This is a genomic window from Chryseobacterium salivictor (genome assembly GCF_004359195.1).
Classification (GTDB): Bacteria; Bacteroidota; Bacteroidia; order Flavobacteriales; family Weeksellaceae; genus Kaistella; species Kaistella salivictor.
Genome location: NZ_CP037954.1, coordinates 2,710,559 through 2,768,229 on the forward strand (window position 1 = coordinate 2,710,559; position 57,671 = coordinate 2,768,229).

The window sequence follows — 57,671 nt, forward strand, 5'->3', positions numbered from 1 at the left end:
TCCGTTGGCTTTTTTCCAGAGTTCGCCACCGTTTTTCCCGATCATTTGCTGCAGAACCAAAACGGGCATTTCTGCCAAAGTCTGAATGGTTCTGATTCCGACACGCGACAATAATTGAAAAGTGACATCTCCGACCATGGGAATTTTCCTTACCGATAAAGGATTTAGAAATGGCTGTATGTTCTGTGCCGGAATCTCCAATCTTCCGACCGGTTTAGATTCTCCGGTGCCGATTTTGGAAACCGTTTTGTTGGTGGATAAAGCAAAACTTATCGGTAAACCCGTATTTTTCGTGACAGAATCTGCAATTTCCTTCGTCCATTGATAGCATCCGAAAAATTTGTCCATGCCCGATAAGTCCATGTAAAATTCATCGATGCTGGCTTTTTCCAAAACGGGCACTTTTTCCTGAATAATTTCGGTGACTTCTTTGGAAAATTTGGAATACCGTTCGTAATCGCCGCGGATGACTTTTGCTTCCGGACATAACCTCATTGCCATTTTGATCGGCATGGCAGAACGTACGCCGAAATAGCGCGCTTCATAAGAACAGGATGCCACCACTCCACGGTCGCCACCACCGATGATAACGGGAATCCCGTTGAGTTTTGTATCCTGTAATCTTTCACAGGACACAAAAAAAGTGTCCAGATCCATATGTGCAATTGCTCTTTCCATGGGTACAAAATTAGTATGATTTATATCAAAAATCCGTATCTTTGTTGCTATAATTTGTATCAATGTCAATTTTATCAGATAACATGCGGTATTTGAGGGCTCAACAAAAATACCCGCAACAAAAAGTCGCCGATGATCTTTTGATCACGCGCGGACGGTACGCCAAATATGAAGATGGCGCAACCGAACCGCCGATTGAAATCCTCATAAGAATTTCAAAATATTACCGCGTGAGTATTGATTTACTGGTGGGTTTGGATGTGCGAAAATATAGTTTAGAAAAGATGATGAACCTGCCCGACAACCGAACGATCCTGCCCATTATGGTGGATGAAAAAGGCGAAAATAAAATAGAAGTCATTCCGGAGAAAGCACAGATGGGCTATCTGCAGGGTTACAGTGATCCCGGACATATTGAAAAACTGCAGACCATTTCCCTCCCCTTTTTACGCAACGGAAAATACCGCGCTTTTCCGGCGACTGGAGATTCGATGCCGCCTTTTAAAAACGGAACTTTTATCGTGGGGAAATATGTGGAAAACATCAATGATTTAAGGAATAACAAAACCTATATTTTCATCACCCAAAATGAAGGCGTTGTTTATAAAAGATTTGAAAAGAAAACCATAAGAAATATCACTGTAAGTTCAGATAATCCATTGTACAAACCTTATGATATTAAACTTTCGGAGTTGATGGAAATCTGGGAATATGCCTGCAGCATTAACACGGTAGAATTCGAAACCGAAACTTTGGACATGATGACGGTGAAGGATATGTTTTTGAGTCTGAAGAAAGAGATTGATTTGATCAGGAAGAAATAGCTATTTCTTCATTACAATTATTGTCAAAAAAAACCTTTCGACTGAAAGAGTTTTGCTTTTCTTGTTGTCAATCATTCGATAATCTGTTTGAATTGCCTTAATAACTGATTTTTTTTTAAAATTTCTTTTCTAAAGCGGAATATCAACGAAACTTCAGACTGCTTCAATTCCCGCCATCACTTTACGGAAAAGACTTTTGAGGTGATCTATTTCAGCTTGATGGTTGGTTTTCTTTCGGCAACCGAAATATAAGGTGTTTTCCAGTTTTTTGTCACCTTCCCAAATTAATTTGATCTGGCCGTTTTCAATTTCATTTTTGCACAGGAAATTGGGGATTACCGCCAATCCTGTTCCTCCTTTTAAACAGCGGATGATGGAGTTTAAATTGGGAACAATATAATTGGGCCGGAAGTTAGGTTTATGTCCGAAATTCAGAATCCAGAACTGGAAAAGATGTTCCATATCGCCGGTTGTGCCGTACCATTTCTGCTGTTTCAGCCATTCTTCAATTTGCCTTTTATCCTTCGTATTCAAAATCTTTTTGATACGATCGGTCTCAACTTCTTTTCCGCCGACCAAAATAATCTGCTCCGAAGAAAAAGCTTCATGTTCAATATTGGGTGAAACCCCTTTTTTGGGCGTGATAATCAAATCTAAAATTCCTTTATCCAGCTGATCCAGCATTTCCGGATAATCTCCAAAACTGATAATTAAATTGAACGGCAAACTTGAAACATATTGCTCTAAAGTAGTCTGAAAAGTTTCAAAACACATTCCCACACTTATGGTGGGCGTATGTTTTTCGGTAGATTTCTGAAAATTCTTCTCGACTTCTTCCAACTTTGTCAAAGGTTCGGAAACCGCATTAAATAAGATTTTCCCGCGCTCTGTCGGAATCATTTTCCGACCCGTGCGGTCAAATAATTTATACCCGACATACGCTTCCAGAGAGCCTAAATGCAAACTTACCCCAGGTTGCGAAATAAATAAATGCTCTGCCGCACCGGTAAGGGTCCCCGCTTTGTAAATCGCTTTAAAAGTCCGATACCATTCTAAATTAACCATCACTTACTATTATAATTATGATACAAATGTATGATTTATATTATTTTCATTATGGTAAAATTGAAGGTAATTTTGCATTCATAATTTTAAACATTTAAAAATGAAAAAAGTACTCATCATCAATGGTGGACAAAATTTTGGTCATTCGGGAGGAAAATACAACCAGACGATTACCGGAAACACGCTGAAAGTTTTAAAAGAATTTGGAAATATTGAAGTACAAATTACCAATATAAGCGAACAGTACGATACCAAAGAAGAAGTTGAAAAATTTGTCTGGGCCGATTTTATTATTTATCATACTCCGATTTGGTGGTTTCAATTACCGAATGGTTTCAAAAAATATATTGATGAAGTTTTCACTGCCGGTCATGCCAAAGGAATTTATAAAAGCGACGGCAGACACGCCGACAATCCCGAAATTAATTACGGAACGGGCGGCATGCTTGGCGGCAGAAAATACATGGTGACCACCAGTTGGAACGCGCCGGAAACTGCTTTTACACTTCCCGGAGAATTTTTTAATGAAACAAGTGTTGACGACGGGCCGCTGTTTGGCTTCCACAGAATGAACCGTTTTATTTCCTTAGAAAAAATGGAAAGTTTCCACTTTCATGATGTAGAGAAAAATGCCAATATCGAACGGGACATGAAATCTTACCGGGAACATCTCACAGAGGTTTTTTCAAAAGAATTAAAACCCCAGTCCGTCTAATGAAAAATCTTACAGCGTTTATAAAAACAAGATATCCATTTTAAAAACGCGGTTTCATGAGGAATATCTTCACGGATTGAAAAAAGATGCTATAAGCGTGACCTCTTTTTTAAAATAAAACTTTAATGAGGTCCCGTTTTTATTTTGATAAAAGAAAAGGTGAATTATTCCTCTTCTTTTTTAGTTATCCCTTTAAAATATTCAGCCTTCTCTTCCTGATTTCTGGAGGCAGCATCGATAGAGTGCGAACCGTTTAAATAGGCATCTTCCTCTGCTTCATCCGATAATTTTTCGTAATATTTATGAATCTGATCCAATTCTTTTTCGGTTAAATTCTCAATATCCACAATTCTGTTACTCGCAGATTTGCTGGCTGCGATCAATTCATTGAGTTTGATTTGGATTGCTTTGGAATCTTTGTTCTGGGCTTTTTGAATTAAGAAAACCATCAGGAAAGTGATAATCGTAGTTCCGGTATTGATGATCAACTGCCAGGTTTCCGAAAACTGAAAAATAGGACCACTTACCGCCCAAATAATCACAATCGCCAAAGCACCTAAAAACGCGTAAGAACTTCCGGTGAAAGTAGTTGCAGCATTTGAGAATTTTTCAAATAAATTATTGTCAGTTGCCATAAGAATCGTTTTTAATTATTCTCTTCACAGAAAAAAGTTTGCCAAACCGTTGTAACTGCTGTGGATGTGATTATTTAATCACTCGTTACTACTTACTTTTTACGGTATATAAAATAGGAACTCAGCAGGATGATATTCACCACAACGGCAAAAGCATTGGACAGAATAATGGGAAGTTCGTCTTTGAGAACACCATACCAAACCCACAGTGACAGGCCGGTAATTAAGAAGAGCATCATTAATAAAGATAAATCTTCTACATCTTTTTCCTTTAAAACTTTGATCAGTTGTGGCAACATGGCTACCGAGGTAAAGGCACCAGCGACCAAACCGAGAATATTTTCGTCCATTTTAATTTTTATTATTAAACGAATTTAGGAAAAAGCAGAGAAAGTATTTTAGGGAATTACAGCCACCAATGGCAAGCGCCGTTCTTGAGAGTTCTTAAAAAAAGTTCCAAAGCGAAAATTCACTTTGAAACTTTTTATTACTAATTTATGATCTAAAAAAGATTCCGGATTTATTTCTGAAGTTTATTCAGCAACAACTCAGCTACTTTTTCGGAAGACGCCGGATTCTGGCCGGTGATCAGCAAACCGTCTTCTAAAGCATACGCTTCAAAATCGCCGGCTTTGCTGTAAATCCCGCCGTTTTGTTTCAGCATATCTTCTACCAAAAAGGGAACGACATCGGTCAGTTGTACCAGGGCTTCTTCGGAATTGGTAAATCCGGTTACTTTTTTACCTTTTACTAATGGTTCACCGGAAGTATTTTTCACCTGTTTCAAAGCTGCGGGAGCATGACAGACGAAAGCTACCGGTTTATCGCTGTTGTAAAAGCTTTCGATCAGTTTTGCCGAATCCGCGCTTTCTGCCAAATCCCAAAGTGGACCGTGACCGCCGGGATAAAATACGGCATCGTAATCTTTTGCAGAGACTTCAGACAGTTTGTGCGTTTTGCTTAATTTTTCCTGCAAATCTTTATCTGCTTTAAATCTGATGGTGGCTTCCGTTTGATTTTCCGGTTTGTCACTGGTAGGATCGATGGGTGGCTGGCCACCATTTGGGGAAGCTAAAATAACGTCAACGCCTTTATCCACCAAATAGTAATAAGGACTTGCGAATTCTTCGATCCAAAATCCGGTTTTCTCACCGGTATTTCCCAACTGATCGTGGGAGGTTAAGACAAATAATATTTTCATAAGTATTTTTTTTAAATGGTTAAATTTATAATAGTCTGTTTTTTGTCGTGCTACACTCACAACTTCTTTTAACGCAAAGAGCGCAAAGTTTTTTTTGACCTTATGCTGTTTCCGATGCTTCTTTTTAAGGACGCAAAGGCGTAAAAATAAGCAAAGGTGTCCAGTCAATTATTGCTTCATATTCAGGCAAAAAATTACATTTTAGTAACTCATTTCGATAATTTTCTGAACATCTGCGGGCGCAAGTAATTTATGCTCTCCAAGTCCCATCCAACCTCGGTCTATAAAACGTTTTGCAATAATATTTCCGGTTTCTGAGTAGTCTTTGGTGTAGTCGGATAATTTAATATCGATTCCTAAAGATTTGAAGAATTCATCGGTTTTGTCAATTCCGGCGTGGGCTTTTTCTTCTAAACTTCCTTCGGTAATATTCCAGACGCGCTCCGCATATTGCGCCAGTTTTTCTTTCTTGGTTCCGAAATTATAACGGTAATGGTTTCCTGCTAAAATGGCCAAAGTTCTGGCATGATCAATTCCATACATCGCCGTTAATTCATGGCCCATCGAGTGAATGGCCCAGTCTCCCGGAACGCCCTGCTGGATTAATCCGTTCAAAGCCATGGTACAGCTCCACATAAAATTGCACGCGGCCTGATAATCCGACGGATCTTTCATAATGGCCGGAGCCACTTCAATTAAAGTCTGCATGATACTTTCTGCAAAACGATCCTGCAATAAAGCGCCGATCGGATAGGTCATATACTGTTCCATCACGTGGGTGAACGCATCTGCAATGCCGTTCGCCAGCTGACGCTGCGGAATTGATTTAATCACTTCGGGATCCAAAACAGAAAACTGAGGGAACATTCCCGGTCCGCCAAACGCTAATTTTTCCTGCGTTTCTGCTCTGGTAATTACCGACCCGGAATTCATTTCAGATCCGGTTGCAGGAAGCGTCAATACGGTTCCAAAAGGCAATCCTTCGGTCACCGGTTTTTTGTTGGTGAGTAAATCCCAGGGAGTTTCGCCCTGGTATAAAGCTGCGGCTGATAAAAATTTAGTCCCGTCGATTACAGAACCGCCGCCAACAGCTAAAAGATAGGTGATCTTTTCTTCTTTAATGACTTTCAGCGCGTCCAGTAAAACGCTGTATTCCGGATTGGCAGGAATTCCACCGAATTCTACGACTTCATAACCTGAAAGTGCTTTTTTTACCTGATCATAGATTCCGTTTTTCTTAATACTTCCGCCACCGTAGAGCATCAATACTTTTGCGTTTACCGGAATTTCTGCCGGAAGATTTTCGATCTGACCTTTACCAAACAATATTTTTGTTGGATTTCTGTATTTAAAATTGTTCATATTTTTATTTTTCCTGTTTATATTTTTACGATCATTTTCCCTTTATTCCTGCCTTCAAAAAGGCCGATAAAAGCCTGCGGAATATTTTCAAAACCTTCCACGACGGTTTCGGCCGCATGCAGTTTTCCTTCAGACAACCATTGAGACAGATGTTTCATTCCTTCGGGGAATTTCTCCGCATAATTGCTCACGATGAATCCCTGCATCAAAGCACTTTTGCGGATGAGGAAAGGTTCCACGCGCGGTCCCTGCGGAACAGAAGTATCGTTGTAGGCGGAAATCGCGCCGCATACAATAATTCTTCCCAGTCGATTGATATTGGCATGTACACTGTCTGAAACCGCGCCGCTGACATTGTCATAATAAATATCAACACCATTGGGACAAACTTCTGCAATGGCTTTGGTCATGTCCTTTGTGGTATGGTAATTAATGGCTTCATCAAAACCGAATTCAGATTTCAGCAAGGCTGCTTTTTCATCGGTTCCGGCGATGCCGATCACCCGGCAGCCCAGATTTTTGCGATTTGTCCCACGACACTTCCCACGGCTCCGGCAGCTCCGGAAACCACGATGGTTTCTCCGGCTTTGGGTTTTCCTATTTCTGTAAGGCCGAAATAAGCGGTTAATCCCGTCATTCCCAAAACCCCTAAATAATTAGAAAGTGGCGCAGTCTGAGCATCTACTTTTAAAACGTTATTTCCTGTTGATGTTTGAAATTCTTTCCAGTCCAAAGCTCCTGTAACAAATTCTCCGGCTTTATACTTTTCATTCTTAGATTCCACTACTTCCGCGACAACGCCGGAACTCATCACTTTTTGAAGTTCAAAAGGCGGCACATAAGATGGCGTATCGCTCATTCGTCCCCGCAAATACGGATCTACAGAAACGAATTTTGTTTTCAAAAGAATTTCGCCTTCTTTTATTACCGGCATTTCTTCATCTACAAATTTAAAATCTGACAGTTGGGGTTTTCCAACCGGTCGGCTGTTCAGTGTTATTGTTTTATTCATCTTAAAAGGTTTTTATTAAAAATAAATGACTTTTTTCTGTGTTTTTTTGATATTGCTGAATACAGGATACGCTCTGGCTTTGAGCTTACTTTCTGATGACTCATTTCGGATATCCATTTCTTATGAAATAAATTTTAAGAAATTTTCCACTCTTTAAGGTCGGTGAAAAAGAAAATATCTTTTTTGTAAGCAAATTTAAATAGGCTCCTCATTAATGAAGGTTTTTAAAATTAAATATTATGTATATCCGTTTTTAATCATAATGTAATTTTTTAAAGCAAAGGTTCGCAAAGATTTTATTTACAAATACCATGTTTACAATCTTTTTTAAGTTCGCAAAGGCGTTTCACTTAGCAAAGTTCGCAAAGACTTTACAATTATTACTAATTACGGATATACATATTAAATATTTATATCCGTCTTTAATGAATGCAAAGTCGCAAAGATTTCATTTACAAACAGGCTGTTTTTCTCACTTTTTTAAGGACGCAAAGGTGTAAAACTTGACAAAGGACAGAAGAAACATATCTGTATTACTAATTATAGATATACATTAAATTAAAAGAAAAATCAAATTTTTATCGCATCCCATGCCAACTGAAACGTTTCTTTTTTCACTTTTTCATCTAAGGTAAAGATTTCCCTTTCCTGCATTTCCAGTAAAAAAGACAGAGGATAGATGGTATAAGCATACAAAATATAGTCCGAAAGTGGTTTTATAACACCCTCTTTTTTACCTCTTTCCCATAAATCGAGTAACGGTTGCAGATTCTTTAATCCTTCTATTCTAATGGCTTCATCAATCATCGGGCTGTTGTCGCACTGGGATAAAAAGTTGGCTTCTTTTATCTGATTTAATTTGTAGTTGGCGATATTAACCCAAATAAGTTCAAAACCGGTCTTCACAGACATCTCTTCACTGTACCCTTCGAAAGCGCAGGCACTGAAAGACTCCTTCACTTCTAAGTAAAGCGTATTGATCAAATCCTGCTTATGTTCGAAATACAGATAAATGGTCGCCGGTGACACCCCTGCCATTTTAGCGATCTTAGACATCGGCGTATTATGAAAACCATGGTTGTTGACCAAAGTAAGTGTCGCATTGAGCAACGCATTTTTTTTGTCTGTTATTTTTTCTTTTTTAGCCATTCTTCTTTATTTTACAAGCGAGGTAAATTTATATGATCTCCAGGAAAGCCAAATCAATATCAATTGAATAACCAGCCTGAAATAGGCCAGCTCAGGACTTCCGATGACGGGCTGCGCTTTGAAGGCATCCGCAATATGGAGTGGCAGGAAAATCACCATTAACACAAAAATACCGAACAAACCATATTGGGTATATTTTTGATTTAAAAATAAGGTAACGATGCCTAAAAGTAATTCTACAATTCCCGACAAATAAACAATTGCCAGTGGAAACGGTAAAAATGACGGGACAAACGGAAGATAAAAACCGGGATTCCACAAGTGCTGAACTCCGGCCGCCATCATTAAAAATGCTAAAAGGATACTTGCGATCACCCAAAAAATCACTCTCATTGTACTTGATTTATGTTTTATTCTGCAAAGATATAAAAAAAAGAATGAACGTTCATTTTTATAAATAAACAAATGATGATGGCTGATACTATTTAAACCTAAAGAGGAATCATGAAATGCTTTCCTGCCCAAACATTAAAGGTGAACAAAGTCGCTGTTCCTTTAATTTAAAAATAATGAAATACAATGTTTTAAGAAGAAGCATCCAGAAAACAACTGTTCAACGAAAGTGGTAATCCCACAGGCGGGCAAAAAAATAAATAATCCATTTGCAGACGGACTAATTTCTGTTATTCAAAAATCTTCTTCTGGCTCTCACATACACCCTGCTTACTTTAAATTTTCTTGAAATTAAATTGAACGTACTGATGACGGTTAAAAGTGAAATAAAAGCCAGGGCACCAAGAGCGCCGCCAAAGCCTTCAAAGAAAAGACTTTTTTTACTGTAAATGATGCTGAACAGCATTCCGGCAGCAGCTAGCCGAAAATAGCTTCCATAGTATTTAGGGGAAACCATTCCAATAAACGAAGTTCCCATCAGGATAAGCGGAATATTTTTGGTGAGATAAGAATTAAGTGCGTGCGGAAAACAGTAGAAAAACAGCCCTGCCGCAACCGAAACTAAAGCCGAAGACCGAACCGGACCCTGTTTATAATGTTCGCTGACATAGAAAGTAAGCGTTGAACCTACAGTTCCGGCAACGGCTGTTATCATAAAATCATTCATAATAACCAATGTATAAGGGTGACAATCACCATACTGCCGAATGCGATACTGCCCAATTTTCCACCAATGCCGACGAACAGATTTTTTGCCAGCATCAAAAAGAGACCGGCTAAAATTCCGGCAGCAATGACAAAACCAATGGAGGGTGCGATTTTCAAGGCCGACATTCCGATGAATGCGCCACAATAAATAGCGGCCGGCACGTTGTTATAGTACTCTGATTTTTTATCGATGGACGGAAAAAAGGAGGCAAATGCGCCCGTAATCCCAACTGACAAGACGCTTCCAAGATCGGTGGAAGTATTAAGCAGATAGCAAGCCGAGGCTCCAACCGGTACCCATATCGCCACAGAAATATTTTCGTAAACATATTCTTCATGATGCAGATCCAAGTATTTATATCCAGAGATCAGCATTAAGGTGATGAACAGTACAGAAATGATGGTCGCAAAATGATTGGTTTCGTACTGCTCTTTAATAATCATTAATAAAAATACCACCTGAACAAACAGAACAGTTGATGTCATTAAAAACCGGGCGGCTTTGTGTTTCTTCATGCAATAAATCGGTTCCTAAAAGAGGAAGAGTCAGTTTAAATTTGTTTTAAAAGTCAAAAAACGATCTCCTTTTTATACAGATTCTTTCTTTAATTAAACTAAAAATTTTTAACGCGATAACGCAAAACACAATCATATCTGACCGCATTGACGTACCACTATTTAAAAACAAAACCCCAACTTAATCAGGGTTTTGAAAACTGTCTTTTTTTAAATTTTAATTACCTCTGTAGGTGGAATATCCGTAAGCAGACAGCGTAATCGGAACATGGAAATGGCTTTCTCCTTTAATTTCAAATACCACTTCTATGAAAGGGTAAAAAGAGTCCTGCTTCATTTTTTTAAAATAAGGGGCCACAAAATAGGTCAACTTATAAATACCTTCATTATCGACTCCTTTCGTTACCTTTAAAAAATCGGTAATCCTGCCGTTTTGATCCGTTATTTTTTCATCAACGGCGGTCCATTTGCCAGCTTTATCCTGTTTAGACAGACTTATTTTCACACCTGGAGCAGGCTCGCCTTTCGTAATGTCTAAGATGTGACTTGATAACTGGAATTTTGCCTCCTGGGCAAAGCTGAAACTTGCAAGTGCAAGCATAAGTACGGTTAAAAAATTTCTTGCTTTCATCTTTATTTATTTATTTGTTTTAAATCCTAATTTCTCTACTGCTTCCGTTGCAATAAGGTGATCATTTTCTCCGCTTCCGCCGCCGGAAACTCCTAAACTTCCAACGAGTTCACCATCTTTCCATACCGGTACGCCGCCCCCTAACAATAATAATTCCGGAAGTGTATTGAGGTTTTTCGCACTTTCACTACCGGCTGCATTTTTCATCAGGTCCAGACTTGCCGTTTTTGTCGACAGTGAGGTGTACGCTTTCCGTCTGGAGGCTTCTGTATTGTGCGGTCCTACATGATCTCCTTTTAACAGTAACAATGTTACGCCGGATGAATTGAGTACCGCAACGGATACTTTTTTATCTGATTTTTGAGCTTCAATTCCGGCCTGTTCTGCTAACTTCAAAGCTCCTGCCTGATTCAGACTGTTTTCCTTTTGTATATATTGTGCAGATGCCAGTCCAGACATGAACAGCAATACACTGGTGATTATTATCTTTTTTCCTGTTTTCATAATCGTAAAAATTGAATGTTCGGTACCGCAATTTACTGCGTCTTTTTTCTGAGTGACTTTATTGATCGGTAATGAACGGGGTAATCCTGACTTTTTACTGCTGATTGCGCAACAGTCTTTTTTTTACCTTACTTAAGAATTCGTGGGAGATTCCTAAATAGGCAGCAATTTGGTGTTGGGCTATTCTTTGATCGAGGGCCGGATATCTTTCCGTAAAATCCAGATACCTTCTCTCTGCAGTTTTATGAAGCATGCTGATCATTCTTAAGTGCATGGATGCCAAAGACTTTTGATTCATGATTCTGAAAATCTTCTCCGCTTTCGGAATATCGGCATACAACTGCTCTTTTTTTGCCCGGTCAACCGTTAAAATAACAGAATCTTCCAGGGCCTGAATATTTAATCTGGAAACTTTACCGGAAACAAAACTGCCAATATCTAATACCCACCAATCCTCGACTGCAAAATAGAGAATGTGTTCCCGGAGATTTTCGTCCTGATAAAAAACTTTAAAACAACCTTCCAGCACATAGCTTTCAAATTCGCACACTTCTCCTTCTTTCAGAATAATCCTGTTTTTTTCAACTGTTTCAATGGTATAACAAGAGATGAACGCTGCTAATTCATCCTGCGACAAATCAACGTATTTTAGGATATTCTTTTCGAAGGAAGGGTATGCCCCCATATTGTTTACTGGTTTTTTATATAGCTTTCACTCGTTTCGAGTGTTGCATACAATCCGCCTAATGCATTTAATCCTGCCAGAAACGATGCTGTAATCTGTTCAGCGGGGATCATTTCCCCATTCAGTTCGCGGGCTCTGGTGGTCACTGCGTCTGCGATAATTGTATTATGAAAACCGAAATCCATGGCTGCTCTGGTTGTAGCACTTACGCACACATCGGTCATCATTCCGCAAATTACTAAATTTGAAATAGATTTCTCCTGTAAATATCCTAATAATTCTGTTTCTCTAAAACTGTTCGGGTAGTTTTTTGTAATCACCTTTTCTGTCTCTGATGGAGCAACACTTTGGTGAATTTCCGCGCCTTCCGTTTCAGGTAGAAAGAAAGTAGCCCCTTCCTGGTTTGAAATATGCTTGATATGAACGACCGGCATGCTGTTGTTTCTAAAATAAGAAAGCACAGCACCCGCCTTTTCTGCCGCTTCAACTGAGCCTTCCAGTTCCATGGTTCCGCCCGGAAAGTAATCATTCTGGATGTCGATGATCAGCAATGCAGTTGTGTTGTTATTTTCCCGTGTCATCATTTTCTTTTTTTTATTTTAAAAGCTATTTACTTATCCTCAAATTCTTTACTATTGTTTTGAACAGGTTCTCTCTTTTAATTAATTTTCGGCAAAGTTAGTTTGGTCACCGGAAAAAAGTGTTGAACTAGTTCAATAAATGAATAATTTGGATATCCATTTTAAACATCATGAAAATTTTTGAGGCAGCCCCCCACAAATATTTTGTTTGAGAATGACCTGTTTTTCATTTTATTTTTAAAGTTCGCAGTCCGGAGATTCCTAATTGCTAAATAAAATTTAGAAAAGATTGAAAGGGTGTTTAACTTTTTCAAACCTTTGATTTCACTTGACAAATTTCGCAAAGACTTTCCCATTATGCTAAATTACAGATCTACCAAAAAAATAATATTGAACGGATTGCACCGGGCTGTTTGAAAATAAAAAAAAATGGGCCCAGTTTTGTCAGGTGAAGGAATGGCTCGATAATGGATAAAAGCTATTTCGTTCAAGATTCTGGCAAAAGGCAGGCGTTTTTACCATTAAAATAACAATCCTGGCTGTTCAGAACATCATAAAACACATTTTACATCCGTTATAACTTTTGAAACTTAAATCACCATGGCAAAATCCTCTATCATTTTCTTTCTCCTCCTGTTTTATACCGCAACGGCTCAAAACAGAATTGATGATATTCTGGGAAAATGGATGTCCGTGGATAAAACCGTAAGCGTATCTGTTTACAGGGAAGGAAAAAATTTTAAAGCCAGGATCTTGTGGTTTGATGAGCGTTTAGGAAACGGAAAGCCAATGAACACGCGGGTGGACTCTCATAATCCTGATTTAAATTTAAGAAACAGAAAACTGATTGGCATGGAAATTCTGAAAAACCTGAATTTTAACCACGAAAAACAACGTTGGGAAAACGGAAAAATCTACGATGCCTCCAGCGGCAGAACCTGGGATTCTTATATTGAAATCCAAGAGAATGGCCTGATGATTGTCCGTGGCTACTGGAAATGGACCTGGATTGGAAAAACACTGCATTTTAACAAAATGTAAATGAGCTTTTCGCTCGCGGTTAAAAAATCAGTGCCATTTGTGTTTTGATAAAAGCACGCAGTGATGAAGGAAAATGTCGGAACGCCACTTTTTTAACATCAGTCACATCAGTTTCTTTCTAAGTGAAAATGGTGCTGCTCAAAAGTGCACATCAGATTGAAAATCAAATATTTTCTGAATATTTGTAAAAATTATTTTTTAATGAAAATCAGTCTTCAAAATTAAGCAGCAGCTTTTTTACCTTAGTTTTTAGGTTCTTTTTAAAACTTTCGGGAGGCGTTTAAAATTAATTTTACGGTACAGTCAAAGCCTGAGCAGTTAAAGGGCACTATATGACATTTCAGCAAAACATTTTTACCTGGATTTTAAAACCTTGACCAGAAAAGCAAAAGAATGATGTAGCACGACTCTCTTGTTTCAATTCTAACTTCCTCCTATTCAATGGATTTAGCTGGCATCTAAAATAACGTTCCAGTCAGATTTTCGAAATTCATTACCGCTTTTAAAAGAATAATTAATAACTTAGATATTCTTTAAAAACACAAAATATCATGAAAACAAACCCATTAAAATCCGCTTTATCCTTTATTGGATTATTAGGAATCATCGGTGTTATTATTTTGATAACAACCAATTCTACCAGAGTTTACCGCCCTATCACTGAAACACAAACAGACTGGAAAAATCTAAAAGTGCTGCCCGGGAACATCACCAAGGACAGTCTGATGTTTGTAATGCAAACTTTTAACGGTTCTCTGGGCGTAGATTGTGTATTTTGTCATACTGCACAAAAGACCGATCCCAAAAAACTGGATTTTCCTTCTGATGCTAAATTAACCAAAGAGATCGCCCGGGGAATGCTCCAGATGACCAATGACATCAATGCGAAATATTTTCTGCCCCACGCTCCAGACCCGAAGCCCAAACAAATCACTTCCGTTTACTGCATCACCTGTCACCGCGGAAATCCCAATCCAGAAAAATACCTGCAAGGCGTAAGCAAAATGGTTCCGATTCTCATGCCGATCAGGAAAAATGAAATGAAAATGCAGTAACCGGAAAACCAGGACTTTGTAAAACAGATTGGAAAAGCATTGATGACGCTTTCGAGGTTTTTGATCATCAGAACTTTTTGAAATTCTAATTTAAAATTCAACCTAAGATTAATTAATGAAAGTCTATTGAGATTTTCATCGGAAATAAACGTGGGTTTTTAAAACAGATGGCACTGATAATTTCATCAAGTTTTTTTATCGTTTTGCAGGAATGGGTGAATCTTCGGTTTGCGCCCTTAGATGAGTGAGAAAAACAGCCTGTTTTCACATGAAACCCTTGTCCCGTTTCACGACGGGATTTAAAATTTAATGATGATTAAAGACGGATATCCTTAAAAAAATAGAATTCATTGAATTTCTATTTGGGTGAAGCTTCTGCCTATATTTTATTTTCGGAAAATAAATCCGACGGAAAATGGCTGAAGAAAACCACGTTAATGGCTATCTTTGCAAAAATTTTCAACCTCAATATCAACTCATTTTATGTCTTTATCCCTTTTTAATCCCTTCACGGATTTGATTTTCGATGAACAGTTTTGCTTCCTTACCGGAGATTTAACTACCGAAAAAATGACTGTTTACCCGGAGTGGCTCATGGATCATTTTAAATTTGGAACCGATCGCATTGAGATGATGGATAAAAGCAAGTCCTACACATATGCCGATCTACAGTTGCCTTGCTCCCCCCGCGTGAAAAAAGCTTTTGAGGCGTTGGAAGAAAAAATCCAGGCTGCCTATGAAAAAGGATATGAAGGCATGGCCGCACTCGATGAACAGTTGCTTTTTCTCTGGACGGGAAGAATGGTTTACGGCATGTTGTATTACGAAATGCGCTACGAAAGCAGCCGCAGGATGAGACTGAGAGAAAATTTCGACCTCTCATCTGCCCTGCGCGAACGTTTTGGATACTTCCATCTGATGATGCAGTCCATCATAGAACCGGTTTCTTTTGTGGGTCAGAAACCCTGGAGTATTGCGGTATTTCCGCTGAAATATTCCGCCGATATTTTCAGTTACCGTGATGATACGGTTAATTTACTGTTCCAGTTTGGCGTCAACGGATTTGGTTTTATTGCCTGTCTTCAGGATAATGGCGTGATCGGTGAAAAACAAAAGGAGATCCTCGAAAAAATGAAAGGTCACGTTTTGCATCCACTTCAGTTTGAAGAATTATTCGCGAGATTTCATTACTCCGATTATATTTTACAGTACAAACCGGAATACCAAATTGAAAACACCGCAACCGGAATTACAATAGAGGCAGTTCCTGTTACTGCCAACGAAAACAGACCTGTTTTCGGATTTTGGGATGAGGAAACTTTCGCACAGCTGCTCACCAACTATTGGTCGGTTTACGGCATTCAGAGGGGAGATATCATTCAGTTTCAAAAACCGTTTCTGAGCTTTCTGGAGAATCCCTATACGAAGGATTTTATTGTACCGGAAAATATAGATTTGCCTTTTTAACGGGTCAAGATTTTTGCACAGGTCAAACGCATTAAAAAGTATACCGCTGCTAAAAAAACTAAAGCATAAAAAAGCATTTAAACTTGGTCTTGCTTCCATAAGTTTTAGCGATTTGGCTGATCTTAAAAGTTAAAAGAAATTGAAGACTCCTTTGTCGGTCATTACTTCCCCAAACGAAATATCAAACGAAAGGGTCTAAAAAATGCGTTAGATCAAAGAAAAAGAAAGGCCCTTCGTTTATTTAAGAAATACAGGTACTTGAATTTCAGATCCCACAGCTATTTCCTGATTTTCATACTGATCAATAGGACCTGAGATTTACTGAAAAAAAAGTGCTGTTTTAATGCATTTTACCTGCATTTTTCATCATTAAAGAAAGACTCAAACTAGTTGATATTCACTCCGAAAAGATGTCCTACCAAGGCGGTAATTCCCATGGCCACTGTTCCCCAAAAGCAAATTCTTAAAACGGCGGTACCCATAGCAGAACCTCCCGTTTTTGCAGAAACCGCTCCTAAAATCATGAGAAAAACAATCGAGAAACCGTATTGATAATAGACCATTTCTTTGATAGGTGCTAAAAAAGAAACAACAAAAGGCAATAAAGCGCCCAATGCAAAGGACCCAAAGGAAGCCATCGCTGCCTGTAACGGTTTTGCCTGTGTAATTTCATTAATGCCTAATTCATCATGTGCATGCGTTCCCAGTGCGTCGTGTTCCGTGAGTTCTGTAGCGACCTGCAAAGCGGTTTCTTTACTTACCCCTCTGTTTTCATAGATTTTAGCAAGCTCTCTCAGTTCCACTTCCGGAAGTTCTTCCAGTTCTTTTTTCTCACGCAGCAGATCTGCTTTTTCGGTATCTTCCTGTGAACTGACAGAAACATATTCCCCTGCCGCCATCGACATGGCCCCTGCAATCATTCCCGCTAAAGCTGCGAGTACAATGATATTCCGGTCTGGCTGTGCTGCGGCTATGCCTATTACAATACTGGTGGTGGAAAGCAGTCCGTCATTAGCACCTAAAACAGAGGCACGAAGCCAGCCCACTCTGTTTACATAATGTTTTTCAAATGGATGATGCATATCTGTTTTTATTAAAAAAATGATTTTTAAACCTTAAATTTAATGAAATAATTTCAAATTCCGTCATTATTGATTGGTTATAATGCATATTCCACCCACTGAGAAGTTCTTTCACCCCGAGCTGATTTTTCATCAGGACCTCTCCACCTGCTGACCATTCCGATTGAAGCGGTTTAGGAATCAGAAAAAATACGGATGACTTCAATCTCTGGCGGAGGTTTTATCAAACTTCAGAAGTTTTCAAAAAATTAAACCTGTACAAAACCGCTTGAACTGCCTCGGAGGAATGACAATACCAATAAAAACAGGCAGGCGGCATCAGATGACCGGAAGTTTCAAAAGATGACGAAAATCCAATATTTCAAAATCTGTGCTTCGTATTCCGGCGACAGGGATGCGCTATAGATCATTTTATAAAATGATTCCTGTCACAAATTAAAAACATATAAATTCGGAAATTTACTTAATAAATACTGCAAGATGAAAGCGATTTTGTATTTCCATGTTATTCTGCTCGCCGTTATTCAGATCAGCGGCCAGAATATCCGGTTAGACCTCTTTCTTGCGGACACCGCCAATTGGCGTACCCTCCATTATCCAAAAACAGTGAAGCGTTTTTATGAACAAAACGGGTTTAAATACGCTTGGATGGATTCGGAAAAAGATCTTTTACAGGGCGCAGTTGCTTTGCTGGCAAGTGCACCCCAGTACGGAATGTCTTCTTATGCCAATCAGCCGCAGGAGTTTTCTGCCGAAAAATTAAAAAAGGCGGCGCATCCTACCACCGCAAAGGATTCTGTTGCGATGATCAGAAATGACATTCTGATTACAGATCAACTTATCACATTTCTCAACCATCTTCATTTTGGAAAGTATAACCCTTTTTATAAAGCCGATGAGATCGATGAACGGAATATAGACGGCTTCCGTGCCGACGAAATCCTGGCGGGCGCCCTTAGAAAACGGAATCTGCAAAATGCAGCTTCCGAAGCACAGCCAAAAATAAAAGCCTATCAGGATCTTCAAAATTATTTGAGGAGAACGTTTTCCGGCGATAATGAGGTTCCTCCGGAGACGGTGACCAAAATAATCATCAATATGGAACGCCTGCGGTGGGTGGACACTGATGAAGACTCCTATATCCTCGTGAACATCCCTTCCTACACCTTAGAATTCCATCAGGCAGGAAAAATATCGGAGTTCAAAGTTATCGTGGGAAAACCTTCCAATAAAAGCCCTGTGCTGAAAAGTGCCATTCATTATTTTACCACCGCACCGGTCTGGGTGGTTCCTCAGAGCATCATGATGAAAGAAATCCTGCCCAAAATCTTAAAAAACAGGCAGTATTTAACCAACCATCATTATTCATTTTACAATAAAGAAGGACACCCGATAAAGGGGAACAGCACCACCCTGAAAGCCGTGCGCAGCAACCCATCTCAGTTCACGGTAAGACAGTCTGCCGGGCCCGGCAATGCGCTGGGTGCAATAGTATTCCGGTTTCCCAACCCTTATCATGTATACCTGCATGATACGTCCCAGCCCAATTTATTTCATCAGGAATACAGAGCGCTGAGCCACGGATGCATTCGGGTGGAAGACGCAAAACAACTCGCAGGCCTGCTGCTTACAGGCGACGGTGCTGCCAACCAAATCCCAGAGTTGGAAGAGGCAATGCAGACGTATACCCGAAAAGATTTTATTTTAAAAAAACCGGTGCCCTTCATGATCTCTTACCTCACCTGTAGAATACACCAGGGAAAACCTGAGATGTTCAGAGACATTTATGGTCTGGATAAAAATCTGGAACAAAAGTTCCCAAACTGATAATTTAAAAAACACCTATTATGAGAACAATTCTGGTTCCGACCGATTTTTCAGAACCCTCCAAAAACGCTGCTCATTATGCCCTGAACATGGCCATAGGCCTCAAGGCAGACCTCCACCTCTGTAACGCGTTTACCGTACCAGCCGAAAGCCCTGTAATGAGCGGGGTTACCTGGTCTTTGTACGAATATCCCGACCTCAAGGAAGAGATCAACAAAGACCTGAAAAAGTTTGCCAACACATTAGAAAAAAAAGAAACTGTTCTGGCGGCAGATGCTCCTACCCTCTTTCATCCCACCATTTCTTATTCCTGTGAACGGGAAGATCTGGTAAGTTTTATTCATACCACCGCCATTGCAACAGATGCTATTCTGATTGTTATGGGAATGACAGGGGGCGGAAAGCTAAACCAGCTCCTCTTTGGAAGCAACAGTCTGAAAATGATTGACAAAACGCAGCATCCCCTACTCATCATTCCCCACCATCACCGCTACCAGGCTATCCGGAAAATTGCGTTCGCGACGGACCTGAGTACGGAAGATAAAAAAACCGCACAGGCTTTATCCAAGTTGGCGGAATATTTTGATGCCGAACTCCTGATCAGTCATGTTATTGATTTTAATGAAAAACTGGATAATGATGCGTATGAGCACAAAAAAGATCTTTTCATTCAAGACATTCCGGGGAAAACCAGCTACCTGCCCATTGAAGAGAAAGGGATCGACAGTGGCCTGGATGTTTTAAGAAATAAGGATCTGGATCTGCTGGTGATGGGGCACCAGCATAAAGTGTTTTTCGACAGGTTAACCGAGGGCAGCCACAGCATCAGACAGGCCCGTAAACTGCATCTTCCATTAATGGTTATTCCGCAGGGGGTCCCTCTCCTGTTCTGATCAGATTCCATTTTGAGGGCCGTAATAAAACCCCACAGGTATTACGGCCCAACCGCATCAGTCAACATTTTTCATCATAAATAAGGGTAAGGGTTTTTAAATTTGTAACTTCGTATATTCGGGTACCTTACACTGCCGCCATGGAAAACGCCAGACTTTTGCAGGCCGTTATAACCACAGCTCTTGACGGGATTATCACTGTGGACAGTAGCGGTATGATAGAACGCATTAATCCGGCAGGTCTAAAAATATTTGGTTATCAAAATGATGAACTGGTTGGTCAGAACGTTTCCATCCTGATGCCCGAACCTGACAGGAGCGAGCACCATCAGTATATGCAGCACTACCGGAAGACAGGTGAGAAAAAATCCATTGGAAAGATTCGGGAGGTGATCGGACAAAGAAAAGACGGTACTCAATTTCCCCTAAGACTCGCTGTAAGTGAAGTGCAGTATCTGGACAGAATGATCTATACCGCATTTCTTCATGACCTCACCAGAGAGAAAGAAACCGAGGAGATCCTTAAAAAATACACCGGCGAACTCGAAGAACTGGTAGAAGAGCGCACTAAAAGTCTGCAGCAAATGCTTACTGAACTTCAGCAAGCCAAAGAAGAGCTGCACCAGTCTCTTGAAAAAGAAAAAGAACTCAGCCACCTGAAAAGCCGTCTGGTATCCATGGCCTCCCATGAGTTGCGTACTCCACTAAGTGCTATGCAGCTTTCTATAGCCCTCATTGAAAAATATCTCGAGCGTTCAGAGCGGGTGCCGGTGGTAAAATACCTCCATCAGCTGAAAAATGCCATCGGCAATCTCAATGCTATTCTCAATGAGTTTCTTTCGGCGGAAAAACTTGAAATCGGCATTACTACTCCGGTTAACCGTCTTTTTGATGTTTTAAAGTTTGCTGAAGAACTCCGGGACGAAATGCAGCTGATCAGCAAGACCAATCAGGTCATTACTTACCGGCATACCGGCTCTGAACGCCAGATAAATCTGGATCAATATCTGATAAGGCACTGCCTGACTAATCTGATTACCAATGCTGTGAAATATTCAGGTGAAAATACCGTAATTGAATTTTCCACAGAAATTACTGATCAGCAGTATCTTTTTACCGTTAAAGACAATGGCATAGGCATCCCTGAAAATGATCATGCTTTGATTTTTGAGCCTTTTTTCAGGGCACACAACACCGGCAACATTTCCGGAACAGGATTGGGCCTAAGTATCGTGGATAGTTATGTCAACCTGATGAATGGAGAAATTCATTTCACCAGTTCCCTGAATCAGGGTACGCAATTTACATTATCCTTCTGTAAGACAAAGGATGAAACCAAAGATACGCTGCAAACGCCATCCATAAATACGGACTTTACTTATTGAGAATCATGACGTCCTCCGGCGGGATAAGGAGCAGAGCATCCTGCGTTGGCGGGCTTCAAAAAGCATAAATCAGCATGGTGGTCGCTCGTTTGGAAGGCATTCCTTTTCGTTGAGGCGGCGGGGCAGCATGGCCTGATTACCGTTGATCAGTACAGGTTTCCTGCCACCACTTCCTGAAAGCGCGCACTTTTTCCGGTACTATTTCCTGTCGCTGGGTCGCTGCTGAGAATTGCTGCTGACTCTGTATGCACAGATTCAATGTCGCCCGGTACCCTCAGATCCCATCACCGGTGTTTCACCCCGCGAACATTCGCAGTTTGTGAAAAAAAGTGATTAGAATCATTTCAAAAAACAACCGCAATCATGGCACACCATAAGGAGGGATTTTACCTTTGATGTATTAACCAACAAAAATAGATTGTCATGAAAACCTTAGAAAGAATCAACACGCTGCCTACTTTTGAATCCATGATGGAAGATTTCTGGAATACCGATGGGTTTTTGAACCAACCCATGCTGGCAAAGAACAATTATCCCAATGTCAACATCCTTGATCAGGACTCTAAGTATGAAATCACCGTTTCTGCACCCGGTTTTAAGAAAGAAGATTTCAAACTGGATCTGGACAACGGCTTTCTCAGCATCAGTGCAGAAACCAGCAAGGAAAGCAAAGAAGAGAAAAAAAATTACCTGAGAAGGGAATTCTCCACCTCCTCTTTCTGCCGAAGTTTCCGTTTGCCTGATAATGTTACGGACGAACAGATCAAGGCGAATTACAAGGACGGCCTGTTGAGCATCAATATTGCTAAAGTGGATAACGGTAAAACAAATCACAAACAAATTAAAATCGAGTAAAAAAGGAAATGCGCTTAAAGGTATCGCCCAATAACCCGGAAATTACCCGGGAAAACAGCGCGTTTAAAACGGGAATACTAATTTTTTTTTAAATCGAACGTAAAACCATGAAAAAGAACTCTTTAGTCCTGCGAAAAGGAGGAAAGTACATACGCAGGATTGAAGCAGGATAACACGGGATCAACTTAAAGCCCTGCCGGAAGTGGCAAATTGCCGCTCTGAGGATTCCGGCAGGGCTTACTATATCAAAATGATTCAAGGGTTGAGTCTGCTTTAAAAAATCAACTGGGGAGATTCTTATTCTGTCATGATAGTAACCCGTCATTCACAAGGGACCTTTTTAACAGGGGATGCCATTGGCCAGCAGTGCTCAATATTAAATTTTGGCGGGAATCTGAATTTTTATCTCATTGCCTGAATAGAAATAAGAAATCAAACAGATTTCTGTTCTGTGCTTAATCTGTTCAGAAAATCAATAACTTCGTCATCGGTTACCTGAGAGAAATCATCGTAAAACTCCCCTACGGCTCTGAAATCTTCCGGCGCATAGAGACAGATCACCTCATCTGCTTTCTTCCGGAGCTTTCTCAGCGCTTCGGGAGCAGCCACCGGCGTCGCCACCACCACCTTTTCCGGGGCATGATGTTTCACCAAATCAACCGATAAGAGCATGGTGTTTCCGGTAGCAATCCCGTCGTCAACAATAATGACCGTTTTGTCTTTCAGATCAATGGAAGAGCGGTTGCCCATAAACTTTTTATAGCGGTCCTTCAGTGTCGCCCGGATTCTCACCGTTTCCCGTTCTATAAAGTCTTCATCCATATTAAACCTCGGATCCACCACCCGTCCTTCCATACTCACGGAGCCCACTGCCAGTTCAGGGTTTTGGGGATGCCCGATTTTTTTGGTAAGCAGAAGGTCCAGGGGAAGATGCAGTTCTTTGGCGATGTAGAACCCCATAGGGACCGCACCCCGCGGAATGGCAAGGACCACTCCTTTGGTGTCCGCATATTTTTTCAGCAGGGGAACAAGACGCATCGCAGCGTCATATCGGTTATTAAAGATCATGGTGACTGTTTTTGGGTAAAGAATGATGTTCCTGAATACATTTTTGAAACCATTCGGAAGCCAGTTCGGCGACTTCTTCAAGTTTTCCTTCTTCTTCAAATAGATGCGTCGCGCCTTCCACAATAACCAATTTCTTTTCGCACCGTAAATCGTTGTACACTTCTTCATTCAGTTCGATGACCGGAACATCCAGACTGCCTACAATCAGGAGGGTGGGCGCTTTTACCAGCGGATAATCAGCATCAGCAAGATCAGGACGGCCACCGCGAGAAACGATTGCGCTGATCAGCGTTCCCAGTCTTTCTGCCGCATTGATTGCAGATGCCGCACCGGTGCTTGCCCCGAAATATCCAATCTTAAAGTTTTTATAGGCTTCCTGTTGGTGAATAAAATTCGTTACTTCTACCAGCCGCGCGGTAAGCAGATCAATGTCAAAACGGTTTTCATACACGAGATCCTCATCGGGGGTAAGCAGATCGATAAGAAGGGTTGCCATTCCACTTTTATTCAGTACTCTCGCTACAAAAGCATTCCGCGAACTGAAACGGCTGCTTCCACTCCCGTGGCTGAAAATAACGATCGCGGCCGCTCCCGGAGGAACCGTTAAAATTCCTTTCAGTGAAATGTTCCCGAATGGGATGATCATTTCGTGATTTGAAGTATTCATCGCTTTGCATTTATTGAGTCAAAGATAATCTGCTGAATGCCTGCATGTAATGATTTCAATCAGTAAAAAAAATGAAATTGGTCATTGTTTTTAACGCAAAATATCGGTTCGTTTGCAGGACCAAAAACAGCTGCCATGAAAATTTCATTATCAGAAGACCGTCATCTCATCAGCAGAGAACTTATCCATACCATTACCGGTAATTCGGTGGAATTACAGTCTGCCGAAGACCTGGATCAACTGATTGATCAAATCGGTGACGCCCAGTATGTTCTGTTGGGTGAAGCTTCGCACGGCACCCATGAATACTACACATGGCGGAGCAAAATCAGCAAAAAACTGATTGCGGAAAAAGGATTTTCTTTCATCGCCGTCGAAGGAGACTGGCCAGACTGCTACCGGGTCAACCGGTATGTAAAGAATTATCCGGATTCGGGCAAAAGCGCTTTCGAAGTGATGCACGCGTTCAACCGCTGGCCTACCTGGATGTGGGCCAACTGGGAAGTGGTAGCGTTAGCGGAATGGATGAAGAAGCACAATGAAAATCTCCCACGCGGTCAAAAAGCAGGATTTTACGGATTAGATGTGTACAGTCTCTGGGAATCGATGGAAGCCATATTGAAATACCTGGGCAAAGTAGATCCTCAGGCACTTGAAATTGCCAAAAAAGCATTTCAGTGCTTTGAGCCCTACAGTGCCGAAGAAGGTCAGGCCTATGCCCGGGCAACCATGATGGTGCCTTTTTCCTGTGAGCGGGAAGTGATTGATCTGCTGAAAGAAATAAGAACCAGAATCTCCCACTATAATACCGATCACGAAGCGGTTTTCAGCGCCGGGCAAAATGCGGTCATCGCTGTGAACGCAGAAAAATATTACCGCACGATGGTAAAAGGCGGACCTGAGTCGTGGAATATCCGCGACCGCCACATGATGGATACCCTGAACCGCCTGATGAAGTTTCACGGAAGCCATGCCAAAGGAATCATCTGGGAACACAATACCCATATCGGTGATGCACGCGCAACAGATATGACTGCTGATGGAATGGTGAATGTAGGCCAGCTGGTGCGGGAGCAGCATGGGGATAACAACGCATTTGCCGTTGGCTTTGGCTCTTATAAAGGAACCGTGATTGCTGGAAATAACTGGGGAGCCGACATGCGCATCCTCCCTTTGCCCGAGGCTGCTCAGGGAAGCTGGGAATACCTCCTTCATCTTTGCGGCGCAAAAGACAGAATCGTATTCATGAATGACAGCATGAAAAAACGCTTTGGCAGTAAAATGATTAAGCACCGCGCAGTCGGGGTGGTTTACCACCCGGAATATGAGCACCGAAACTATGTGCCAAGCCTGATGCCGCTCCGCTACGATGCATTTGTTTATCTGGATGAAACAAAAGCGCTGCATCCGCTGCACGTTGCAAAAGATGTGCATCAGATCCCCGAAACCTATCCTTTTGGCGTCTAAGTACCTTGAACAGATACCGACCTCATCCCGGTTACCATCAATGAAACCTACCGCATTTTCATAAAAAAGAGCCATGAAAGCAATGTTGATTTACAAAACGGTTGATTTAACAACGGACCGTCAGCCATTGGTGCTTGAAAATGTTCCGGTGCCCATTCCCCGCGATGATGAAATACTGATCAGGGTTTCAAGGTGTGGGGTCTGCCATACGGAACTGGATGAAATTGAAGGCCGTACTTCCCCAACAGTATTTCCGGTCATCCCCGGGCACCAGATTGTCGGCCGGGTGGCCGAAAAAGGAACCGCCGTTACGCTTTTTAATCAAGGCGACAGGGTGGGTGTCGCCTGGATATTTTCCGCCTGTGGCATCTGTGAATACTGCAGAACAGGGAACGAAAACCTTTGCGCTGATTTTAAAGCGACCGGAAGAGATGCTAACGGAGGTTACGCCGAGTACATGACGGTTTCTGAAAAATTCGCCTATCCCATTCCCGGAATATTTTCCGATTCCGAAGCGGCGCCCCTCTTGTGCGCAGGTGCGATAGGTTACCGCTCCGTGGTACTTTCCGGCATCAGAAACGGACAGCGTCTGGGTCTTACGGGCTTCGGAGCCTCTGCCCATCTGGTCTTAAAAATGATAAAGTATCAATATCCTGAGGTCAGCGTATTTGTCTTTGCCCGTGACCCTGGTGAACAGAAGTTTGCCCTTGAACTGGGTGCCGGATGGGCAGGAAATACACAGGACCGTTCTCCTGAGAAACTTCACGCCATCATAGACACCACCCCAGCCTGGACTCCCGTAGTGGAAGCAATGAAAAATCTTGAGCCCGGAGGACGCCTGATCATTAACGCCATCAGAAAAGAAGACCGGGACAGACCCTATTTGCTTAACCTGAATTATCACGAAGACCTGTGGATGGAAAAGCAGATCAAAAGCGTGGCCAATGTCACCCGCAAAGACGTAAGGGAGTTTTTGCAGCTGGCCGCTGAAATTCCCATTAAACCGGTCATTGAAGAATACCGGTTAGAAGATGCGAACCGCGCATTAACAGATCTCAAAAATAAAAAAAGTATTGGGGCAAAAGTATTGGTAATAGCGTGACACATCAATATTTTTTTTATTTAATCAACTGTGCCAAAGTTAGATAGCCTGTTATTGCCGATTAATAAATTATCATTTCTCCTTCTCTCTAAGTCTCATGTCTCCTTTACGGTTGAGGTAAATGAATTTGATTTTCTTATTCCTGACTTCAACTCAAAAACTTTTCAACACAATCACTCTTCAATGTTGAGGCAAAGAATTTGATTTTTCTATTCCCAACTTTAACTCAAAAATCCATCAAAACAATCACTCTTCAATAGTGGGCAAAAGTAATTTAGTCTTTTATTAAGTTCTTTTGTCTTGAAACAAAAGAACCAAAAGTTCAAGACTGGATCTTTTTGCTAAAAAATGAAGATTTCTTCCAAGAAAATCCCCGAACTCGCGCGGAAACAAAGTACCGCTTCGAAACGAGATGATGGCCGCGCTTCGGACAAAGGGGATTTTTAGGCGTTATGTGTGTTTAAAGAGTTGGATGGGAAGAAATCTTCATTTTTCTTAACGCAAAAATCTCCTAAGTCATAGGTGTTCATTCAAGATCTTCAGGTTCGGGTTATTTTTAAGAAAGTGGTTTTGGGTTTGGAACTTTGTCAAAGTTTTAATGCGGTATCAGGATACTTTGACAAAGTTTTTGAGGATAGGAATTGGCGATCAGCCTGAGGGTGGACTGCTAAAGGTTTTAAGTTCTTTTGCCTTGATGCAAAAGAACCAAAAAATCAAGACCTGGATCTTTTTGCTAAAAAATGAAGATTTCTTCCAAGAAATTGACTCCCTGTGGTCGTCGAACCACTTCGTTAGGTTTCCCCGAAATTTATCTCGTCCCTAAGACGAGACTCGCGCGGAAACAAAGTACCGCTTCGAAACCGAGATGATGGCCGCGCTTCGGACAAAGGGGATTTTTAGGCGGTATGCTCGTTTGAAAACTGGATGGGAAGAAATCTTCATTTGCCTCTTCTTTTTTTATTTTTTAATGGAATCGGCGAACCTCTTCGAGGTTTTTCTTAACGCAAAAATCTCCTAGTCATTTTAATTTCGATTTTTTAATTGAAGGTTTATGAAAAATTAAATTCGCTCCTTTTGTATTCAGAACGAATAAGTTTCAGTTGAGCAATGAGTTAATTGGTTATTCAAAGTTTTGACTTAAAGTCTATCATCTCAAATCTCTTAGTCTAATGTCTCGAAGGCTCATGTCTCCTTTAGGGCAGTTTTAATCGGTAATGAATTCCTGAACTGATTCGAGGGATAGCCCCAGGTAGATGCAGAATTCTTCGACTGTTAATATTTGATGCGCGGGCTTGTTTAGGGATTTTTTGATTTTATGGATCAGATCACGGCTATAGCGCTCACTTTTTCCGGTGATGCGCTGGATGTCTTTTGGGTAGATGCAGAGGCGGGTGATTCTGGGTCTCATCGTTTTGTTTTTCAATGCGAAACAAAGGTTTGAAAATACAAAAGAAATCTTTCGGTAGTTTTTCGGTACTACCGAACGATTCCTTTGCAAAGCCTATGGACAAATAGTTTTAAAATAAAAGACGATGCATCAAATGCTCCATTCTTTGGAAATCTATAGAAAAACAGCCTATTCGTCACTGTCGAGAAACAGCTGATTTAAATTATCATTCAGTAATTGCAAAAATTTCGTCCTTCCATTTTTACGATTCCTTATTTCCGCAATGGTTTTATAAGCATTGCCTAAATCGAGTTCAAATAATTTTTCAGTTGCTTTAATCACTTCCGTGAATTCAATATTTCCTGCGTTAAAACACCGTGTTTGATGGAGGGCATACAGCAATTCTACCAATGAAACCTTTGATGCTGACCAAACCAAAGTAAATTTGGACTTGTTGGTCACGGAAAGTTCACCGATTGTATTGATGGTGTTGAGCAAATAAACTTCCAGATCCTTATTAGCAACGATTTGTGAAATCTTGCTGTCATGAGAAGTGGTGAAATTTTCATCAAAATCATACAAGTCTGCTGAGAGTTCCATCTTAAGATCATAAGATTTCCGGACAAAATATTTATGGTCCAGATAGGTTGCATTTCGATGGTAGTAGCTATGAAACTCTTTGTTCTCAGCATAATATTGCTTCAGTTTCGAAAGTTCGCTCAGATAGTACTTTCGGATTTCTTTTTGACCGGCGTTCGGTTTTGAAGTTTCAATACTGAGAATTTTCGAGTAGTACATAAACTTTGAAATAAACAATGGCTTTAAAGTTTTGAAAAACCTGACCTCATCTGCAATGCTTTCAAAAATGTGGTCTGACACCATCGTTTTAATTTCACGCACCGTCTCATCGATTTTCATCAGTGCCTTTTCAGAAATGAAGATCATGTTTTCACCCTCTTCTGAAAGATCCGTTACTTCTCTGCTTAAGTTTTCCGACAACTTTTCAATTTTGCTGAAAAATGTTTTTGTAATCATAATTTTTTCAGAAAATTTACAAAAACCAATTCAGTCAACTTATTTCGGGCTATTGTCGATTTCTTCCAGTCTTTTTCTGATAAAATCTGTGGGTCGGATTCCGTTAATCTCAAAAAACAGATCTGAAAAACTTTGACGGGTAGCAATACCACATTCTTCAGCTAGAGATACAGTTTTGTAATTAAGGTATTTAGTTTGAGTATATAGGAGTCCGGTAATGTAGTTAATTCTCAGTTCAGCTATATATCGGTTAAAATTCATTCCTTTATTTTCATTGATAAATGTGGAAAGATAGTAGGTGTTGGTTTTGAGTTGTGAAGCTAATGTATTTTGTGTCAATCCTTTTTGGATGAACTCATTATTCTTTTCAAATGAACTTAATTTCTCAGTCAATTCATTGGTGATTTCGGGAGTAAGACTCATTTTCTTCGTAGTAAGAATGGCCCTTTCCGTCTGAAGCTCTTTTGGTTCTTTTTTAGAATGAAATTTATCTTGCAGTGCTTTATATTTGATCTCAATATTTCGTTTTTTACGGTAATCCAAAATTAAGAGGAACAAAAAAATAAAAGCCAGCATAAAAAACACAATCGTTAAAATAGCCCTACTCAAATTACTCTTCTCTAAATATTCTTTTTCATCCAACAAAGTTTGTCGGTCATATTCTTTATGTATTTTTAAAGATAGATAGGTGAAATCTATGGAAATCAAACTATCAGCTTTCAATAGTTGCTTGGTATAGTACAGTTGTTTATTAATGTCCTTTTCATTTTTATAGTGGTTAATCAGATATTCATAATTGCTTATGATTCTGGGAACTACAAAATGATGGGTATTAAAAATAGAATCTACTTTCTGAAAATTCCTCACCGCTTGATCCTTATCGTAATGTAAATAACTCCTTCCCAGATAAAAATAAATGATAGAACTCCACTCAAAATCTGCTGCCTTAATAATTGTCGGAAGCGCTTGAGTAAAATCTGCAATAGCTCCTTCGTAGTTATTTTGATGGAAATTTAGAATCCCTCTGGATTTGACAAAATAACTCTTCTCCAGCATAAAATCCTTTGAGTTTTCTATTTCATGAATTTGAGATAAAGCCAGAGATACAATACTGTCGACTTTTGAATATTGAAGCGTATTCCCATGACAAATGGTAAGTTGATGCAGGCTGTTAAAATACCCTTTTCTGTTATTGTATATTTCGTTAGGATGCAGTTTGTCTTTCGTTTTTTTCTCGAAAAATTCAGTACAGTTTTTAAAGTGTACTATCGCATCTTCATAATATCCCAAGTAGCTTTTTACGACTCCTAAATGGTAAATCACCTTATACTTTAGGTATTCATCTTTTGTATTCTTCGAATATTGAAAGGCTTTGACATATTCGTCTAACGCAGGTTTAAATTTTTTAAAATTTGAATAGTAAACTATGCCTTTCCCCAAATAAGCGATACTGATCAAGTCATTATCCCTTGATTGCAATGCCGCAACAATCATGCTGTCGGAGTAGATGAGCTTTTTATATTCTGAAGGATTGAAGAGAACGGCGTCTCTATATCCCTGCACCAATTTTGGAAAGTTCGATTCTTTCTTGGCTTTTTTAATATATGCATTGACATACGGAATCGCTGCAGGATCATTTTTCTGCAAATCCTCGTAATTTTTTCTAATTTCTATGTAACCAGACAGATCAGATGCCAGTACACAATTGACTGTACATAAAATAAAAAAAACAATAGAATATTTTTTAACAATACTCATCATTCTAATTTTTGAGAAACTGAATTACCTTCAAAATTAGACAAATTATATTGATAATAATATCAAGGCAAGCATATCAGTTCACCACAAGACGATCATGTCAAATAAATTCCCATGAATAACCATTTATCCACTGAAAAGGATGGTCAAAATTTAAAAATCTTGACGTCGTTATTTTTAAAGCATGCCAACAAAGCCTTTTTTAAGGGCTTTTTGTCTGATATCTTTGACTCAGGAATTCTAATAAAAACTCGGCCGAGATAACTTAAAAATCAATTAAAATGAAAAAGTTACTCTCAATTACAGCAATCTTATGGTGTATTTTATGTGTTTGGTCCTGTAGAGAATCAGACAAAGAAACCAGCTATCCTAATTTGGAAAATTTCAAAAAAAATCAAGAACCGGATCGTTCTCAAATCTTAGCAGGAGACTCTTTGAAAGCACCCGGCATTAATGATCCAGATCCACCCATAAAAGACGGACAGGATTGGAGAATGGGAAATGGCAATAAAAAATGACTCAATGTTATGAACTCATCTGCTAAAACCATGATCCGTGCCACAGGATTATCTTGTCCCACTAGTGGAATCTGGGAAAGTATGGGAAATTTTAAAACCACCTCCCCCATCGCAAAAGGCAGCCCAATGCCCGATTACTGCGGTAAAAAAATCCAATGGAAACTGATTCAGATCTGTTGATAACGATGATAAAAAAACAATTATCATGAAAACCTTTAGAAAAACATTCCCAATTACCGTAAGTTTTTTCTTCATCCTTCTGTTCGTGTATGCCGCTGCAAGCAAGATGATAGATTTTGAAAACTTTCAAGTGCAGCTGGCACAGTCGCCGCTTCTGAGTGCTTATGCTGGAATGATTTCTTATGGGGTTATCGCATTGGAAATCGGAATTGCAGTCCTGCTGTTCGTCCCGAAATGGAGAAATCTGGGGATGCACACTGCATTCGGTCTTATGGTAGCTTTTACGGTATATATTTACCTGATTCTGCACCACAGCGATGATATTCCCTGTTCCTGTGGTGGGATATTAGAAAAAATGGGGTGGCCGGAACATTTGATATTTAATGTTGCATGTGTTGGTATCTCTTTATTTGCAATTGTTTTCATTGGGAAAGAAGGGGCGGTCCATTTTCGCAGAACTGCTGCTGTGAGCAGTCTTATCGTGATGATAAGTGGTGGCGGTATGGGCGCCCTCTTTCTTTCTTCTGAGTATATCATGAAAAAAGAGAATAATTTCACGAGGAGGTTTCCGTTTCAACCAATCATTCTAGACCAATCCTTTGACTTAGAGGTAAATTCTTACTATTTTGCAGGCTCAGATGATCAGCATATTTATTTTGGTAATCCCACAGCTCCCTTTCAGCTTTTTACCCTTGATCACTCATTCAAAAAATTGGAGACCGTTACCATTCAGACAGACCCTGACCTTCAATTCCGCAGTCCGAAAGTGAAAGTTTCAAATGATCAACTGTTCTTTTTTGACGGTACTGTACCAATCATATACGCCGGAAATCAGAAAGATTTCAGCGGCAAAGTAAAAACCAAAAGTTTCCGGAACGTGTACTTTGAACAGCTGGCAATAATCGATTCTAACCATTTTTACTTCACTGCAGTCAGCAGCAGCACGCAGGATAAGGTTTTAGGTTCTTTACAGATTAACGAAACCCCCTCCGTCCAACTGCGGGGCGATATTTTAAAGAAAAAGCACGACGGTATTTTTGATACGGATGGTCTCTTACTTACCGACAAAAAAAATAGTGGAGTTTTTTATGTTCATTATTATTCCAACCGGATCATCAAACTAGACTTGAATAAAACAAAACAGACTTCTATGCGGACCATTGACCCCATTTCCACTCCGGATATTCCTGTCACAAAGTTAGAAGATGGTAGACGGAAAATGACAGTACCCCCACCAACTGTTAACAGAAGTATGGCGGTGTACGGAGGTGTACTTTTTTGCGAGTCCCCCCGCATGGGGAAATTTGAGGAAAGATCATTGTGGAAGGACCATTTCATTATTGATGTCTATAAAACATATTCTGCAGAATATTGGGGGAGTTTTTATATTCCGAAAGGAAGAGAGAAAACGCTACGGATGCTGGCTACGGATCAATACTTATTTGTATTGTCCGGTACAAAAATTATCAGGTACCGGTGGAATAAATCGGTCAAAGATAGTTTTCAATAAGGGAGACGCCGAAAACCCGACTTAGAGTAGGCACTTAATTTTTAAATTTAAAAAAATGAAAAATTTAAAGAATTTCATTTTACCGGCAGCTTTTGCAGTATTAGGTGTCGGTAGCGCGTTTGCTTCAAAACCAGCCAAAACAAACGATGCAGCAATCGTAGACGGTCATGTTAAACGTCCGAACGAACAGGTAAAATGCCAGAACACGCATATTAGATGCAGTACTACAGGAACTCAAACCTGTACTGCGGATGTAGGAATGGGACCGGAAATTTTATACAATCTGGTAGGGACAAGCTGTCCAACGGAATTATATTTTCAATAATAAAAAAGGGGATGCTGAACAGCATCCCTTTTATTTTATTTGGTAATCCAAACCGCATCTGCCCCTTTAAGATAATGCGCAAACCAATCTGAAACCTTTGAATATAAATCCAGCTTTGAAGCGGAATCGTGAACTGAATGACCTTCGTTTTTGTAAAACAGTGCTACGACCATCTTTTTACTTCTTCTCAGTGCAAGATAGAACTCCATCGTTTGTTCCCAATGAATGTTTGCATCCTGTTTGCCCGTCCATAAAAGAATGGGTGAATTCACCTGATCTGCATACTGGACCGGACTGTTTTTCAGATAGATCTCCTTGTCCTGAAAAAACGGTGTCCCAATCCGATATTGCCCGTCCTCAAATTGCCAGAAAAAAGGACTGTAAAAGTTCGTATTGTAGGAAAAGTAGGACTTTACAAGATCGCTGTTCCCCGAACCGGAAACAAATGCCGCAAATTTATCGGAGTGTGTAGCGATAAAATTGGTTTCGTAGCCTCCGTGAGAATGTCCAATTAATCCCACTTTTGTGAAGTCAATACTGTTTATTGAGGAAAGTGCCTTTAATCCCTGCTCTACACAATCAAGCGCAGACAGCCCGGTTCCTTTTTTATTATATATAATATCCGGCAGAAAAACAAAATAATCATTTTCAATAAAATGTCGGACATTGAAGCCATCGGTCCGCCCGTAGTATCCATCCCGTAAATAGGTATTTTGATATTTGCTTTGGTTCTCATAAACATTAACGATCATTGGGTATTTTTTGGTCCTGTCAAAATGGAGGGGATAAATCAAAAGACCACTGATCGGAAGACCTTCCGTATTATGATATTGAAACACTTCTTTTTTTACATTTTTTATGAGATGATCCTTGATGTTGCTTTGGTACACCGGTTTCAGGCGTAAATAATTTCCGGCGTACAGTTGGGGTGGACTGTTTAAGTTTTCAGAAACATAGCTTAGATTCCTGTTTTTACGGTCAAATTTCACAGAAGAGATTTTATTCACCGTCCGGGGAACCAGAAAGGTAATCTTCTGATCTCTTAATTCTGCTATTGCCGACTCGCCTGTCATTTTTTGAGTAAGATGAATAAGCAGCGGTGTACCGGTATCAATACCACTCCTATACACTCCATATTTCGGCAAAAGTTTGGTCTGGTAACCGGTCAGAATGGTATTCTGAAACCCTTTGACCGTCTTGATGGAGTATAACCGTTTTGTTAGAAGGTCATAAATAACGATCCCTCCCTCCTGTTCAAAATAGATCTTTTTGTTGTCTAAAGAAAAATAAACATCCTCAGATTGGGGAAGATGAATTCTTTCGGTGGAAGCAGTTTCTACATTGTGTAAAATCCAGTCATCTCCTTTTTTGGAGATTAAAAGGGACCCGTCACGATTCAGATAAACCCGTGAGGATGTTTCCCCCACTAAAGTGGTGGTTTCGGTTGTCTGATCATACTGATGCATGACCAGTGGCACGTCATAGGTAGAATAATCCTGAAGGAAATAGGGATCAAACTTGAGATAGTACCGGCTGTTGCCCGTAAAAGCGACTTCCGGCAAGTCTTCGTTATCCAGTTTTTCCAACTGTTGATCCAAAGGTCTCCACAAATAATAATGCTGTTGTTCGGCTCCATAAAATTTGGTCTCGAGGCGATTATCATCTCCATACCAGATATCCGCTATTTTATCAGAACTTGCTGCTATCGCGACTGCTATCTGAAGATAAACCTCATCCGGATGATCCGTCAGAACAGCAATAACCTGGACAATTTGGTCCGACAACATATTTTGTAAAGGAAAAACCCTGCGCGAAGTTTTATTAACCATCATTACACGGGAATTTCGCGCTGCTGCCAGATGTTCAATAATGACCACATTCCGGTTATTTGCAGTTAATACGTCAGGCGTCGCATCGGCAGTCGCATAGATCGCATGTAATTCATTGTCGTGAAGTTCGTAGACCGTCTGGGTTTCTCCATTCTTTCCCGTGACAAAAACTTCTTTGTTCGGGAGGATTTCAAAACGGTCAATTCCGGAAATCTTTTTGATCACAGTACCTTTTTCATCCAGAATCAACAGTTCGTTACCCTTCTCCCCAATGCTTATCACGAGAACCTGTTTCCTTTCCGCTGCGTATTCTACCTGTAAAATATTATTTACATTTAAACTGTTCTGTGTCTTTAAATTACGTATTTCGAGTCCCCTGTTTTTTACGATGAATAACGTATTGCTCCCTGTAAAAAACGATTTTCTTACCCCGTTGGTTTCATGAATGATCTGTACGGGATTTTGAGTATTCAATACCACTAAACTGTCCTGTGAATCCTGATATCCTTTTTTAAAGCTTACATATTTCCCGTTTGGGGATAATTCGTTATGAATAACGTCATACCTTTGGTTTTGGAAGTCAGATTGATTATGCTGGGAGAATACTGAGCCCGTGCACAGGCCAAAAACAATGGTGCACCATATCTTTACTTTCATCATCAGTAATTGAGATTTTGAGGATTAAGATTGGTATTGAGCAGCATTTCCGAGGCCGGGAGGGGCCACCGCTGATGAAAATCCTGCCAGTTGGACTTCTGCGGCTTTAAAATATTAAGTTTCCCGAGGCGTTTGAGATCAAAAAAGCGCTGTCCCTGTTCTCCAAAAAACTCCCGCCTTCTTTCTTCTGATATTTCAGTCAGCAAGTCCTCTTTTGTTATGTTATCATTTAGTAACGGGATTCCTGCTCTTTGTCGAATCTTATTGACATACGGGATCGCCTCACCTGTTCTGTCCTGCCGGGCTAAAGATTCAGCCAACATCAGATAAACGCTTTCCAGCCGATAAACAACAGAATACTCATCGCTGTTGGTGTCCGTATTTTTATATTTATCATTTCTGAAAAATGCAAGACCATTACCTTCGATTTTTGAAATCCAGTGACTCCTGCGTAGATCGTTATCGGAAAAAGCGGCAACAAGTTGCGGACTTAAAACATAATTTTGCGGAGGAACGGTAGAAAAGTAATAAATGCCCGCTTCGGGTGTCGGAGCACCTGCATAGAGGGTCTTTAACTGAAATAAAATATGTTTGCCCCCTTTTTTGAAGACTTTGGTAATGTCATTCTGAAAACTGTACTCCGGAGTTGAAATCATGCTTCGGCAGATCTGCTCCGTTTCTGTCCACTTATTTTGCAACTGATAAATGGTGCTGAGTACCAGTTCCCCCACTTTTTTATTGACGTAGATCCGGTCCGGATTTCTGTATTCATCAGGCAGCATACCAATTGCCTGACTCAAATCCGCTTCCAGCAATTGCAGGATTCCCGCTTCCGGTGTTTTATGTAATTTTTGATTCACCACATAATCAGTCGTCGTGGTATAAGGAATATCGCTGTAGATCTGCATTAAGTCGAGATAGATCATAGAGCGTATCACCAAAGCTTCGCCGGTAATCTGTTTTTTATCTTGCTCCGCTAAAGAAGACCGTTCTACCCCTTCGATCAGTGCATTGGCCATATAGATTTCTTTATAGGCATTGGCCCACACCGATCTTACAATAGAATTATCTGCCAGAAGCTGATTGAGATAAACATCTGAAGTTGAGGAACCCAAGGTAGGCGAATACAGTTCTAAGTCATCCGTATAAGAACCGAGCAACACGCCTGCCCCCGAAGATCCTCCAGAGTAGAGTGAGTTGGTTTGAAGTTCTGTGTACAGTTGGTCTAAGGCTGCGTAAGCAGTGTTTTTGTCGGCATAAACGTCTGCCGCATTAATCTGATCAATGGGATCGTCCACGTCAATGAACTGTTTGCAGGAGGTGGTGATACAAAGAATACCTGCAACAATCGTCAGCAGTTTTATATTTACTTTCATGTTAATAATTTTAATTAAAATTTCAGTTGAATTCCAAAGGCATAGGTTTTAAGAGGCGGGATAAATCCTGTTGTCACAAACTCCGGGTCTAGTCCAAAGTAGTCCGTGACCGTAAGAAGATTTTGACCCTGTACGTACAGCGTAGCCTCTTTCATCCAGGTGAATGAGGTATTGATTCTGTAATTGAACTGGATATTTTTCAGCCGTACAAAGGAGGCGTCTCCCACAGCGGCCGTACTGTTTCTAAAGTTGGCGGTTAAGGTATTGACCTGAGTTTGGGTGCCGGGCGAATACGGCATGATGATTCCGGACGGATTTTCCGCAGACCAGACATTAAGAAGCTCTACCGGTTGATTATTCATATTTCCTGGGGTCGTCATGGTCCTGAAGAAATTCCAGTTGGTCTGCTTCACGAATTGGGCTAAGAAGGAGAAACTGACATTCTTATAGCGCACTTCATTCTGCCATCCGCCGTAATACTTCACGCCAATATTTCTGATTGCTTTTGCATCTTCGGGCGTGGATATTTTACCGTCCCCGTTATAATCCGTAAAACGGTATTTCCCCGTGCTGTCAATTCCTTCATACTGATACAGTTTTACAATTGAAGTCGGCATTCCGACCACGTATTTATTGGCATAGGTGGACCCCTCAAGATTTGGAAAAGAAATCAGCTTGTTTTCCGGGAAACTAATGTTGAAGGCGGTTTGCCACCTCCAGTTCCCGGTATTTACAGGAGTCGATGATCCCTCAAATTCCCACCCTTTATTTTCGACCACTGCATCCAGATTAGCCTGAATGGAAGAGAAACCCGTGGTAGCAGGCAATGGAATTCCTACCAGTTGCCCCGATGACTGGTTGCGGTAAAATGCAGCCGAAATGGCAACAGCATTTTTGAAAAGTCCCAATTCCAGCGCTGCTTCCAGTTTTTTTGTTCTCTCCCAGCTGAAATCCGGATTGTAAAGCGACGTTGGATATAAGCCAGCATTGGTGTTATAGGCATCCTCCGCAATACTGTAATTATTCTGGTATTGATAATCACCGATGAAATCACTCCCCGTGATTCCGTAACTGCTTCGTATTTTCCCGAAGCTCAACCACTTCATATCTTTGAGGAAAGATTCTTCAGAAAACAACCATGCAGCTCCCACCGCACCGAAGTTCGCAAACCTATTATTCAATCCGAAGCGGCTTGAGCCATCGCGGCGACCTGTCAGATTTAAGATAAACTTTTTGGCAAAACTGTAATTAATACGCGTCAGTAAGGAAGCGAACTTGTATTGGTTTTGAATGTCCGGCGAAATGATCTTAAAATTGGCAGCGGCCAGATTTTCGATCAAGGCATTACTGGAATAGCCAACTCCCGTCATTGCAGACCTTTTTGTTGTGGTTTGCTGAAACGAAAATCCCGCTAAAATATTGAGTTCGTGCTGACCGAAAGTGTTACCATAGGAAACCTGCGGTTCTGCCAGATAGGTAAAGATGGAATTGGTGCTTTTTGACGAGGAGGAGTCTTCTGACGTCAATCCAAAAGATGGATTGTACAGCGTGTGCGGTTTAATATTAATCTCTTCCAGATTTTGATAATTGAACCCGCCGTTGAGTTTAAAACTAAAATTGTCCAGAAATTGATAATTCATCGTGAGTCCTTCATTCAGTTGATAGATCTGATTGTGATAGGTCCCATTCAAAGCGGCAACAGGATTCGTAAACGTGTTGTTTTCCCAGTTCACATTTCCGGCGGCATCATACAGTGCCGGAGCATTTGGACTCATCACAAGCGCCCGGCTTGCAAAATCCGTATTTACCACATTATTGGAGAGCTGTGAAAATAAATTGGAGAGGTTAAGCTGAAACTTTTTATTCAGTGATAAAAAGCTATAATTGGTATCAAACGTATTGGTCTTGTAATGAAAATCTCCCGGAAATACGGTGGACTGATCATTGTGGGCTGCACTTACTCTGAACGAATGCTGCGCAGTCCCGCCTGAAATCGAGAGCTGCGTATTGCTGTTTTCCGCCCAGTTACCGATCAGTTCTTTCTGAAAATCCGTAATTCGGGTTTGATCCCAGGTGCCGTTCACGTCATAAGCACTTGCTGGCAGACTGGAGACGGAAGCATTTTTGTAAGCCTGCAACCGCATGTTGACATATTGCGCACTGTTCATCAACTTCATGTAGCGCGTGATATGGCTGATTCCATATTGGTTGTTGACCGCTACCGTAAGTGCTGCATTTTTTCCTTTTTTTGTCGTAATCAATATCACTCCGTTGGCTCCGCGGCTCCCGTAAATTGCAGTAGCATCTGCATCTTTAAGAATCTCGATACTTTCTACATCATTCGGATTCAATGAATTGAGCGGACTTATATTCAGTAGAGGCAGAACCGTCTGTGAAAATGTAGACGTCAGCGTATTTCCCAGTGCAATTCCATCGACAACATACAGGGGCTGACTGCCGTCAATTGCGCTGTTGAATAAATTTCTCAGACTGTTCCTTCCCCGGATCTGTACATCAAAACCTCCGCCCGGCGTGCCGCTGTTCTGCGTAATGCTTACGCCGGCCATTCTCCCTTGAAGTGCCGACAGAACATTGGTTACGGGTTGATTTTCAATCTCCTTGGCGGTGACCTTCGCAATGCTCCCCGTACTTTCTCTGGCTTTTACCTTGTAGTATCCAGCGTTCAGCACCACTTCTTCAATCGACTTTACTTTTTCCGTGAGTGAAATGATGAAAGTAGATTTCCCGTCAGTGTTTATTTTTTGTTCACTGTATTCAGGATGGCGGAAAATAAGGACAGGATGTTCGCCGGTAATGAGGAGCGAGAAAGCTCCCGTGGCGGTGGTGGTAGTGAGCGCATTGGTGCCGTCCTGGGTGACCACTACCCCACTCAGGGGCTTTTCACCGTCGGTGACCGTTCCCGTGACGGTCCGGGTTTGTGCCTGAACCTGCGAGTGAATCGCAGAAAAGACCAGACAACCGGAAACAAGTCCTATGGTTGATAGGATTTTTTTCATAGTTTTGTTTTTTAATTGTTAGTTCAATTTATGTACTGATAATTGTTATTGCTCTTTCCTGCGGTGGGCAAACTTTAGGGAAAGGGCGTTTTTTTTGATAGATGATAGAAAAAAGATGATAGATGATAGATTACGTGCTGCATCGTTTAAAAAACGGATGGCGCATTCAAAAGTTTTAATTCATTCTTTTTCTTCATTCTAATTTCCGGTTCCTGACTCGTGAAATACTCAAATACTTCTCATGAACTCCTCATGAACTATCCATGAAGTATCCATGAAGTATCTATGAAGCATCTACGGAGCATCCTATTTTCAATCAAGAACTACTTTTTACTTGGCTCTTTTTACTTGGCTCTCTATACCTTCACTTGGCTCTTTTTACTTTTTACTTGGCTCTTCAGATTGCTTTAGGGGAAAGCAAAACACAAATGATGAAGAAAAGAAATACTTCCCCGCTAAAGACAAATCTTTTTGTTGTTGGATGATGGGTGCTGGATGTTTTTACAGGGTATTAATCCACAGTTTTTGTTCCAAATCTCCATTCTCACCGAAGCACCAGATCAGCACATTGCCAAATCATCACATCATCACATTACCAAATCATCACATTATCCTTCGGAATGGCTTAGGGGAGGCTTCGACAGGCTCAGCCACCGTACGTTTAGAAACTTATGAAGAAAGTTCACTCTCCCGCTAAAGACCAATCCTTTAAAAGAGCTTTGATATGAATGTGACTGTAGCTCTAAGTATCGTTGAAATAATAAAAATAAATATTCATGATGAATACATTAAAAGTTTTTAATACAACGTAGTCTTTAAAACAAGACCATTTCCCGAGTAAGCGTAATGCCGCAATGGTTGTGCAACCCATTGTAAGTTTCATTCCTAACAGCGAAGACTCTCCTACTCCAGTCATTCCTAGCATCGCGAACAATCTGTTATCCTGAGCCTGTCGAAGGATCTCGAGGCAAAAGCAAAACATCCTGCATCCTGCATCCTACATCCTGCATTAAAAAAACCAACACTACCCTACCAAAACCATCAATTTCTAATTGCATTAACTTCTCCTGCATTGGCATTTGGTTAATTGGAAGAAAGAACCTATTTTTAACGTGCGAGTTTTTAACAGTCTTTCATACCACCACAAGCCTTTTTTGGGGCTTTGGTGCAGTTGATGGGCAATTGGATTTTATAGATTTTGTGTAGCACATGATCTTACCCTTTTACATTGGTGGGTATAGCGTTGGTGATCTTTTATAAAATCTGGGTGAAGCGGTGAGAGACTTTTAGCTCTCTTGGGTTTTTAAGGTGGTAAAAATGTCGTTCTCATAATACATTGTTATTTGTTGTTATGAAACGATGTTCTTGGATGCGAAGAATATCCTTGAAAAAAGCAAGGAGCGGTTTCACACTTTAGAGTCATGGGCGACCAAACCCTCCTTCCCGAAAGAAGTTACCATCTAAAGTTTACGTGAAAACCGCTCCCATGCAGGTACAAAAGTAAGAAACTTTTTTAAGCACGGAGCGATTTCACGGTGTTCTCGATGGAAATTGGTCGTTTTGACTCGAGAAACATCGTCTATTATGGGCTTATTTAGCCTTAATATTCAAATCGTTAAAGCAAATATAACAAAATAATTCCAATAAACAAATTTTTAACAAAATGGAATTGAAATATTCATTAATATATGTCTGATAGTATCAACAACAAAGTTCTTGAAAATTTTTCAAGATACATAGTCTCTAAAAAGAAAGAACTGGGCTTGTCAAATGAAAGACTAGCCAAAGAATGTAATATTTCAAATGGAGAAATTAGTAAATTAATAACTATGGAAAGAAAAAGTATTTCTCCCAAAACATTCTATTTAATATATACAGGGGTTAAAGATAATTTCTCCAATATTTTCAACTTTGTTTATGAAGGTTATGAATTTTCATTGAACAAATATGTGCCAAAAAAGCGAAGTGAATTGGGACATATTATAATGAAATATGAGACGCAGCAAAATAATATTGAAGAAGTTTCAGCTAAAACTGGGATATCACTTACTAGACTAAAAAATCTGTATTATACTGATATTTCATTTACTACAGAAGAAATAATCTTAATTGAAATGTCATTAAAACTTAAAGGAGGTGAGATCTTTGAAGAGCTTTACGGGAAACCGTAAGGTTGTAAGAAAGAGGGGATGTATATTTGGAGAAAGAATGTTCGAGCTATTAAAGTTGGAGATTAAAAAATTGAAAGCGAAATAAAATTACAAATATTTAAAATACGCAACATTTGTAAATAAATACCAATACTTACAATTAAATATATTATTTACTGCCAATTCGTTGAAAAGTAAAATTATTTTTAATCTAAATTGTATTATTGCGTATATTTGAGAGGTAGCGGAAATTATAAATCAACCCATAAAAAAATAATGGCTAGAAAAAAAACCAATCCAAATAGAGATAGAAATAGCATTGACAGTCTAGATTTGACGGTTGAACATAATTTCCCAAAATTTCTTAAAGCTATTAAACTAGAACCTTTTAGACATATTCCCTCTTTAACAGTTAATTTTAATCATCCTATTTCTGTAATCTCTGGGACTAATAGGTCAGGTAAATCAACTATTTTAATGGCTATAGCTTGTAGTCATTTTAATTTCGTTAAAAGAAATCCTCAAAATGGAAATCTTGGTAGACATACTTGGAGTTCCTTGATGCAAATTACTAACAAGGATGTGCAATCAGAAGATTGGACTTACTACATAACATATAAAACGGGAACTAAAATTGAAACTAAAAGAGGACAAAGAAAACATTCAACTAAAAAGTGGAATGGAATTGGAAAAAAGGAAAGTCAATTTAAATTTCGTGACGTTGTATTTATAGACTTAGATAGGATATTGCCTGCTAGAAATTATAGCAAAGTAATATTTAACAAGACGAAATCAGCTAACGAGTATACTATTTCACCAAATAATTCTAACATAATAGAAGAATATTTGTCATATGTTTTAGAAGAGTCTTTTGAATTAAATAAACTAGCTACTTATCAAGATAAGGACATATTTAAATACAAAAATTCTAATCAGTATTCAAGTTATAATGCAGCGACAGGTGAAGAAGTATTAACAAGAATTATTATCGATGTTGTTGAAGCTAATAAAGATTCTCTAATTTTAATAGATGAAATTGAAATTGGATTACATCCAAAAGTGCAAAGAAGATTGATTGAAGTGTTGTATAATATTGCCTTGAACGACAATAAGCAATTTATTTTATCCTCACATTCACAAACAATTCTTTCAAGCGTTCCTGATACCGCAAGAATTTTTATAGAAAAAGACTATTCAAACAACTTTAAAAGCATTCAAAATATTAGTGTCAATGCAGCGTTATCTAAAATGGATTCTGTTTCCTATCCGCTTATTGACCTATACTGTGAGGACGACATTGCGGAAAAAATAATAAAAAAAATTCTTTCAAATTTACAAACGAATAATAATTTGTCCAATATTTCAGATTTAGTAAATATTATTATTTCTGGCTCTGCAAATAAAACTCATAATTACTTCACTTCTCATAAAGAAACATATGAATATAAAAAGATTAAAACTGGCTTTGCTTGTATCCTAGATGGAGATATGAAAACTACATTTCCACAAGAAGAAAATTTATTTCATTTGTACTCAAATAAAAGTCCTGAACTTTTTTTAGCAGAAAAGTACCAAGAAATAAATCCTAATGGAACATTAGAGTATCACATTAATAATTCTGACAATCACTGTGTAATCTTCCCCAAAAATAGGATCATTTAAAAATATAGTTTTTAAATTTGAAAGACTATGAAAAACAGTAAATTTTCAGAAGTTCAGATCATCAAGATATTATCTGAACAAAATCAGGGAAAAACGGTAAATGAGATTTGCCGGGAGCATGGAATTAGCCAGCCAACCTTTTACAAGTGGAAGAGCAAATATGGTGGATTGGATGTTCAGCAACTTTCAAAAATGAAAGAGATGGAAAAGCAACTTTCGCAATATAAAAAGATCGTAGCTGAGCAAACTTTGGAGATTGTCGTCTTAAAAGATGTGATCGAAAAAAAGCTCTAACGCCTTGTGAGAAGCGTGAGTTGGTGGATTATTCGAAAGAAATCCATAACATGAGTTTGCGCAAGGCGTGCAAAGTGTTCAGTTTAAGAAGTTCAGTTTATTATTATCGTCAGGTATTTAAAAGTTCAGATGATGAAATCCGTGCAGAACTTATTTTACTTGCAGATTCTAATCAAACGTGGGGCTTTTGGATGATGCACAATCGGTTGAAAAACTTAGGCTTTGGATGGAATCACAAAAGGGTTTATCGGATTTATAAGTCGATGAGATTAAATTTGCGAAGTAAAAGGAAAAAGCGGCTTCCAGCACGGATAAAACAACCACTGGTTCGCCCCATCTATCCGAACGTTACTTGGAGCATGGATTTTATGCACGACAGTTTGGAAAATGGCAAAAGCGTGAGAACCCTTAATATCATTGACGATTTTAACAGAGAGATTTTAAACATCACTATTGACAGCAGCTTGCCCTCTGCAAAAGTAATCTCGCAATTGGAACAATTAATTGAATGGCGGGGAAAACCTGAAAAAATAAGAGTGGACAACGGACCGGAATTTATTGCAGAAAAAATGAAAGATTATTGCAACAAAGAGAATATCGAACTAGCCTTCATTCAACTAGGGAAACCTACACAAAACTCATTGATTGAGAGATTTAACAGAACATTCCGGACAGAGTTTTTAAGTGTTTACCTCTTTGAGAACATCAAACAAATGAGAAATTATGCAGAAATATGGATGTGGATGTACAATAATGAGAGACCGCATAGTGCGTTACAATACCTTACACCACGGGATTTTTTATTGAAATATGGAAAACTCAATCAAAATAGCGCAAATGAGTTTCCCACATTCCAACAAAATTTCAACAACGACAACAATAAAATATTATCAAAAAACTCTACTTTTGAGTGTGCCTAAACAAGGGAAGATTACAACTGCTTATTTGATAAAATGAATCAATTAGGAATTGGAAGTTCAAAGGATGAAGCTTTTAGTTTATGTTGGGAAGTATTCAAAGATTCAACAGATGGTATCATACACATTAACGAGTTAGAAAATTTCATAATACAAATGCTACAAAAATATTCTCCTGAATTATAAAATAACTTCCGCTAATAACTAAGCTTTCGTTTGTCTGCAAGAAATGAAAGCCCATAAGCAAAAACGCATACCCTACGCTCCAAAGCCTCCCGATTTCGGAGTTTCTTTTTCAGAAAATATTGATGGGAGTTGGGCTTTATTGACTAAAAAAGGAGTTCCGCTTCGATTCCGGCACCAAATTTTTTTTAAATCAATTTACTTCCGTTTTTTAAGAAAGGCTCAGATTTTATAATCTGAGCCTCAATTTTTTAACTTACACACTTTGCGGGATAGTGTCACATTTAACTAAGTTAATATACCAAAATTGTTGTTTAAATACGAATGTAAATGTCTGGCTATAGCTTTTGCCAGCAACGGTGGAACGGCATTCCCTATTTGATTATATTGCGATAAATGATTTTCACTATCTTTTCCCAATTTTGTTAATAATTTGGATGAAATTTGCGTTCTCTTTCCTTTAAAAACATAATTATCAGGAAAAGACTGCAATCGAGCCGCTTCTCGTGAAGTGATATTTCGTGGTTGTGTTGGATGAATAAAATTAGAGTAAAATGAAGCTGGTATTGTGTATGATATCATATTTGGTTTAAGGTGTCTATAATTAGATGAAAAAAGAACTTGTGACAATTCACCATTTCCATTTCTCTTTCTGACCATCAAGTCTTCAGGCATGTCAAATAAACTTTCACCATCCATTATTCTTTCATATCTTTTTACGACTCGTGATGTATGTCTCATGGAAACGTGATTAAATAAAATGTTATTACTTCCCTTGCTAATTCTTTGGAATGTTGAACTACCTTCTTTAGTATAAATATCTTCTTCGCTCCCTTCACCAGCATTTAATTCCGGTAAATCACCTATTGCATCAATAACAGTAATTGCCTCTAAAAGATTTTGCGCTTTCCCATTTAATTTCGCTTTTTCATAGTGAAAATAATGTGTGATCGGCGGTATAGATATATCTGTGTTAAATTTATTACCTACAATGAAAACTCTTTCTCTAGATTGAGGAACACCATAATTTGCAGCATTAAGTTCCCAAATATTGACTCTGTAACCAATTTTCTCAAATGTTTGTCTTATTATATCTATCACTTTTTCTCCCCTCTCATTTTTACCGGTCAATATACCTTTAACATTTTCCATCACGAAAATTTTAGGTTCCAAGACTTCAACCCATTCTGCATAACTTTTAAACAATGAATTTCTTGGATCTGAAGGGTCTTTTTTGCCAGCGTTACTAAATCCTTGACACGGCGGCCCTCCAATAATAACATCAGGTTTCTCAGGACAAATCTCCTTTATTTTTCCTGCTGTATTATATTTTTTTATATCATTATGAATAATAGTATGATTACTATTCGCCTTTAAAGTATCAACCGCCCACTTGTCTACTTCTAAAGAAAGTAATAATTCATAGTTACATTTTGCTAATTTAAACCCTAATCCAAAGCCTCCCGCTCCAGCAAACAGATCAACTACCTTAATTTTTTTTTCTTTAATCATTAATAATTATTTATAAATTAGCTTCAGCAAAATTTGGATAATATCGATATACTGCAGCAAAATTTTTAATATCATTAGTATTCAGTGGGATTTTTTTAAATTCTTTATTACTGATTATTCCAGATGGTGCTATTTTCAATTCACATGGAAGTAAATTATTTAAATGATGAACTTCTTTATAAGTTAAATTAGGACATTTTATTTTAATCGAATTATTATCAGTTGATAGATGATTAATCTCTGCAAATTTCATTTTTACGAGTTCTTTTTTTTGTTTTTCATCGTATAATATTCCCCCCACAGTTAACATTTGAGCTCCATCTTCATATATGTAATGAAATAATTGCAGATAATCAAGTCTTTTATCATCACCTCCTGTTCTCTCTAGGAGTGTTTTTCTTATTTGTCTATTAATCATTTCGTAAATTACGATAGGGTAGTTTTTTGTATTCAAAAGAGTATCGCTATAAATACTAGGAATTCTCTCTTTTCCAACTTTTTCTATGAGAGCTTTCATCTTATCTTCTTTTTTTGGTAAATGATTATCTGGTTCTGTATTAACTGAAATGAGAAACATACTTCCAGCTTTAGCATTTGCTACAACGGAATCTAAATCTGCAAACATGAAATCATCAATTTTTCCATCATAATCTAACCAAATTAAATTTAAATGGTCTTGTAAATCAAGATTTGGTAATACGGTTGTTGTCGTACCGTAGCGCATTTCTATACACTTGTAAGGCTTATTGAACTCCATACGCGGTATTTTTGATTCTTCTTTTTCAATACTAATCATTTTATCTAAGCCAAAATACTTATGAAATAATATGAAATCGGTAAAGTAGGCAGAACCCATACCAATGTATCTGTAGTCCCTTAAATCACCTATATATGCCAATTTTTGAAAAGCTTCACAAATCATCTTTCGTTCAATTGACTTATTGGGTCTTAAACTATAGTTTATATCTTCGAAACTAGCCATACTTAAAGTTCATTTTCAAAATAATAGTTAAAAGTGTGCAGGCCAACCTCTTTTGATGTTGAAGCATTTATATCTTCTTTTACTTGATTAAAGCGTTCAGTTGGTACTTGATAAGATATATTTGTCATTTTGCTTTTTCTTGGAGGATTAAACAGCTTGACAGGGTACGTAAATTTATTTGAAAGTGAATGTGTTTGTTTCAAAGCTTCTACAACCGAAATAGGATTTTCTAAACTCTTTTCAATTGCTTTATTTAGAGTTTGTTCTTCGGAAGGATTATCCTTTTCTTTCTCTGTTTTTAGTTTATCTAATAAATCCATGACTTGTCTTGTCATAATAATCATGTTTCTTCTAACTTCTTTATAGTAAGGAGAATCTAAATCCATTCCAGTTTTAGTGGTATTCCAAGGTAATAAAGCGGAGTCTTTAGCTTCAAAAAACACATAACCTCTGAATCTATGATATTGGGCATGCCATAATGGTACACCATCTCCTTTTGAACCAGTCCAAACGGTTTCATCAGTCTTATTTTTTGCAATGATTAGTCTATCATTACAGAATATATACCAACCCCCATCTTCATCATCTTTAGTTGATATTCCAGCAAGAATTCTCACACTTTGATTTTCTTCCAACTTTTCCCAGAAAGATGGCTTAACATTTTCATCAAAGACTAAATCTATAGGAGTAGTTTTTAATATAAAATCATTTATTTTAATTACTAAACCTTTGTTAATATTGAGCATGTGCTCATATTGTATCTCTTTGATTAATTGATCCTCAAATGTTTTATCATTAAAACTTAATTCAGAGTCATTACTCAACTCAGAAATTTTCACTCTAAAACCAGTTTTCGAAGGAGGATTTTTAATATCTTCCTGTAATGTATCTTCTTTGAAGCTATATTGCCAAGTTTCTTTATCTTTTAGCCATTCTTGAACATCAATATCAATTTCAAATTTTGACTTTGGGGATGTCGATTTTACTTGGATTTTATTTCCAATTTTAAAGAAAGCCCTTTTCATTCCTATTCCAAATTGACCTATAGAATTATCAATTAAATTATGATTTTCTGATTTGCCAAAATTAAAAGCTGTAGTTCTTGCTACTTCAGCTTCCATACCATATCCATTATCTTCTATGGAGAAGTATGTTTTTCCTAATTTAATGTCTATTTCAAAACCTTTTAAATCGTTTGGGTTATCAGCTCTGGTCTTTATTGCATCAACAGAATTATCTACTAAATCTCCTATAGCATCCCGTAGTGTGATATCTTTTATTAACATAGACACAAAAAAACCTTTTGCGGGATCTGCAGACACAGTATTTTTATTAGTAGGCATATAGGTGATTATTTATTTAAATATATGGGAAATATATTCATTTTTATCTAAAAAAAAAAATTAAGTTTAATTACGCGTAACTATCCTTCTGCAGTTTCTCCTTATTTCAAGTTTCAATAGTGCATAAATCTAGAGTTAAATCCATTTGTTACTCACGGAACTTTCATGATATTATTTCACTGACTATTTTTACAAGAATTTAAATACTTAACTGCGATTTGTTATAGAGCATAGTTTATAAGAACAGAATCATTCAGGAAAAACTGCAACACCTATATCTTTTATTTTTGTTAGTTTGAAATTTGTCCGTACATTTGTCCGTGTCCGTAAAAACGTCCGCAATATGGTAAACGTCAAATTTTATTTAGATAAGGCTGATAAGTCAAAGCACTTTCCAATTCATTTGGTTTTAAGGCAAAAAGATATTCAGGTCAAGGTTTCAACTGGTGAAAAGGTGATGAAAAAAGACTGGGATGCCAAAAATCAAAACGTCAAGGAAACTGAGTACACTCATAAGAGCATCAATAAATTCCTCACTTTCTTAAAACAAGAAGTTGAAAAACACTTTGCATCCGCTCCGCACAGTCAGTTTACTGATGTGAAAGTTAAAGAGAAAATTTTGTCTCTGGTTCATAGCCGCAGACAAAATACAGAGGTATCATTGGTATGCGAAGATGCAACCGAATATGAAACCAAACAAAAAGTTACTTTTTTAGATTTATTTGCTGGAGCAGGAGGTTTTAGCGAAGGATTTCTTCAGGCAGAACACGGAAACAAATATTACGACTTTCGTTTAGGAAGCGACATCAACGAGAATTGCGAATTGACCCACTTGGCTCGTTACAATCATCAATTGGGAATGGATGCGGATTTTTTGCGTCAAGACATTACAGAGCCAGATTTTATCGATAATCTTTTGAAGAAAGTAAAAGGTCAAACGATAGATGTTGTTTGTGGCGGTCCACCTTGTCAAAGTTTTAGTTTGGCAGGAAAGCGCAAAAAGTTTGATAAAAAAGATGATTTATTTGCCCATTATTTGAATGTTATAAAAATGCTTCGTCCGAAGTATTTTGTGATGGAAAATGTGAAAGGGATTTTGACAAAAGAAGGTGGCAAAATTAAAGAAATGATTTTGCAGGAAATACGCTCTATTATTGATTTAAAAGAGTTTCATCAGCTCATTCAATTTGTAGCAAATTTAAAAAAATCGAGCGTGGAAAATCAGTTTATCCTTGACTGTTATTTACAACGATTGAATTTTGAAAAAGCGGTTGACAAAGAATTGGACACTATTCAGGAAAACTATATTCAAAACATAGAAAACAAATTTCGAGTTCTTGCACCCAAAATTGCAGATTACAAAACGAGCAAAACCGATATCAATTTCGCAACGATTCGCCACGGCTTTAATCTATTGAAACGAGCGAAAGAATTGGCATATATCCGCAAAAAAGTTATTCAAGAGAAAAATCATAACGATTTGGACAACGATTTTTTTGCTCCAAAATTTGATGATTTTTTAGTATCAATTGAACCCAATAATATTATTGAAGAATTGCATAATGCTTTCCAAAGACTAAATCCGTCACCAGCTTTTCAAAATGAAATTGCAGACCTAATTTTAGCTTTAGAAATTTATAATTATTCTTTTGACGAATGTGTACAAGGGTTAACAGAAGTTGCGAAAAAGCAGCAAAGTGAATCAAAGTTAAATGAAATCCTCACGCACATTCGCTTATATAATATCGACCAACCCTTTGTCGCTTTAGCTTCTGATTATGGGGTACCACAAAATAGAGAAAGGGTTTTATTTATTGGTTGCAGAAAAGACCAAAAATTGATTAAAACTGTTCCTGCAACTGTTTCTGCAAATGAAAAAGTAACTGTTTTTGAAGCATTGCATGATTTAGATTTCATCGGAAATGATGATGAAAAATTTAATTATGAAAACATTGATTTAAAAGCGAAATACAATGGAACGACTGAACAAATGGCATCTTTGCTAAAAAAGCGTTCAATCGATGGGCAACCAGACCCTAAAAGTGGATTAACTTATGCTGAATGGTCAAGACAAGGAAGATTAAATGGACGGTTTTCTAATGCCAAAAATCCATTTTATGTGAGAAATTCAGGAGAATTAGAAAATGTTTTAACCCATATTGTTGCGCCATTACAAAACCATAAAACCAGTAAACAAAATGATACTGTTGTAAAACGGCTCAGTGTAATTCTTAATGCTGGAAACTATAATGAAGCAAAGGAGGAATTAAAAAAAATAGGTTTGAGTTCTGAAAAAAGAAACTACAATGTTTTAAAAGCAGACGGGCAAAGTTCTACCATAATGACTATCGCTGATGATTATATACACTACGCAAGTCCTAGAGCACTGACCGTTCGTGAAATGGCTCGTTTGCAGTCTTTTGATGATAGTTTTGTTTTTCAAGGAAAACGGTCTACAGGTGGGAATAAAAGAAAATTCGAAGTACCACAATTTACTTTGGTTGGCAATGCTGTTCCGCCTTTAATGGCAAGAGCTATTGCTTTAGAAATATTAAAAAATATTGAGTAAGAATGAGGCAATTAACCAAATTAGAAATAGAGCGAATAAAGCTGTTAACTGAAAAATCCGTTGAAGTCACATTGATAGAACCTACTGAAACAGGTCTTGAAAAGTCTATTATGGATGCCACTGGCTCTGTTCGGGCATATTTGAAAGATAAAAATATTCACGATTACGAATTACAAGGTCAGGGAGCTAAAGAAAATGGAGTGTATATCAAGACTAGCCTTATCATAAATTCTGATATAATTGAAACAGTTACCTCTCTGTATCGACCAAAAGCAAAGGGAAAAGGAGGAGACCCAAGAATCTGGATTTCCCAACTTTCAAAGATTGCTAACCCAAATGATATTTTAGCAATTATTGCTTTTGATAATAAATTGTACGTTGTCAATGTAACACAACTTGATTTTGATAGTTTGATTAATGGAATTGCTAATAATCCGTTGAAAGAATTGGTAAATGAAATCAATTCTTTGTCAAGAGAAGTGGCTGATGAATTACTGATGTTGTTAAGGAAAATAAGTTTGCAAGGGGCAGTTCCTGCAATGTTGCAAGCAGATACCGCAATTGGTAGAACTCTTGAAACACTTTTAGGTATTAACATTAATTCGTCAAAACAGCCAGATTATAAAGGCATTGAATTAAAATCATTTAGAGATAAAAAAGGAAATAGAAAAAATCTGTTTGCACAAGTTCCGGATTGGTCAGCCAGCAAATTTAAAAGTTCAGCAGAAATTTTGAACGAGTTTGGTTATCAACGTGGTGATGATTATAAACTGTATTGTACCGTTTCTGCAATCGTTCGTAATTCCCAAGGCTTGAAGTTGAAAGTGGATACCGATGTTCGGCAGTTAATCGAAACTTCAGATAAAGGAACCGTTGGGGACTTTGTAGTATGGAGACTAGAAACTTTGCATAAACGTTTGCTTGAAAAACACAATGAGACTTTTTGGGTGGCAACCGATACTTTGATGATTGATGGTAAAGAGCATTTTATCTACAAGTCTGTCGAACATACGAAAAAACCGATCGTGTCACAGTTTGATATTTTGCTTGAACAAGGGATTATTACTCTTGACCATTTGATTAAACGAACACCAATTGGTAAAGTTGTCGAAAAAGGTCCAATTTTCAAGCTCAAACCTAATGCATTGAGTTTGTTATTCCCACCAAGTCAGTCTTACGATTTATTAGTGAGGTAAGGCTGAAGCTGTTGACTAAACCCAAATCCACCCCCCTCATTAGCGAAAGCGTAGATTTGGTGAAGCCAATCCTTTACTGTGATTGAAAACATATTAACAGATTGACATTTTACAATACCCGATTGATGTTTTCTAAAAACTTGCTCTGTATAATATTAAAGATTCCGCTGAGAATCCTGCAGAATAATTTCAAAGTCCAGAAAGAATGCGAATTTAGAGAGATAATCAATACTGCAGTTGAATTTCCCGCTTTCAATTTTAGAAATGGTGGAGCGGCTGATGTTCATTTTATCAGCTAACTGCTCCTGACTCTGGCCGCGTTTTTCCCGGATTTCCCGGATAGACCGGCCTACTTTCAAACGGCAGTCCGTAAGGTAAGTTTCCATAGAAACCCCGTCTGTAACTGTTGTGTTTTTCACTGTTAATTACGGTTCATTAATCATTTCGGTGATGATCTCAATTGCTCTTTCCTTGCTGAGTATATTTCCGAATTCCGGTAAAGAATCCTCATCGGTATAAACCCCATTGCGGTCATTCCAGCACAGCCAGTCGATCAGTTCAGACCTTGACCATGAGTTCAGTTTTTCGTTCAGTTCATCACCCTTCAGTTCCATGATCCGGTAGTACGGATGGCTTAGTTTTTCCTGTTCGCTTAAGTAGGTATTCATAATTCCTGAATTTAATGGTTATTGCGTTCAATATTTCATAACTTTGCGGTTAAATGTCATATTATCAACAATTTGCACCTCTCAAATATAATAAATATTTATCTGATGTGCAATATAGTGAACAACTGGATTAAAGTCGCGTACTATGGAAACCACTGAAAATATAACCCCGGAAGCCTTCATGAAGTTTTTCCGCGATACCGAAAAACTCAATCAGCTGACCCCTGAGGACAGAACTGAAATTTTCAGAACGGTATTACTGGGAAGCTCTGATCTGACAGAAGATTTATTGAATGAAATTTTAAGTGATTATTCCGTGATCATCTGCAGGCAGTAGCGGTATAAAATGGCAGGAGAATCCCGGACAGGCTACCGAAAGTGCGCTCCAGACGTGAAGGATTCCAATCATGATGCCGGGAGTACATCGGTACAGATTACCAAATTACACCCCAATATTTCCGGTATTCCCCTCCGAAGCTTCCCCACTGCTCACAAAATCACTAAGCCATTCTGCAAAATCTGCCAGTTCAGCATCATGCTTTGAATAACCCATGTCCTCAGCAACATCCGGCATCTGCCAGTTTGAAAACACCTTAGTAGGCGGACGGCTGTTCTCCGCCTCCAGAAAAGCGGGAACAATCCAGGTATTGACAAGATCGGTCTGTATAATTTTGGCCTTTGCCTCTTTGATTCTGTCTTTTTTAAAGAGCGTAACGGCCCACTCGAATAAAAATACAGGATACCCTGAATCATCAGGAAAATTCTTACTGAACCAGTTAAAATACCGGAGAGCGCCCGAATAATCCTGTATCCTGAGGTACAGTTCAGGGGGCAGATACCGCAGTCCGCGGCTGTCGTCGTAATAACCTCCCCACCTCTTTTTATCGGCGGCAAGTTCCTTCCTGATTTTTGCAATCTTAAACTGAATCCGTTCTATCTGTTTGGGCGTCATTACTGATACTTTTAGGGTTACCGGTGACCTGAATCCTTACAAAAAATTACCGGTCTTCCGTCAGTATAAAAATAGTATTTTTTTGGATATTGCAGTAATTTCTGTCCTGCAGCATCCCCACCTTTCATTTGGCTCAGGAATTTCCCTGCACACCTGCAAATCTTTTCCCAGATCCAGGGATTGGATCTGATTTTGCTTTTTTGGCCCCATGGAACGTATTTTATTGGGAGTTTCGGCATGCTTTCCACGCGGGTCTGATCCGGCTTTATAATGGGCTGCCTGAAAACGGAGGGCCGGACACGGCCGGGCTAATCAAAATAATCGATCGCGCCTTCGGGGGATTTTCACGCTGTTTTCAGTTTGCAGAACAAAATTTATACAGGCTCTTAATACATCAAACCAAAAAGCCAAACCGGAATAATATTTGCAAAACCGATTTCAATACCGTCTTTCGCAACGTAAGCATTTTCTACGTTTGTTATTTGTTTTTTGGTTTTGTTTTTTCCTCCAATCTCAAACACATAAGTTTTGTCGATCACAAAATCGGCAATTTCTGATCGGTTTATTTCGTGTAAACCCTTGAATTGGTTGAGGAAAAATGTTTCACGTACATTTCCAACATTTGTATTATCTTTTGCCAAAGCATACATCAGGTTGCTGTTGTTCAGATACAGTTTTTCAGGTTTGGTAAGTACTCCAATACCCGAAGTATCTCTGTAAAGTTCATTGACCAATCCTGCACGTTCCAGAATCTTTATGCTTTGCACCAACATGTTTCTGGAAACGCCTACTTTTTCGCTCAGTTTCGTGACATTAGGGGTAAACGGCGCACTTGAAGCCACGCTGATGAGTAATTTTTTCAGCTTTACCAACGTGTCGTAATTCAAATCTTCCACCGCATTGATATCAATTTCAATGATAAGATTAATCGTGTTTTGCAGTTTCTGTATATAAAGACTCTCACTTTCTCTGTAGTAAGGATACGCTCCGATTTTCAGATATTTTTCAAATAACGGCAAAGGTTTTATCTCATCTAAAAGTGCTGTGGCAATCCGGTTATGGTGTTCCAGCAGTTCCAAAAATGAATAAACAGGAACTGTTTTCCCGGTTTCAAAAGTGATAAACTCCCGGAAAGACAGTTCTTTCAAATGATAGGTAACAGCTCTTCTGCTCAAATCCGATTCGGACTTATAAATTTCGAGCATTGAAGACGAAGTAAAAATAACATTGAGCTCCGGGAAATTATCGTAAATCAATTTGATTTCCCGTGACCAATCCGGGTATTTATGAACCTCATCGAGCAATAGATAGGTCCCTCCGAACTGGGTAAACTGTTTTGCCAAATGATACAGTTTGTTATCAAAAAAGTAAATATGATCCAAACTTACATAAAGGGTTGACTGCAGCGGTAAATGCAATTTTGCCATTTGCAGAAGTAAAGTGGTTTTTCCGGCACCTCTTGCGCCTTTTACCGCAATCAAACGGTTACTCAAATCTATTTGATGAACAAGATAGCGCTGTAGATTCAAAGATATACCTGCTATTTTTGACTGAAATTCCAACAATAAATCTTCCATATTTGCTACTTTTAAGAAGCAAATATACATTTTTTTGCTGTTTATGAAAAGCATTTATTTATAAATATTGCTTTCCAGAGAAAGCATTCTTAAATAATAGAGGAGCGAAATATCTGATAGAATACCTATTTTTATGTTTTCACAGCCCTACACGCTTTCCAGTCACCGTTCAGTACCGGCAGTAAGCCATAGCGTTCCGGCTTAAAGACCTGCGCATTTTTCATAACCCGGAATTAAAATTATACCCAATACGCAAGTCTATTAATTTTATAAATTACTGACAATTAATCATAAAAAAACAATTTTGAGGGTTGAGCTATTTGTGTATATTTGAAGTTAGCGGTCAGTTTGGGGACTTTTAATAAAAGCCACCCAGGGCTTGCCAATCGGAACAGCTTATGCCGTGTGGACAGGTATCGGAGCAGTAGGAACTGTACTGGTTGGAATTATTGTATTTAAAGAACCTGCAACTTTTCTGCGAATCCTTTTCATTATCACTTTGATCGGTTCAATTGTCGGACTTAAAGCGGTATCAGCTCATTAATATAAACTAAAAAAATAAGTACAGAAATGGAGAACATCACCATACAGAAAGTAACAATAAAAGATCTTGAGAAACTGCAAAAAATCGGGAGAGCTACTTTTTCGGAAACATTTTCTTCAGGTAACACCGAAAAAAATATAGAAAAATATCTAACCGAGGGATTTTCCAATGAAAAGCTGACGAACGAGTTGAACAATGAAAATTCTGAATTTTATTTTGCGTTATCCAAAAACAGCATCATCGGTTATTTAAAAATCAATTTCGGAGCTTCACAAACTGAATTAAAAGATGAAAAAGCCCTTGAAATTGAACGCATTTATGTTCTGAAAGAGTTTCACGGCAGGAAAGCCGGACAGATTCTTTACGAAAAAGCGATTGAAATTGCCCAACAGAAAAATTCGCATTATGTATGGTTAGGCGTTTGGGAAGAAAATCCAAGAGCGATCCGTTTTTATAAAAAGAACGGTTTTATAGCGTTTGATAAGCATATTTTCAAATTAGGAGATGATGAGCAGACTGACATCATGATGAAGCTTAAACTACGCTGAAAACAGAAAGGCAGCGGCCGTAAATAATGAAAAACATTGGAGCAAACTGACATCAGTCCGCGGTCTGCTCCTTCGGCGTTTGGCTTTGCTGCCTTGCGTTCAGAAACCGGATATTCGACGGAATCAATGACAGCGCATAGTCGTAGGAAGAATCTTACCCCTGTTGGCTACCGTATGAAAAGTTAGCCTATTGTATAATCCGAAAGTTCCGCATTCTGTATCCCTCAAAGTTTCATGGTTTAAACCCTGAGCCACAAGGATTAAAAATCTGGCCGTCCCGGAATATATACCAAACCATTGTCTGCTATCTATGATCTATTATTCTATCCTCTAATATCTATTCGTCTATTATCT

At 38.8% G+C, this 57,671-nt stretch carries 54 protein-coding genes and 2 pseudogenes (1 of these 56 cut by a window edge); 25 read left to right on the forward strand and 31 right to left on the reverse strand.

The window, feature by feature from the left end; translation table 11 throughout:
• Window positions 1-678 carry the 5' portion of a DNA polymerase IV gene (gene dinB, locus NBC122_RS12305; RefSeq protein WP_133440660.1) on the reverse strand. The gene continues 480 nt to the left of window position 1, outside the view, so the window shows 678 of its 1,158 coding nt (coding positions 1-678); the start codon lies at window positions 676-678; its stop codon lies off the left edge, out of view.
• A 62-nt stretch (window positions 679-740) separates the two neighbouring features.
• Between dinB and NBC122_RS12310 the strand changes: the two genes are divergently transcribed.
• Window positions 741-1,502, forward strand: coding sequence for an XRE family transcriptional regulator (locus NBC122_RS12310; RefSeq protein WP_133440662.1), 762 nt, complete (start codon window positions 741-743; stop codon window positions 1,500-1,502).
• Between the two features lie 153 nt (window positions 1,503-1,655).
• Here the strand turns inward: NBC122_RS12310 and NBC122_RS12315 are convergent, their stop codons facing one another.
• Window positions 1,656-2,567 (reverse strand): LysR family transcriptional regulator, encoded by a 912-nt coding sequence (locus NBC122_RS12315; protein WP_133440664.1) that lies wholly within the window; start codon window positions 2,565-2,567, stop codon window positions 1,656-1,658.
• Between the two features lie 100 nt (window positions 2,568-2,667).
• Between NBC122_RS12315 and NBC122_RS12320 the strand changes: the two genes are divergently transcribed.
• Window positions 2,668-3,282: an NAD(P)H-dependent oxidoreductase gene (locus NBC122_RS12320; RefSeq protein WP_133440665.1), complete on the forward strand. Its 615-nt coding sequence runs from the start codon at window positions 2,668-2,670 to the stop codon at window positions 3,280-3,282.
• A 164-nt stretch (window positions 3,283-3,446) separates the two neighbouring features.
• Here the strand turns inward: NBC122_RS12320 and NBC122_RS12325 are convergent, their stop codons facing one another.
• From NBC122_RS12325 to NBC122_RS12385, 13 genes and pseudogenes are all read right to left on the reverse strand, one after another.
• Entirely contained in the window at window positions 3,447-3,917 is a 471-nt protein-coding gene (locus NBC122_RS12325) for a low affinity iron permease family protein (protein ID WP_133440666.1), read from the reverse strand.
• 92 nt (window positions 3,918-4,009) lie between these two features.
• On the reverse strand, window positions 4,010-4,267 hold the full coding sequence (locus NBC122_RS12330) for a SemiSWEET transporter (protein ID WP_133440667.1): 258 nt from the start codon (window positions 4,265-4,267) through the stop codon (window positions 4,010-4,012).
• Window positions 4,268-4,437: 170 nt separating this feature from the next.
• Window positions 4,438-5,118 (reverse strand): type 1 glutamine amidotransferase domain-containing protein, encoded by a 681-nt coding sequence (locus tag NBC122_RS12335; protein WP_133440668.1) that lies wholly within the window; start codon window positions 5,116-5,118, stop codon window positions 4,438-4,440.
• Window positions 5,119-5,319: 201 nt separating this feature from the next.
• Window positions 5,320-6,480 carry an iron-containing alcohol dehydrogenase gene (locus NBC122_RS12340; RefSeq protein ID WP_133440669.1) on the reverse strand — a complete coding sequence of 387 codons (1,161 nt, stop codon included), beginning with the start codon at window positions 6,478-6,480 and terminating at the stop codon, window positions 5,320-5,322.
• A 17-nt stretch (window positions 6,481-6,497) separates the two neighbouring features.
• Window positions 6,498-7,492 (reverse strand): annotated as a pseudogene (locus tag NBC122_RS12345) (NADP-dependent oxidoreductase).
• A gap of 570 nt (window positions 7,493-8,062) precedes the next feature.
• A complete protein-coding gene (locus NBC122_RS12350) occupies window positions 8,063-8,641 on the reverse strand; it encodes a TetR/AcrR family transcriptional regulator (RefSeq protein ID WP_133440670.1) in 579 nt (192 codons plus the stop codon).
• 6 nt (window positions 8,642-8,647) lie between these two features.
• Window positions 8,648-9,034, reverse strand: coding sequence for a DoxX family protein (locus NBC122_RS12355; protein ID WP_133440671.1), 387 nt, complete (start codon window positions 9,032-9,034; stop codon window positions 8,648-8,650).
• 280 nt (window positions 9,035-9,314) lie between these two features.
• Entirely contained in the window at window positions 9,315-9,761 is a 447-nt protein-coding gene (locus NBC122_RS12360) for a hypothetical protein (protein ID WP_133440672.1), read from the reverse strand.
• Window positions 9,758-10,318 carry a hypothetical protein gene (locus NBC122_RS12365; protein ID WP_133440673.1) on the reverse strand — a complete coding sequence of 187 codons (561 nt, stop codon included), beginning with the start codon at window positions 10,316-10,318 and terminating at the stop codon, window positions 9,758-9,760. The genes NBC122_RS12360 and NBC122_RS12365 overlap by 4 nt, the downstream gene beginning before the upstream one ends.
• A gap of 217 nt (window positions 10,319-10,535) precedes the next feature.
• Complete coding sequence (gene uraH, locus NBC122_RS12370; RefSeq protein WP_133440674.1) at window positions 10,536-10,949, reverse strand: hydroxyisourate hydrolase; 414 nt, start codon at window positions 10,947-10,949, stop codon at window positions 10,536-10,538.
• A 6-nt stretch (window positions 10,950-10,955) separates the two neighbouring features.
• Complete coding sequence (locus NBC122_RS12375) at window positions 10,956-11,453, reverse strand: GlcG/HbpS family heme-binding protein (protein WP_133440675.1); 498 nt, start codon at window positions 11,451-11,453, stop codon at window positions 10,956-10,958.
• A 94-nt stretch (window positions 11,454-11,547) separates the two neighbouring features.
• Window positions 11,548-12,138 carry a Crp/Fnr family transcriptional regulator gene (locus tag NBC122_RS12380; protein WP_133440676.1) on the reverse strand — a complete coding sequence of 197 codons (591 nt, stop codon included), beginning with the start codon at window positions 12,136-12,138 and terminating at the stop codon, window positions 11,548-11,550.
• Between the two features lie 5 nt (window positions 12,139-12,143).
• Window positions 12,144-12,722 (reverse strand): cysteine hydrolase family protein, encoded by a 579-nt coding sequence (locus NBC122_RS12385; RefSeq protein WP_133440677.1) that lies wholly within the window; start codon window positions 12,720-12,722, stop codon window positions 12,144-12,146.
• A gap of 597 nt (window positions 12,723-13,319) precedes the next feature.
• On the opposite strand from NBC122_RS12385, the gene NBC122_RS12390 reads away from it, so the two are divergent.
• From NBC122_RS12390 to NBC122_RS12400, 3 genes are all read left to right on the forward strand, one after another.
• Window positions 13,320-13,760 carry a DUF2147 domain-containing protein gene (locus NBC122_RS12390; protein WP_133440678.1) on the forward strand — a complete coding sequence of 147 codons (441 nt, stop codon included), beginning with the start codon at window positions 13,320-13,322 and terminating at the stop codon, window positions 13,758-13,760.
• 551 nt (window positions 13,761-14,311) lie between these two features.
• Complete coding sequence (locus NBC122_RS12395) at window positions 14,312-14,815, forward strand: c-type cytochrome (protein WP_133440679.1); 504 nt, start codon at window positions 14,312-14,314, stop codon at window positions 14,813-14,815.
• A 483-nt stretch (window positions 14,816-15,298) separates the two neighbouring features.
• Window positions 15,299-16,282 (forward strand): hypothetical protein, encoded by a 984-nt coding sequence (locus NBC122_RS12400; protein WP_133440680.1) that lies wholly within the window; start codon window positions 15,299-15,301, stop codon window positions 16,280-16,282.
• A 386-nt stretch (window positions 16,283-16,668) separates the two neighbouring features.
• Here the strand turns inward: NBC122_RS12400 and NBC122_RS12405 are convergent, their stop codons facing one another.
• Window positions 16,669-17,364: a VIT1/CCC1 transporter family protein gene (locus NBC122_RS12405; protein ID WP_133440681.1), complete on the reverse strand. Its 696-nt coding sequence runs from the start codon at window positions 17,362-17,364 to the stop codon at window positions 16,669-16,671.
• A 480-nt stretch (window positions 17,365-17,844) separates the two neighbouring features.
• On the opposite strand from NBC122_RS12405, the gene NBC122_RS12410 reads away from it, so the two are divergent.
• The 4 genes from NBC122_RS12410 (at window position 17,845) to NBC122_RS12425 (ending at window position 22,324) form a co-directional block, all read left to right on the forward strand.
• On the forward strand, window positions 17,845-19,191 hold the full coding sequence (locus NBC122_RS12410; RefSeq protein ID WP_133440682.1) for a L,D-transpeptidase family protein: 1,347 nt from the start codon (window positions 17,845-17,847) through the stop codon (window positions 19,189-19,191).
• A gap of 20 nt (window positions 19,192-19,211) precedes the next feature.
• Window positions 19,212-20,084 (forward strand): universal stress protein, encoded by an 873-nt coding sequence (locus NBC122_RS12415; RefSeq protein WP_133440683.1) that lies wholly within the window; start codon window positions 19,212-19,214, stop codon window positions 20,082-20,084.
• 140 nt (window positions 20,085-20,224) lie between these two features.
• A complete protein-coding gene (locus NBC122_RS12420; protein ID WP_133440684.1) occupies window positions 20,225-21,469 on the forward strand; it encodes a sensor histidine kinase in 1,245 nt (414 codons plus the stop codon).
• A gap of 423 nt (window positions 21,470-21,892) precedes the next feature.
• Entirely contained in the window at window positions 21,893-22,324 is a 432-nt protein-coding gene (locus tag NBC122_RS12425) for an Hsp20/alpha crystallin family protein (RefSeq protein WP_133440685.1), read from the forward strand.
• Window positions 22,325-22,756: 432 nt separating this feature from the next.
• On the opposite strand, the gene NBC122_RS12430 is transcribed toward NBC122_RS12425, so the two are convergent.
• Both NBC122_RS12430 and NBC122_RS12435 read right to left on the reverse strand, forming a co-directional pair.
• Window positions 22,757-23,392: a phosphoribosyltransferase gene (locus tag NBC122_RS12430; RefSeq protein ID WP_133440686.1), complete on the reverse strand. Its 636-nt coding sequence runs from the start codon at window positions 23,390-23,392 to the stop codon at window positions 22,757-22,759.
• Window positions 23,382-24,059: a dienelactone hydrolase family protein gene (locus NBC122_RS12435; protein ID WP_133440687.1), complete on the reverse strand. Its 678-nt coding sequence runs from the start codon at window positions 24,057-24,059 to the stop codon at window positions 23,382-23,384. The genes NBC122_RS12430 and NBC122_RS12435 overlap by 11 nt, the downstream gene beginning before the upstream one ends.
• A 135-nt stretch (window positions 24,060-24,194) precedes the next feature.
• Here NBC122_RS12435 and NBC122_RS12440 point away from each other — a divergent pair, with 135 nt between their 5' ends.
• Window positions 24,195-25,526, forward strand: coding sequence for an erythromycin esterase family protein (locus NBC122_RS12440; protein ID WP_133440688.1), 1,332 nt, complete (start codon window positions 24,195-24,197; stop codon window positions 25,524-25,526).
• 73 nt (window positions 25,527-25,599) lie between these two features.
• Entirely contained in the window at window positions 25,600-26,628 is a 1,029-nt protein-coding gene (locus NBC122_RS12445) for a zinc-dependent alcohol dehydrogenase family protein (protein WP_133440689.1), read from the forward strand.
• A gap of 1,204 nt (window positions 26,629-27,832) precedes the next feature.
• On the opposite strand, the gene NBC122_RS12450 is transcribed toward NBC122_RS12445, so the two are convergent.
• From NBC122_RS12450 to NBC122_RS12460, 3 genes are all read right to left on the reverse strand, one after another.
• Complete coding sequence (locus NBC122_RS12450) at window positions 27,833-28,036, reverse strand: hypothetical protein (protein ID WP_133440690.1); 204 nt, start codon at window positions 28,034-28,036, stop codon at window positions 27,833-27,835.
• Window positions 28,037-28,204: 168 nt separating this feature from the next.
• A complete protein-coding gene (locus NBC122_RS12455; protein WP_133440691.1) occupies window positions 28,205-29,050 on the reverse strand; it encodes an RteC domain-containing protein in 846 nt (281 codons plus the stop codon).
• A gap of 39 nt (window positions 29,051-29,089) precedes the next feature.
• Window positions 29,090-30,811 (reverse strand): helix-turn-helix domain-containing protein, encoded by a 1,722-nt coding sequence (locus NBC122_RS12460; protein WP_133440692.1) that lies wholly within the window; start codon window positions 30,809-30,811, stop codon window positions 29,090-29,092.
• 278 nt (window positions 30,812-31,089) lie between these two features.
• Between NBC122_RS12460 and NBC122_RS12465 the strand changes: the two genes are divergently transcribed.
• From NBC122_RS12465 to NBC122_RS12475, 4 genes are read left to right on the forward strand one after another with little or no spacing between them, the layout of a single operon-like run.
• A complete protein-coding gene (locus tag NBC122_RS12465) occupies window positions 31,090-31,326 on the forward strand; it encodes a hypothetical protein (RefSeq protein WP_133440693.1) in 237 nt (78 codons plus the stop codon).
• 9 nt (window positions 31,327-31,335) lie between these two features.
• Complete coding sequence (locus NBC122_RS14405; RefSeq protein WP_165983166.1) at window positions 31,336-31,506, forward strand: hypothetical protein; 171 nt, start codon at window positions 31,336-31,338, stop codon at window positions 31,504-31,506.
• A 25-nt stretch (window positions 31,507-31,531) separates the two neighbouring features.
• Window positions 31,532-33,016 carry a MauE/DoxX family redox-associated membrane protein gene (locus tag NBC122_RS12470; protein ID WP_133440694.1) on the forward strand — a complete coding sequence of 495 codons (1,485 nt, stop codon included), beginning with the start codon at window positions 31,532-31,534 and terminating at the stop codon, window positions 33,014-33,016.
• 55 nt (window positions 33,017-33,071) lie between these two features.
• Window positions 33,072-33,341, forward strand: coding sequence for a DUF6520 family protein (locus tag NBC122_RS12475; protein WP_133440695.1), 270 nt, complete (start codon window positions 33,072-33,074; stop codon window positions 33,339-33,341).
• 35 nt (window positions 33,342-33,376) lie between these two features.
• On the opposite strand, the gene NBC122_RS12480 is transcribed toward NBC122_RS12475, so the two are convergent.
• Genes NBC122_RS12480 through NBC122_RS12490 form a run of 3 tightly spaced genes read right to left on the reverse strand, consistent with a single transcriptional unit; the run spans window position 33,377 to window position 40,220 of the window.
• Window positions 33,377-35,830: an alpha/beta hydrolase family protein gene (locus tag NBC122_RS12480; RefSeq protein ID WP_133440696.1), complete on the reverse strand. Its 2,454-nt coding sequence runs from the start codon at window positions 35,828-35,830 to the stop codon at window positions 33,377-33,379.
• Entirely contained in the window at window positions 35,830-37,203 is a 1,374-nt protein-coding gene (locus tag NBC122_RS12485) for a RagB/SusD family nutrient uptake outer membrane protein (protein WP_133440697.1), read from the reverse strand. Before NBC122_RS12485 ends, NBC122_RS12480 begins: the two co-directional genes overlap by 1 nt.
• Before the next feature lie 14 nt (window positions 37,204-37,217).
• Window positions 37,218-40,220: a SusC/RagA family TonB-linked outer membrane protein gene (locus tag NBC122_RS12490; RefSeq protein WP_133440698.1), complete on the reverse strand. Its 3,003-nt coding sequence runs from the start codon at window positions 40,218-40,220 to the stop codon at window positions 37,218-37,220.
• 1,688 nt (window positions 40,221-41,908) lie between these two features.
• Between NBC122_RS12490 and NBC122_RS12495 the strand changes: the two genes are divergently transcribed.
• From NBC122_RS12495 to NBC122_RS14410, 5 genes are all read left to right on the forward strand, one after another.
• Window positions 41,909-42,391 (forward strand): helix-turn-helix domain-containing protein, encoded by a 483-nt coding sequence (locus NBC122_RS12495; protein ID WP_133440699.1) that lies wholly within the window; start codon window positions 41,909-41,911, stop codon window positions 42,389-42,391.
• A gap of 255 nt (window positions 42,392-42,646) precedes the next feature.
• Window positions 42,647-44,032, forward strand: coding sequence for an AAA family ATPase (locus tag NBC122_RS12500; protein WP_133440700.1), 1,386 nt, complete (start codon window positions 42,647-42,649; stop codon window positions 44,030-44,032).
• Window positions 44,033-44,059: 27 nt separating this feature from the next.
• Window positions 44,060-44,326, forward strand: coding sequence for a transposase (locus tag NBC122_RS12505; RefSeq protein ID WP_133439681.1), 267 nt, complete (start codon window positions 44,060-44,062; stop codon window positions 44,324-44,326).
• Between the two features lie 23 nt (window positions 44,327-44,349).
• A complete protein-coding gene (locus NBC122_RS12510) occupies window positions 44,350-45,246 on the forward strand; it encodes an IS3 family transposase (protein ID WP_246012368.1) in 897 nt (298 codons plus the stop codon).
• Between the two features lie 33 nt (window positions 45,247-45,279).
• A complete protein-coding gene (locus tag NBC122_RS14410) occupies window positions 45,280-45,429 on the forward strand; it encodes a hypothetical protein (RefSeq protein WP_165983220.1) in 150 nt (49 codons plus the stop codon).
• Between the two features lie 285 nt (window positions 45,430-45,714).
• Here NBC122_RS14410 and NBC122_RS12515 read toward each other — a convergent pair whose 3' ends face one another.
• Genes NBC122_RS12515 through NBC122_RS12525 form a run of 3 tightly spaced genes read right to left on the reverse strand, consistent with a single transcriptional unit; the run spans window position 45,715 to window position 49,263 of the window.
• Window positions 45,715-46,938 carry a DNA cytosine methyltransferase gene (locus NBC122_RS12515; protein ID WP_133440701.1) on the reverse strand — a complete coding sequence of 408 codons (1,224 nt, stop codon included), beginning with the start codon at window positions 46,936-46,938 and terminating at the stop codon, window positions 45,715-45,717.
• A gap of 10 nt (window positions 46,939-46,948) precedes the next feature.
• Entirely contained in the window at window positions 46,949-47,920 is a 972-nt protein-coding gene (locus NBC122_RS12520) for an O-methyltransferase (RefSeq protein ID WP_133440702.1), read from the reverse strand.
• A 2-nt stretch (window positions 47,921-47,922) separates the two neighbouring features.
• Window positions 47,923-49,263, reverse strand: a complete 1,341-nt coding sequence (locus tag NBC122_RS12525) for an ATP-binding protein (RefSeq protein ID WP_133440703.1) — start codon at window positions 49,261-49,263, stop codon at window positions 47,923-47,925.
• A gap of 343 nt (window positions 49,264-49,606) precedes the next feature.
• On the opposite strand from NBC122_RS12525, the gene NBC122_RS12530 reads away from it, so the two are divergent.
• Window positions 49,607-51,832: a DNA cytosine methyltransferase gene (locus NBC122_RS12530; protein WP_133440704.1), complete on the forward strand. Its 2,226-nt coding sequence runs from the start codon at window positions 49,607-49,609 to the stop codon at window positions 51,830-51,832.
• Window positions 51,833-51,834: 2 nt separating this feature from the next.
• Entirely contained in the window at window positions 51,835-53,028 is a 1,194-nt protein-coding gene (locus tag NBC122_RS12535) for an MvaI/BcnI family restriction endonuclease (protein ID WP_133440705.1), read from the forward strand.
• A 155-nt stretch (window positions 53,029-53,183) separates the two neighbouring features.
• Here NBC122_RS12535 and NBC122_RS12540 read toward each other — a convergent pair whose 3' ends face one another.
• Both NBC122_RS12540 and NBC122_RS12545 read right to left on the reverse strand, forming a co-directional pair.
• Window positions 53,184-53,447 (reverse strand): helix-turn-helix transcriptional regulator, encoded by a 264-nt coding sequence (locus NBC122_RS12540; RefSeq protein WP_221343578.1) that lies wholly within the window; start codon window positions 53,445-53,447, stop codon window positions 53,184-53,186.
• A gap of 6 nt (window positions 53,448-53,453) precedes the next feature.
• Entirely contained in the window at window positions 53,454-53,696 is a 243-nt protein-coding gene (locus NBC122_RS12545) for a hypothetical protein (protein WP_133440706.1), read from the reverse strand.
• 145 nt (window positions 53,697-53,841) lie between these two features.
• Between NBC122_RS12545 and NBC122_RS12550 the strand changes: the two genes are divergently transcribed.
• Window positions 53,842-54,033, forward strand: coding sequence for a hypothetical protein (locus NBC122_RS12550; RefSeq protein WP_133440707.1), 192 nt, complete (start codon window positions 53,842-53,844; stop codon window positions 54,031-54,033).
• Between the two features lie 105 nt (window positions 54,034-54,138).
• Here NBC122_RS12550 and NBC122_RS12555 read toward each other — a convergent pair whose 3' ends face one another.
• Together NBC122_RS12555 and NBC122_RS12560 are read right to left on the reverse strand one after the other, a co-directional pair.
• Window positions 54,139-54,648 carry a tetratricopeptide repeat protein gene (locus NBC122_RS12555; RefSeq protein WP_133440708.1) on the reverse strand — a complete coding sequence of 170 codons (510 nt, stop codon included), beginning with the start codon at window positions 54,646-54,648 and terminating at the stop codon, window positions 54,139-54,141.
• Between the two features lie 386 nt (window positions 54,649-55,034).
• The gene (locus NBC122_RS12560) at window positions 55,035-56,225 is read right to left on the reverse strand and encodes an ATP-binding protein (protein WP_133440709.1); all 1,191 of its coding nucleotides are present in this window, start codon (window positions 56,223-56,225) and stop codon (window positions 55,035-55,037) included.
• 355 nt (window positions 56,226-56,580) lie between these two features.
• Here NBC122_RS12560 and NBC122_RS12565 point away from each other — a divergent pair.
• A pseudogene (locus NBC122_RS12565) lies at window positions 56,581-56,769 on the forward strand (DMT family transporter); the annotation flags it as partial.
• A 26-nt stretch (window positions 56,770-56,795) separates the two neighbouring features.
• Window positions 56,796-57,317: a GNAT family N-acetyltransferase gene (locus NBC122_RS12570; protein ID WP_133440710.1), complete on the forward strand. Its 522-nt coding sequence runs from the start codon at window positions 56,796-56,798 to the stop codon at window positions 57,315-57,317.
• The last annotated feature ends 354 nt before the right edge of the window (window positions 57,318-57,671 follow it).

What these genes read in the sequence shown, in the direction of transcription:
- NBC122_RS12310 (WP_133440662.1), top strand. Translation starts at nt 741, where the DNA reads ATGTCAATTTTATCAGATAACATGCGGTATTTGAGGGCTCAACAAAAA.
- NBC122_RS12525 (WP_133440703.1), bottom strand. Translation starts at nt 49,263, where the DNA reads ATGCCTACTAATAAAAATACTGTGTCTGCAGATCCCGCAAAAGGTTTT.
- uraH (WP_133440674.1), bottom strand. Translation starts at nt 10,949, where the DNA reads ATGAAAGCAAGAAATTTTTTAACCGTACTTATGCTTGCACTTGCAAGT.
- NBC122_RS12405 (WP_133440681.1), bottom strand. Translation starts at nt 17,364, where the DNA reads ATGCATCATCCATTTGAAAAACATTATGTAAACAGAGTGGGCTGGCTT.
- NBC122_RS12400 (WP_133440680.1), top strand. Translation starts at nt 15,299, where the DNA reads ATGTCTTTATCCCTTTTTAATCCCTTCACGGATTTGATTTTCGATGAA.
- NBC122_RS12380 (WP_133440676.1), bottom strand. Translation starts at nt 12,138, where the DNA reads ATGGGGGCATACCCTTCCTTCGAAAAGAATATCCTAAAATACGTTGAT.
- NBC122_RS12315 (WP_133440664.1), bottom strand. Translation starts at nt 2,567, where the DNA reads ATGGTTAATTTAGAATGGTATCGGACTTTTAAAGCGATTTACAAAGCG.
- NBC122_RS12375 (WP_133440675.1), bottom strand. Translation starts at nt 11,453, where the DNA reads ATGAAAACAGGAAAAAAGATAATAATCACCAGTGTATTGCTGTTCATG.
- NBC122_RS12425 (WP_133440685.1), top strand. Translation starts at nt 21,893, where the DNA reads ATGAAAACCTTAGAAAGAATCAACACGCTGCCTACTTTTGAATCCATG.
- NBC122_RS12330 (WP_133440667.1), bottom strand. Translation starts at nt 4,267, where the DNA reads ATGGACGAAAATATTCTCGGTTTGGTCGCTGGTGCCTTTACCTCGGTA.
- NBC122_RS12470 (WP_133440694.1), top strand. Translation starts at nt 31,532, where the DNA reads ATGAAAACCTTTAGAAAAACATTCCCAATTACCGTAAGTTTTTTCTTC.
- NBC122_RS12435 (WP_133440687.1), bottom strand. Translation starts at nt 24,059, where the DNA reads ATGAATACTTCAAATCACGAAATGATCATCCCATTCGGGAACATTTCA.
- NBC122_RS12505 (WP_133439681.1), top strand. Translation starts at nt 44,060, where the DNA reads ATGAAAAACAGTAAATTTTCAGAAGTTCAGATCATCAAGATATTATCT.
- NBC122_RS12520 (WP_133440702.1), bottom strand. Translation starts at nt 47,920, where the DNA reads ATGGCTAGTTTCGAAGATATAAACTATAGTTTAAGACCCAATAAGTCA.
- NBC122_RS12570 (WP_133440710.1), top strand. Translation starts at nt 56,796, where the DNA reads ATGGAGAACATCACCATACAGAAAGTAACAATAAAAGATCTTGAGAAA.
- NBC122_RS12340 (WP_133440669.1), bottom strand. Translation starts at nt 6,480, where the DNA reads ATGAACAATTTTAAATACAGAAATCCAACAAAAATATTGTTTGGTAAA.
- NBC122_RS12545 (WP_133440706.1), bottom strand. Translation starts at nt 53,696, where the DNA reads ATGAATACCTACTTAAGCGAACAGGAAAAACTAAGCCATCCGTACTAC.
- NBC122_RS12415 (WP_133440683.1), top strand. Translation starts at nt 19,212, where the DNA reads ATGAGAACAATTCTGGTTCCGACCGATTTTTCAGAACCCTCCAAAAAC.
- NBC122_RS12500 (WP_133440700.1), top strand. Translation starts at nt 42,647, where the DNA reads ATGGCTAGAAAAAAAACCAATCCAAATAGAGATAGAAATAGCATTGAC.
- NBC122_RS12350 (WP_133440670.1), bottom strand. Translation starts at nt 8,641, where the DNA reads ATGGCTAAAAAAGAAAAAATAACAGACAAAAAAAATGCGTTGCTCAAT.
- NBC122_RS12385 (WP_133440677.1), bottom strand. Translation starts at nt 12,722, where the DNA reads ATGATGACACGGGAAAATAACAACACAACTGCATTGCTGATCATCGAC.
- NBC122_RS12465 (WP_133440693.1), top strand. Translation starts at nt 31,090, where the DNA reads ATGAAAAAGTTACTCTCAATTACAGCAATCTTATGGTGTATTTTATGT.
- NBC122_RS12440 (WP_133440688.1), top strand. Translation starts at nt 24,195, where the DNA reads ATGAAAATTTCATTATCAGAAGACCGTCATCTCATCAGCAGAGAACTT.
- NBC122_RS12475 (WP_133440695.1), top strand. Translation starts at nt 33,072, where the DNA reads ATGAAAAATTTAAAGAATTTCATTTTACCGGCAGCTTTTGCAGTATTA.
- NBC122_RS12420 (WP_133440684.1), top strand. Translation starts at nt 20,225, where the DNA reads ATGGAAAACGCCAGACTTTTGCAGGCCGTTATAACCACAGCTCTTGAC.
- NBC122_RS12460 (WP_133440692.1), bottom strand. Translation starts at nt 30,811, where the DNA reads ATGATGAGTATTGTTAAAAAATATTCTATTGTTTTTTTTATTTTATGT.
- NBC122_RS12320 (WP_133440665.1), top strand. Translation starts at nt 2,668, where the DNA reads ATGAAAAAAGTACTCATCATCAATGGTGGACAAAATTTTGGTCATTCG.
- NBC122_RS12335 (WP_133440668.1), bottom strand. Translation starts at nt 5,118, where the DNA reads ATGAAAATATTATTTGTCTTAACCTCCCACGATCAGTTGGGAAATACC.
- NBC122_RS12480 (WP_133440696.1), bottom strand. Translation starts at nt 35,830, where the DNA reads ATGATGAAAGTAAAGATATGGTGCACCATTGTTTTTGGCCTGTGCACG.
- NBC122_RS12560 (WP_133440709.1), bottom strand. Translation starts at nt 56,225, where the DNA reads ATGGAAGATTTATTGTTGGAATTTCAGTCAAAAATAGCAGGTATATCT.
- NBC122_RS12360 (WP_133440672.1), bottom strand. Translation starts at nt 9,761, where the DNA reads ATGAATGATTTTATGATAACAGCCGTTGCCGGAACTGTAGGTTCAACG.
- NBC122_RS12390 (WP_133440678.1), top strand. Translation starts at nt 13,320, where the DNA reads ATGGCAAAATCCTCTATCATTTTCTTTCTCCTCCTGTTTTATACCGCA.
- NBC122_RS12490 (WP_133440698.1), bottom strand. Translation starts at nt 40,220, where the DNA reads ATGAAAAAAATCCTATCAACCATAGGACTTGTTTCCGGTTGTCTGGTC.
- NBC122_RS12535 (WP_133440705.1), top strand. Translation starts at nt 51,835, where the DNA reads ATGAGGCAATTAACCAAATTAGAAATAGAGCGAATAAAGCTGTTAACT.
- NBC122_RS12395 (WP_133440679.1), top strand. Translation starts at nt 14,312, where the DNA reads ATGAAAACAAACCCATTAAAATCCGCTTTATCCTTTATTGGATTATTA.
- NBC122_RS12430 (WP_133440686.1), bottom strand. Translation starts at nt 23,392, where the DNA reads ATGATCTTTAATAACCGATATGACGCTGCGATGCGTCTTGTTCCCCTG.
- NBC122_RS12515 (WP_133440701.1), bottom strand. Translation starts at nt 46,938, where the DNA reads ATGATTAAAGAAAAAAAAATTAAGGTAGTTGATCTGTTTGCTGGAGCG.
- NBC122_RS12455 (WP_133440691.1), bottom strand. Translation starts at nt 29,050, where the DNA reads ATGATTACAAAAACATTTTTCAGCAAAATTGAAAAGTTGTCGGAAAAC.
- NBC122_RS12550 (WP_133440707.1), top strand. Translation starts at nt 53,842, where the DNA reads ATGGAAACCACTGAAAATATAACCCCGGAAGCCTTCATGAAGTTTTTC.
- NBC122_RS14410 (WP_165983220.1), top strand. Translation starts at nt 45,280, where the DNA reads ATGAATCAATTAGGAATTGGAAGTTCAAAGGATGAAGCTTTTAGTTTA.
- NBC122_RS14405 (WP_165983166.1), top strand. Translation starts at nt 31,336, where the DNA reads ATGAACTCATCTGCTAAAACCATGATCCGTGCCACAGGATTATCTTGT.
- NBC122_RS12495 (WP_133440699.1), top strand. Translation starts at nt 41,909, where the DNA reads ATGTCTGATAGTATCAACAACAAAGTTCTTGAAAATTTTTCAAGATAC.
- NBC122_RS12485 (WP_133440697.1), bottom strand. Translation starts at nt 37,203, where the DNA reads ATGAAAGTAAATATAAAACTGCTGACGATTGTTGCAGGTATTCTTTGT.
- NBC122_RS12365 (WP_133440673.1), bottom strand. Translation starts at nt 10,318, where the DNA reads ATGAAGAAACACAAAGCCGCCCGGTTTTTAATGACATCAACTGTTCTG.
- NBC122_RS12555 (WP_133440708.1), bottom strand. Translation starts at nt 54,648, where the DNA reads ATGACGCCCAAACAGATAGAACGGATTCAGTTTAAGATTGCAAAAATC.
- NBC122_RS12450 (WP_133440690.1), bottom strand. Translation starts at nt 28,036, where the DNA reads ATGAGACCCAGAATCACCCGCCTCTGCATCTACCCAAAAGACATCCAG.
- NBC122_RS12325 (WP_133440666.1), bottom strand. Translation starts at nt 3,917, where the DNA reads ATGGCAACTGACAATAATTTATTTGAAAAATTCTCAAATGCTGCAACT.
- NBC122_RS12355 (WP_133440671.1), bottom strand. Translation starts at nt 9,034, where the DNA reads ATGAGAGTGATTTTTTGGGTGATCGCAAGTATCCTTTTAGCATTTTTA.
- NBC122_RS12410 (WP_133440682.1), top strand. Translation starts at nt 17,845, where the DNA reads ATGAAAGCGATTTTGTATTTCCATGTTATTCTGCTCGCCGTTATTCAG.
- NBC122_RS12530 (WP_133440704.1), top strand. Translation starts at nt 49,607, where the DNA reads ATGGTAAACGTCAAATTTTATTTAGATAAGGCTGATAAGTCAAAGCAC.
- NBC122_RS12445 (WP_133440689.1), top strand. Translation starts at nt 25,600, where the DNA reads ATGAAAGCAATGTTGATTTACAAAACGGTTGATTTAACAACGGACCGT.